Source organism: Salipiger marinus (assembly GCF_900100085.1).
GTDB classification, from domain to species: Bacteria; Pseudomonadota; Alphaproteobacteria; order Rhodobacterales; family Rhodobacteraceae; genus Salipiger; species Salipiger marinus.
Window position 1 is genome coordinate 1 of sequence record NZ_FNEJ01000030.1, and the last position, 55,789, is coordinate 55,789.

Annotated in this window: 52 protein-coding genes, 2 tRNA genes and 1 pseudogene (1 of these 55 cut by a window edge); 30 read left to right on the top strand and 25 right to left on the bottom strand. The window is 66.3% G+C overall.

Annotated elements, in window-relative coordinates; genetic code table 11:
- From BLR51_RS23525 to BLR51_RS23560, 7 genes are all read right to left on the bottom strand, one after another.
- Positions 1–253 (bottom strand): transposase (locus BLR51_RS23525; RefSeq protein ID WP_207543619.1); only part of this gene is annotated, 253 nt, incomplete at its 3' end.
- Positions 254–1,092: 839 nt separating this feature from the next.
- Positions 1,093–1,845 (bottom strand): inositol monophosphatase family protein, encoded by a 753-nt coding sequence (locus tag BLR51_RS23535; RefSeq protein ID WP_089851586.1) that lies wholly within the window; start codon positions 1,843–1,845, stop codon positions 1,093–1,095.
- A 107-nt stretch (positions 1,846–1,952) separates the two neighbouring features.
- Positions 1,953–2,831, bottom strand: coding sequence for a glycerophosphodiester phosphodiesterase family protein (locus BLR51_RS23540; protein ID WP_089851588.1), 879 nt, complete (start codon positions 2,829–2,831; stop codon positions 1,953–1,955).
- An 82-nt stretch (positions 2,832–2,913) separates the two neighbouring features.
- The gene (locus tag BLR51_RS23545) at positions 2,914–4,014 is read right to left on the bottom strand and encodes an extracellular solute-binding protein (RefSeq protein ID WP_089851590.1); all 1,101 of its coding nucleotides are present in this window, start codon (positions 4,012–4,014) and stop codon (positions 2,914–2,916) included.
- A 38-nt stretch (positions 4,015–4,052) separates the two neighbouring features.
- On the bottom strand, positions 4,053–4,871 hold the full coding sequence (locus BLR51_RS23550; protein ID WP_089851593.1) for an ABC transporter permease: 819 nt from the start codon (positions 4,869–4,871) through the stop codon (positions 4,053–4,055).
- A complete protein-coding gene (locus BLR51_RS23555) occupies positions 4,871–5,737 on the bottom strand; it encodes an ABC transporter permease (RefSeq protein ID WP_089851595.1) in 867 nt (288 codons plus the stop codon). The genes BLR51_RS23550 and BLR51_RS23555 overlap by 1 nt, the downstream gene beginning before the upstream one ends.
- The gene (locus BLR51_RS23560; protein WP_089851597.1) at positions 5,734–6,666 is read right to left on the bottom strand and encodes an ABC transporter ATP-binding protein; all 933 of its coding nucleotides are present in this window, start codon (positions 6,664–6,666) and stop codon (positions 5,734–5,736) included. Before BLR51_RS23560 ends, BLR51_RS23555 begins: the two co-directional genes overlap by 4 nt.
- A gap of 63 nt (positions 6,667–6,729) precedes the next feature.
- Between BLR51_RS23560 and BLR51_RS23565 the strand changes: the two genes are divergently transcribed.
- Positions 6,730–7,893, top strand: a complete 1,164-nt coding sequence (locus BLR51_RS23565) for an ROK family transcriptional regulator (RefSeq protein ID WP_165616917.1) — start codon at positions 6,730–6,732, stop codon at positions 7,891–7,893.
- 580 nt (positions 7,894–8,473) lie between these two features.
- On the opposite strand, the gene BLR51_RS23570 is transcribed toward BLR51_RS23565, so the two are convergent.
- The gene (locus BLR51_RS23570; RefSeq protein WP_089851601.1) at positions 8,474–10,054 is read right to left on the bottom strand and encodes an RNA repair transcriptional activator RtcR family protein; all 1,581 of its coding nucleotides are present in this window, start codon (positions 10,052–10,054) and stop codon (positions 8,474–8,476) included.
- Between the two features lie 176 nt (positions 10,055–10,230).
- Here BLR51_RS23570 and BLR51_RS23575 point away from each other — a divergent pair, with 176 nt between their 5' ends.
- The 3 genes from BLR51_RS23575 to BLR51_RS23580 all read left to right on the top strand — a co-directional run bounded on the left by BLR51_RS23575 (position 10,231) and on the right by BLR51_RS23580 (position 13,874).
- Complete coding sequence (locus tag BLR51_RS23575) at positions 10,231–11,787, top strand: vWA domain-containing protein (protein ID WP_089851603.1); 1,557 nt, start codon at positions 10,231–10,233, stop codon at positions 11,785–11,787.
- A gap of 181 nt (positions 11,788–11,968) precedes the next feature.
- A tRNA-OTHER gene (locus BLR51_RS27860) sits at positions 11,969–12,116 on the top strand.
- A 372-nt stretch (positions 12,117–12,488) separates the two neighbouring features.
- Positions 12,489–13,874: an RtcB family protein gene (locus BLR51_RS23580; RefSeq protein ID WP_242656827.1), complete on the top strand. Its 1,386-nt coding sequence runs from the start codon at positions 12,489–12,491 to the stop codon at positions 13,872–13,874.
- Positions 13,875–14,148: 274 nt separating this feature from the next.
- On the opposite strand, the gene ggt is transcribed toward BLR51_RS23580, so the two are convergent.
- Both ggt and BLR51_RS23590 read right to left on the bottom strand, forming a co-directional pair.
- Complete coding sequence (ggt, locus tag BLR51_RS23585) at positions 14,149–15,939, bottom strand: gamma-glutamyltransferase (protein WP_089851681.1); 1,791 nt, start codon at positions 15,937–15,939, stop codon at positions 14,149–14,151.
- 1,262 nt (positions 15,940–17,201) lie between these two features.
- Positions 17,202–17,414, bottom strand: a complete 213-nt coding sequence (locus BLR51_RS23590) for a helix-turn-helix domain-containing protein (RefSeq protein ID WP_278184870.1) — start codon at positions 17,412–17,414, stop codon at positions 17,202–17,204.
- A gap of 455 nt (positions 17,415–17,869) precedes the next feature.
- Here BLR51_RS23590 and BLR51_RS23595 point away from each other — a divergent pair, with 455 nt between their 5' ends.
- A complete protein-coding gene (locus BLR51_RS23595) occupies positions 17,870–18,256 on the top strand; it encodes a hypothetical protein (protein ID WP_089851610.1) in 387 nt (128 codons plus the stop codon).
- Positions 18,257–18,277: 21 nt separating this feature from the next.
- On the opposite strand, the pseudogene BLR51_RS28310 reads toward BLR51_RS23595, so the two are convergent.
- From BLR51_RS28310 to BLR51_RS23625, 7 genes and pseudogenes are all read right to left on the bottom strand, one after another.
- Positions 18,278–18,421, bottom strand: a pseudogene (locus tag BLR51_RS28310) (IS3 family transposase); the annotation flags it as partial.
- Positions 18,422–18,513: 92 nt separating this feature from the next.
- The gene (locus BLR51_RS23600) at positions 18,514–18,837 is read right to left on the bottom strand and encodes a PRC-barrel domain-containing protein (RefSeq protein WP_089851612.1); all 324 of its coding nucleotides are present in this window, start codon (positions 18,835–18,837) and stop codon (positions 18,514–18,516) included.
- A gap of 368 nt (positions 18,838–19,205) precedes the next feature.
- Positions 19,206–20,498, bottom strand: coding sequence for a PQQ-dependent sugar dehydrogenase (locus BLR51_RS23605; RefSeq protein ID WP_089851614.1), 1,293 nt, complete (start codon positions 20,496–20,498; stop codon positions 19,206–19,208).
- 129 nt (positions 20,499–20,627) lie between these two features.
- Positions 20,628–21,551: a plasmid partitioning protein RepB C-terminal domain-containing protein gene (locus BLR51_RS23610; protein WP_089851616.1), complete on the bottom strand. Its 924-nt coding sequence runs from the start codon at positions 21,549–21,551 to the stop codon at positions 20,628–20,630.
- A complete protein-coding gene (locus tag BLR51_RS23615; protein WP_207543684.1) occupies positions 21,548–22,450 on the bottom strand; it encodes a plasmid partitioning protein RepB C-terminal domain-containing protein in 903 nt (300 codons plus the stop codon). Before BLR51_RS23615 ends, BLR51_RS23610 begins: the two co-directional genes overlap by 4 nt.
- Positions 22,447–24,009 (bottom strand): recombinase family protein, encoded by a 1,563-nt coding sequence (locus tag BLR51_RS23620; protein WP_278184871.1) that lies wholly within the window; start codon positions 24,007–24,009, stop codon positions 22,447–22,449. Before BLR51_RS23620 ends, BLR51_RS23615 begins: the two co-directional genes overlap by 4 nt.
- A 390-nt stretch (positions 24,010–24,399) precedes the next feature.
- Positions 24,400–24,489: transfer RNA gene (locus tag BLR51_RS23625), tRNA-Ser, on the bottom strand.
- Positions 24,490–24,708: 219 nt separating this feature from the next.
- On the opposite strand from BLR51_RS23625, the gene BLR51_RS23630 reads away from it, so the two are divergent.
- The 6 genes from BLR51_RS23630 (at position 24,709) to BLR51_RS23655 (ending at position 31,632) form a co-directional block, all read left to right on the top strand.
- Entirely contained in the window at positions 24,709–25,599 is an 891-nt protein-coding gene (locus tag BLR51_RS23630; RefSeq protein WP_089851620.1) for a LysR family transcriptional regulator, read from the top strand.
- 92 nt (positions 25,600–25,691) lie between these two features.
- Positions 25,692–26,168, top strand: a complete 477-nt coding sequence (locus tag BLR51_RS23635) for a formate dehydrogenase subunit gamma (protein WP_089851622.1) — start codon at positions 25,692–25,694, stop codon at positions 26,166–26,168.
- Positions 26,165–27,685 (top strand): formate dehydrogenase beta subunit, encoded by a 1,521-nt coding sequence (locus BLR51_RS23640; protein WP_089851624.1) that lies wholly within the window; start codon positions 26,165–26,167, stop codon positions 27,683–27,685. The genes BLR51_RS23635 and BLR51_RS23640 overlap by 4 nt, the downstream gene beginning before the upstream one ends.
- Positions 27,682–30,591, top strand: a complete 2,910-nt coding sequence (gene fdhF / locus BLR51_RS23645; RefSeq protein ID WP_089851626.1) for a formate dehydrogenase subunit alpha — start codon at positions 27,682–27,684, stop codon at positions 30,589–30,591. The genes BLR51_RS23640 and fdhF overlap by 4 nt, the downstream gene beginning before the upstream one ends.
- Positions 30,588–31,421, top strand: a complete 834-nt coding sequence (gene fdhD / locus BLR51_RS23650) for a formate dehydrogenase accessory sulfurtransferase FdhD (RefSeq protein WP_089851628.1) — start codon at positions 30,588–30,590, stop codon at positions 31,419–31,421. The genes fdhF and fdhD overlap by 4 nt, the downstream gene beginning before the upstream one ends.
- Positions 31,411–31,632 (top strand): formate dehydrogenase subunit delta, encoded by a 222-nt coding sequence (locus BLR51_RS23655; protein ID WP_089851631.1) that lies wholly within the window; start codon positions 31,411–31,413, stop codon positions 31,630–31,632. Before fdhD ends, BLR51_RS23655 begins: the two co-directional genes overlap by 11 nt.
- A gap of 19 nt (positions 31,633–31,651) precedes the next feature.
- Here BLR51_RS23655 and BLR51_RS23660 read toward each other — a convergent pair whose 3' ends face one another.
- Positions 31,652–31,897, bottom strand: coding sequence for an accessory factor UbiK family protein (locus BLR51_RS23660; protein WP_089851633.1), 246 nt, complete (start codon positions 31,895–31,897; stop codon positions 31,652–31,654).
- Between the two features lie 95 nt (positions 31,898–31,992).
- Here BLR51_RS23660 and lgt point away from each other — a divergent pair, with 95 nt between their 5' ends.
- From lgt to BLR51_RS23680, 5 genes are all read left to right on the top strand, one after another.
- Complete coding sequence (lgt, locus tag BLR51_RS23665; RefSeq protein ID WP_089851635.1) at positions 31,993–32,880, top strand: prolipoprotein diacylglyceryl transferase; 888 nt, start codon at positions 31,993–31,995, stop codon at positions 32,878–32,880.
- Positions 32,877–33,941, top strand: a complete 1,065-nt coding sequence (locus tag BLR51_RS23670; RefSeq protein WP_089851637.1) for a class I SAM-dependent methyltransferase — start codon at positions 32,877–32,879, stop codon at positions 33,939–33,941. Before lgt ends, BLR51_RS23670 begins: the two co-directional genes overlap by 4 nt.
- Complete coding sequence (pgeF, locus tag BLR51_RS23675) at positions 33,938–34,693, top strand: peptidoglycan editing factor PgeF (RefSeq protein ID WP_089851639.1); 756 nt, start codon at positions 33,938–33,940, stop codon at positions 34,691–34,693. Before BLR51_RS23670 ends, pgeF begins: the two co-directional genes overlap by 4 nt.
- A 142-nt stretch (positions 34,694–34,835) precedes the next feature.
- The gene (locus tag BLR51_RS27865; RefSeq protein ID WP_165616918.1) at positions 34,836–34,979 is read left to right on the top strand and encodes a hypothetical protein; all 144 of its coding nucleotides are present in this window, start codon (positions 34,836–34,838) and stop codon (positions 34,977–34,979) included.
- A 275-nt stretch (positions 34,980–35,254) separates the two neighbouring features.
- Positions 35,255–36,046: a Hint domain-containing protein gene (locus BLR51_RS23680; protein ID WP_242656829.1), complete on the top strand. Its 792-nt coding sequence runs from the start codon at positions 35,255–35,257 to the stop codon at positions 36,044–36,046.
- Here the strand turns inward: BLR51_RS23680 and BLR51_RS23685 are convergent.
- Complete coding sequence (locus tag BLR51_RS23685; protein WP_089851641.1) at positions 36,043–36,543, bottom strand: Lrp/AsnC family transcriptional regulator; 501 nt, start codon at positions 36,541–36,543, stop codon at positions 36,043–36,045. The genes BLR51_RS23680 and BLR51_RS23685 overlap by 4 nt on opposite strands.
- A gap of 194 nt (positions 36,544–36,737) precedes the next feature.
- Here BLR51_RS23685 and trxB point away from each other — a divergent pair, with 194 nt between their 5' ends.
- Positions 36,738–37,742, top strand: coding sequence for a thioredoxin-disulfide reductase (trxB, locus tag BLR51_RS23690; RefSeq protein ID WP_089851643.1), 1,005 nt, complete (start codon positions 36,738–36,740; stop codon positions 37,740–37,742).
- Between the two features lie 228 nt (positions 37,743–37,970).
- On the top strand, positions 37,971–39,692 hold the full coding sequence (locus BLR51_RS23695; RefSeq protein WP_089851687.1) for a bifunctional sulfate adenylyltransferase/adenylylsulfate kinase: 1,722 nt from the start codon (positions 37,971–37,973) through the stop codon (positions 39,690–39,692).
- A 105-nt stretch (positions 39,693–39,797) separates the two neighbouring features.
- Here the strand turns inward: BLR51_RS23695 and BLR51_RS23700 are convergent, their stop codons facing one another.
- Complete coding sequence (locus tag BLR51_RS23700; protein WP_089851644.1) at positions 39,798–40,025, bottom strand: DUF1150 family protein; 228 nt, start codon at positions 40,023–40,025, stop codon at positions 39,798–39,800.
- 3 nt (positions 40,026–40,028) lie between these two features.
- Entirely contained in the window at positions 40,029–40,439 is a 411-nt protein-coding gene (locus BLR51_RS23705) for an Hsp20 family protein (RefSeq protein WP_089851647.1), read from the bottom strand.
- Between the two features lie 159 nt (positions 40,440–40,598).
- Between BLR51_RS23705 and BLR51_RS23710 the strand changes: the two genes are divergently transcribed.
- A complete protein-coding gene (locus tag BLR51_RS23710) occupies positions 40,599–40,823 on the top strand; it encodes a YdcH family protein (RefSeq protein ID WP_089851649.1) in 225 nt (74 codons plus the stop codon).
- A gap of 6 nt (positions 40,824–40,829) precedes the next feature.
- Here BLR51_RS23710 and BLR51_RS23715 read toward each other — a convergent pair whose 3' ends face one another.
- Entirely contained in the window at positions 40,830–41,759 is a 930-nt protein-coding gene (locus BLR51_RS23715) for an L-lactate dehydrogenase (protein WP_089851689.1), read from the bottom strand.
- A gap of 121 nt (positions 41,760–41,880) precedes the next feature.
- Here BLR51_RS23715 and purE point away from each other — a divergent pair, with 121 nt between their 5' ends.
- The 3 genes from purE (at position 41,881) to BLR51_RS23730 (ending at position 44,618) form a co-directional block, all read left to right on the top strand.
- Positions 41,881–42,375 carry a 5-(carboxyamino)imidazole ribonucleotide mutase gene (gene purE / locus BLR51_RS23720; protein WP_089851651.1) on the top strand — a complete coding sequence of 165 codons (495 nt, stop codon included), beginning with the start codon at positions 41,881–41,883 and terminating at the stop codon, positions 42,373–42,375.
- A gap of 73 nt (positions 42,376–42,448) precedes the next feature.
- Positions 42,449–43,522, top strand: coding sequence for a 5-(carboxyamino)imidazole ribonucleotide synthase (locus tag BLR51_RS23725; RefSeq protein ID WP_089851653.1), 1,074 nt, complete (start codon positions 42,449–42,451; stop codon positions 43,520–43,522).
- A gap of 1 nt (position 43,523) precedes the next feature.
- The gene (locus BLR51_RS23730; RefSeq protein ID WP_089851655.1) at positions 43,524–44,618 is read left to right on the top strand and encodes a glycosyltransferase family 4 protein; all 1,095 of its coding nucleotides are present in this window, start codon (positions 43,524–43,526) and stop codon (positions 44,616–44,618) included.
- Here the strand turns inward: BLR51_RS23730 and BLR51_RS23735 are convergent.
- Positions 44,611–45,753 carry an alpha-D-ribose 1-methylphosphonate 5-triphosphate diphosphatase gene (locus BLR51_RS23735; protein WP_089851657.1) on the bottom strand — a complete coding sequence of 381 codons (1,143 nt, stop codon included), beginning with the start codon at positions 45,751–45,753 and terminating at the stop codon, positions 44,611–44,613. The two genes, BLR51_RS23730 and BLR51_RS23735, sit on opposite strands and share 8 nt — an antisense overlap.
- A gap of 81 nt (positions 45,754–45,834) precedes the next feature.
- On the opposite strand from BLR51_RS23735, the gene BLR51_RS23740 reads away from it, so the two are divergent.
- The 5 genes from BLR51_RS23740 (at position 45,835) to BLR51_RS23760 (ending at position 50,803) form a co-directional block, all read left to right on the top strand.
- Positions 45,835–46,278 carry an NUDIX domain-containing protein gene (locus BLR51_RS23740; protein ID WP_089851659.1) on the top strand — a complete coding sequence of 148 codons (444 nt, stop codon included), beginning with the start codon at positions 45,835–45,837 and terminating at the stop codon, positions 46,276–46,278.
- Between the two features lie 39 nt (positions 46,279–46,317).
- A complete protein-coding gene (locus BLR51_RS23745) occupies positions 46,318–47,262 on the top strand; it encodes an ABC transporter permease (protein WP_089851661.1) in 945 nt (314 codons plus the stop codon).
- Entirely contained in the window at positions 47,259–48,077 is an 819-nt protein-coding gene (locus BLR51_RS23750) for an ABC transporter permease (protein WP_089851663.1), read from the top strand. Before BLR51_RS23745 ends, BLR51_RS23750 begins: the two co-directional genes overlap by 4 nt.
- Positions 48,074–49,729, top strand: a complete 1,656-nt coding sequence (locus tag BLR51_RS23755; protein WP_089851665.1) for a dipeptide ABC transporter ATP-binding protein — start codon at positions 48,074–48,076, stop codon at positions 49,727–49,729. The genes BLR51_RS23750 and BLR51_RS23755 overlap by 4 nt, the downstream gene beginning before the upstream one ends.
- Positions 49,730–49,801: 72 nt before the next feature.
- The gene (locus BLR51_RS23760) at positions 49,802–50,803 is read left to right on the top strand and encodes a P1 family peptidase (RefSeq protein WP_089851667.1); all 1,002 of its coding nucleotides are present in this window, start codon (positions 49,802–49,804) and stop codon (positions 50,801–50,803) included.
- Here BLR51_RS23760 and BLR51_RS23765 read toward each other — a convergent pair.
- The gene (locus BLR51_RS23765; RefSeq protein ID WP_089851669.1) at positions 50,800–51,588 is read right to left on the bottom strand and encodes an SseB family protein; all 789 of its coding nucleotides are present in this window, start codon (positions 51,586–51,588) and stop codon (positions 50,800–50,802) included. The two genes, BLR51_RS23760 and BLR51_RS23765, sit on opposite strands and share 4 nt — an antisense overlap.
- Positions 51,585–52,181, bottom strand: coding sequence for a uracil-DNA glycosylase family protein (locus BLR51_RS23770; protein ID WP_089851691.1), 597 nt, complete (start codon positions 52,179–52,181; stop codon positions 51,585–51,587). Before BLR51_RS23770 ends, BLR51_RS23765 begins: the two co-directional genes overlap by 4 nt.
- Positions 52,182–52,439: 258 nt before the next feature.
- Between BLR51_RS23770 and BLR51_RS23775 the strand changes: the two genes are divergently transcribed.
- The 3 genes from BLR51_RS23775 to BLR51_RS23785 form a co-directional block, all read left to right on the top strand.
- Positions 52,440–53,687, top strand: coding sequence for a Na+/H+ antiporter NhaA (locus BLR51_RS23775; protein ID WP_089851671.1), 1,248 nt, complete (start codon positions 52,440–52,442; stop codon positions 53,685–53,687).
- A 171-nt stretch (positions 53,688–53,858) separates the two neighbouring features.
- Positions 53,859–54,518 (top strand): ABC transporter ATP-binding protein, encoded by a 660-nt coding sequence (locus tag BLR51_RS23780; protein ID WP_089851673.1) that lies wholly within the window; start codon positions 53,859–53,861, stop codon positions 54,516–54,518.
- On the top strand, positions 54,496–55,789 hold the 5' portion of the coding sequence (locus tag BLR51_RS23785) for a KpsE/RkpR family capsule polysaccharide export protein (protein ID WP_089851675.1). It continues 308 nt past the right edge of the window; the window shows 1,294 of its 1,602 coding nt (coding positions 1–1,294); it begins with the start codon at positions 54,496–54,498; its stop codon lies off the right edge, out of view. Before BLR51_RS23780 ends, BLR51_RS23785 begins: the two co-directional genes overlap by 23 nt.

A 55,789-nucleotide genomic window follows, 5' to 3' on the forward strand; every position in this document is an offset into this window, starting at 1 on the left:
CATCGTCGTGGTCCTGCCAACCCTGAGCGACCAGGAGCACCATGGTCCGCAAGAGCGACGGCAGGTCATGCACGACATCGGCTTGGCGGCGGCTGTCCTTCATCCGCGCCGCCATCCAGCCGATAATCCCGGTCGCGTCGAGAGCTTCTCGCAGCAGTACTGCGCCAGGATCGCCCGTCAGGCGCTCGGCGCGAGTTTCGATCGAAAGAGAGCGGTTGAATCCGGCCGTGACCGGCCGTAGCGTTTCACCCATGCGTGCGTCCGAAGCTGCTGGCGGATTTTGGTGTAGCAACTTGATTCTACGGCGCTTTCAGGCGCACGCAACCTGCCCCCATCGATTTGGATGAATAAACCGGGTTGATAGGTCTGCGAAATTACTTGAAGGCTTTCCGCAGTGGTATTTTGTTTATAAGATTCGCACAGCTCTTTAAGCGTGATCCCAAATTATGGTGTGAGTAAATGGCTTACCTCCTGGCTCGGGTAGAGAACTTCCCCCGATTTGACGGAGAGACCCTAACCGCAAAACCCGCCATGAGATACGGACAGAGCGGCCAGTCAGCCCATGAAGCTCATAATTTCTCACGAGCGTCCGATGGCTTCATTTATGGCCATCTTCCGAAGGAAGGAGGGGGGTGACTTAGCCCGTCTGGGCGGACATAGAGGCGCCGAAGAGATCTCAGGCGTGACTGTGATATTTATCAGCAGTGGTGCGCCCTACTCAGAGAATTTCGAGACGCGCCCCTTGAATGTTTCTGATCTGGCCGTCCTTTGCGCAAATTGTCACCGGATGATCCACAGGATGCCAGATCTCGCAGACATCAAGGCTCTCAGGGATTATGTGTTGAATGGCTAAATGTTAGCCATTCAACAGCACGGGCCTGATCGCCCTATCGCCGCGACTTTGGCCGAAACCGCCGCTCAGGCAGCGCGCAGCGCAATCCGTCAAGAGATTGCAGCTCTGCGGGCCTTCCTCCCAGATCTTTGCGGATCTTCTGGTGTCTTGGGCTGCCCTCTGGATAGGTGAGGCCTTATTGATCGCGACAAGACATCCTGCTCAGCCCGTAAAGACGGCCTCGGCACCAGAGCGCTCGGTCATGAGCGGTGCCAGAAGCAAGTTTGCGGCAAAGACGGCCCCCCTTTGAACAGCCGCTCTCCGGAATCGGCTCCTTCGGTGGTCACACCACCCGCTTCGCGCACCATCAAAAGCCCTGCCAGAGCATCCCAGGAATTCATGTGCAGTTCGGCATATCCATCGGTTCGACCTTCGGCGACCCAAGCCAACCCCAAGGCACCTGAGCCATGGCGGCGGACATTTGCACCCGCATCAAGCAGCCGGTGAAGCGCGGCTGTATAGGCGCTGCGTGAAACGCGGCTTGACCAGCCTAGCTCGACCGCCGAACAAGCTGGCGGATTTTCAGAAACGGCCAGGCGGAGTCCGTTCTTCGTTGCCCCACGCCCTTTTTCGGCTAGGTAAAGCTCGGATGTGCAGGGGTTAAAGATGGCGCCCAATCGGGTTTGACCGTTCACGACATATGCGATCGAGACGCAGAAATGGGGGATGCCGCGTGCAAAATTGTCGGTTCCGTCAATCGGATCGACAACCCAGACGTTTTCACCGCCGCTTGCTCCGCTTTCTTCGCCCAGAAAGCCATCGTCCGGGAAGGCTGCTGCCACACGCGACCGGATGAACTGTTCGACGGCCAGATCAGCCTCGGTCACCGGATCCTGCGGCCCTTTGAGCGCAAATCCAGCAGGACGGCTGTTAAAATGCTGCAAGGCGAGGCCGCCGGCATCCCGGATCAGCGTGTGCAGAAATAGGGCATGACCCATCTTGGAGTCTGTCATAGTGATCACCCGGAAAAAGGGCTGGGGACCAATACGATCCGCAGCGGCTGTCTGTCAGTGGCCCGAGTTCGGACGGGCAGAGGCTGGCGGGATACCGGCTGCCCGCCTCAATGGGCGGGAGCGGCGGCCGGCAAGGACGTCTGGCCGAGATGCTCTTGCAGCGCTTCGGGAAGATCGGTCTGCATGAGGCGCATCCCTGCGCGCATCAGTCGTCCCCAGACCGCATCGGCGTCACGCAACGCATGGGTGTCGGTCAGGCCGGTCGATGCGATCTGATCCAGCGTATTGACGAAAATATCCCGGCCCGCAGCCATCATGCGCGCGCCGAATGCCTCCGCCTGCGGCCAATCCTCGAAGAACGCCTCAACCATCGGTGCACCCACATCGGCCAGCAGGCCTGCGACCGCGTCACTTGCCCCCGCGCCGACAAAGCAGATCGGTTTGGCGATAAGCCCCAAATCCGCCAAGTGTGCGCGCAGAGCAGCGACCTCGCTGGGGCCGGTTGCCCATAGCTTGACGTTGACCGCATCGCTCATGCCATGTCGCCGCACAGCCTTGGCAATGGCGGGCAGCAGGACAGGCGATTTCGCATCGATATCAAGATAGATCCGGCCCCGTGCGGTCTCTAGGATCTGGTCGAAAAGCGGCAAGGTCTGGTCGCTAAACGCGGCATCCGGTCCACCTGCCCCCTTCCGCAACCGCACAGTCCCGAGGGTCGCCCAATCCAGCGCAGCAGGCATCACCGGCAGACCCGCCGTCCGCATCAGCGACATGTCATGCAGGCAGAACAGCTGCCCATCGCGGCTTTCCTGCACGTCGATCTCGGCAAAGGCCACGCCAAGAGCGATGGCGCGCTCGACCGCCGCCACCGAGTTCTCTGCCGTGTCCTGCCAGGCACCGCGATGGGCCACAGTGGCACCTTGCCAACTTTTATCGGCCAGAAACTCTTGCAGAGGAGCGAAGGCGGCAGGGCTGGAGGGGATCATAATTTCGTTGGTCCTTTGGAACAGGTAAGAAGGTATCGGCCACGGCAAGATTTCCCCGTGGCCGGTTGGTTCGCGGCTGAGGTCAGCGCTCCAGGATCACATTTTCGATGAAATATGCCTCGACGCTGTCACGGAAGGGCCGGGCGGGAGCGGCCACCTGGTTGGCGCGATCCTCGGGCGAGACGAGTGCCTTGCTGCTGTCAGCTGCGGCATTCATCGGAACCGTGCCGAATGTGGCATTGAACATGGACTGAGTTTCAGCAGATGCCAGCCAGTTCACGAAGACTGCTGCGGCGGCGGGATGTGGCGCGTTCAGCGGAATGCCAACGCCATTGCCACCGCCATTCATACCCATCTCGGGGACATAGAATTTCAGGTCTTTGCGCACTTCGCCGCGCTGCTGCAGACCGGCAAGATGGTCCTCCCAGGCCGAGACCATCACCAGTTCGCCGTCCGACAGGCGGGTGATGCTGTCGGCATTCGATGCAGTGATGACATAGTTCGGCCCATTGTCACGGAAGAAGGCCATGGCGGGTTCCAGCGCCATCAGCCGATTGACATCTTCGGTGCCATCAGCGCGGTCCCAACCGCCTAGATTGACGATGACGTTGGTATAGAAGGATGGGCCCGCGCCGCCGTTTTCATAGTTGAAGCCGAATTTACCAGGGTTTGCCGCCCAGAATTCCGCAAACTCCGCCGCGTTCTGCGGCAGGTCGGTCTCATCCACCTTGGCTGGGTCATAGGCGATGCCGCTTTGGTTGCCCCAATAGGCCACGGCATGACCCTGACCCGAGACACCCGTCACCTCATAGGCGCGGCCGCTGTCGGGGGGCAGGATGTGCAGCGGGATATAAAGTCCGGCCAGATCCATGCCCTCGTAGCGGTCAAAGCCTAGGGCATGCACATCAACATCGCCGGTCTTGCGCATGCGGTCGGCCAGAACCTTGTCGAAATGGCCGCCGATGGTGCCCTCGGCGATGGTGACCTTGATGCCATACTCCGCCTCGAAGGGCTTGACCGCCTCGCGCAGCGCATCTTGCAGGTGCCAGACATACCAGGTCACCTCGCCCTCGGTCCTGGCTTGGGCGACGATCTCGTCCCAGCTTTTGCCGGCCAGATCATTGGCCAGGGCGGGCAGGCCAAGCAGGGCCAGCGCGGTGGCGGAAATCATCAACTTTTTCATCGGAAGGGTCCTTTTGGGGTGTCGGAGAGAGGAAAACATCAGCCCTTGCCCGAACTGAGCGACGGGTTGGCCGAGCGCAGCAGCTGTTCAAGGATCAGCATCAGGATCACGTTGGGCAGCACCAGGATCAGCGACAGCACCGCCGCATCGGGGCGCACGAAATCCTGCCCAAGCCGGGCGTAAAGCAGTGTGGGAATGGTGGTGAAATCCGGCGAGCCCAGAATGAAGGCGATGGCGAATTCCTCTATCGACTGGATGAAGACAATCAGGAAGGCGGCCAGCAGCCCCGGTTTCAGCGCGGGCAGCCAAGCGACGCGGAACCGCGCCAGCGGGCTGGCCCCCAGATCGCGCGCGGCGTCGATATGGTCCTGACGCACCTGCTCGAAGCTGACTGAAAGGATGCGGATCGCATAGGGCAGGAACAGCAGCGCATGCGAGAAGGCCACCGCCCAGAACCGCGACCCCGTAAAGCCGATCCGGTGCAGAAGCGCGGTCAGGAAGATCGCCGTCACGAAGCCGGGCACCACCAGCGGCAAGAGCGTCAGCATCCGGGCGATCTCGCGTCCGCGAAACGGGATGCGGCCAAGCGCGTAGGCGGTGGGCAGCGTCAGTGTCAGGGTCATCAGCGCGGCAGTGGGCGCCAGCAAATACGAATTCAGCAGCGCCACCTGCAGCACGGGATTGCCCAGCATGTTGCGCCACCGATCCAATGAGATGGCCGGAGGCAGGATGTGATCGGGTGTCCAAGGGGTCGAGGCATCGACCAGCGACCAAAGGATCGCCATCCCGAAGGGCAGGGCCAGCCAAAGGGTGCCGATGAGCAAGAGGGCAACGAAAAGCGCGCGGTTCAGCGTCATCACAGCACCCCCCGCAGGCGCAGCGCACGTGACAGGACCGCGATCAGTGCCGCCCCCAGCAGGGATAGAACCATCAGCGTCACGCCCACCACCGCGGCCTCGTGCCAGCTGCGGGCCCGGCTGAACACCATCAGCTGGGCAAGGCTTTGCGCGTTGGTCGGCCCGGCGATGACCTGAAAGCTGTAGTCGGCCAAAGCGCCGATAAAGACGATGGTCAGCGCCGCCTGGAGCGCCGACAGGGACAGCGGCAGGATCACCCGGCGGAACCGCGCGAAGGCGCCCGCGCCCAGATCTCGCGCCGCATCCAGAATGTCATCGCCGATCGCACGCACCGAACCCGACAACACCAAGAGCGCGAAGGGCAGGTTTTTCCACACCTGCAGGATCAGCACGCCCCACGCATTGCGGTCATTCTGCAGCTGCCGGGGCTCGGCCCAGACCCCAAGCGCGACCATCAGTTGATTGACCAGCCCGTGATAGGCGATGATGTTGACGAACAGGAAAGCCGCCACCAGCCCATGCACCAACAAAGGCGCCTGCAGCACGGCCGAGACCAAAGCCGAACCGCGAAAGGGTCGTCGCAGCCAGATCGCCAGCGGATAGGCCAGCGCCACCGAGATCAGCGCCGCCGCGAACCCCAGCCACAGCGAATAGCCCACGGCGCGCAGATAGAGCCTGCGGTCCAGCATCTTTTCCCAATGGTCCAGCGTCAGCCGGTCCTCGCCCATTGGGTTGTGCAGTCCAAAGCTCTGCGCCAGCGCGATCCAGGCTACGGCGCCGATCAGCACAAGGATCACCCCCAGCCCGGACGCCAGCAGGGCCAGAAGCCGCAGCTTCGGCCAGACCGGATGCGCGCGCGTGCTCATGCGCCCTGCTCCAGCGGCAGGATATCTTCAAGGTCCAGCGCAAAGCGCAGCACTTCACCCACCGCCTGCGGACAGTGCGGCAGGCGAAGGCGCTGAATCAGACCGTTGATCTCGACCTGCAGGTCGATGTGATCGCCAACAAAGGCGCGGTCGGTGATCCTTGCCTCGAAGGCATTCACCGCCCTAGCCCCCGGGGGCAGGATCCGCGCGCGCTCTGGCCTCCAGGCGATGGCGGGGCCGGTGACAGTGCCAGCCATGGTCAAAGCCCCCATCGGGGTCCGCACCAGACTGCCCTCGGCCAAAGGCTGTTGGTCCAGCACCGGCAGGATATTCGCCGCGCCGATGAAATCCGCGACAAAGGCCGTGCGGGGCTGGTGATACAGCACTTCCGGCGCGGCTTCCTGCTCGATCACGCCGCGGTTCATCACAAAGATCCGGTCCGACATTGACAGCGCCTCGGCCTGATCATGGGTGACATAAAGCGCGGTCAGCCCATGGGTGCGCTGGATGCGGCGGATCTCGATCCGCACCTGATCGCGCAGCTTGGCCAGATGCGCGCCCAGTTCCAGTTGCGCGATCACGCTGTCCAGACGGCGGCTGCGCTCGGCGTGGGCCACACGTTTCTGGCGCAGCCCGAATTCCAGATTGGCCCGCACATCCAGATGCGGGAACAGCGCATAGGATTGAAAGCACATGGCCGTGTCACGAGCCTCGGGAGGCACATCGGTCACATCCACGCCGCCCATCAGGATCCGCCCGGCGCTTGGCGCCAGAAAGCCCGCGATGATCTTCAGCAGCGTGGTCTTGCCACAGCCCGAAGGGCCAAGCAGCGTGACGAACTCGCCCTCTGCGACCGAGAAATGCGCATCCGACACCGCAGTATGCGTGCCAAATTCCATGCGGATGTGTTGGGCGACAAGGCCGGACATCAGGGCTCCAATTTATTACCCGTTATGAGTTATTAACTAATACCTGTCGTGAGTGAAAATAATGTGACACTCTTCACCGCAGGCCGAAAGAATGGAGGGAAGATGTCTAGTAACCTGATATCAGTCAGTAAAAGCCAAGGCCTCGTGCTGGACATGATCCGCCGTCAGCCGGGAACCACCCGGACGCGGTTGCAAAACCAGCTGGGTCTGCCGCAGCAGTCGCTGCACCGCCTGACCACGCAGCTGGAGGAACAGGGGCTGATCCGCCAAAGCGGCCCTGCGACCGAAGGGCGGGGCAAGCCCACGCCGCCGTTCCAGCTGAACCCGGCGGGCGCCTTCGCCTTCGGCCTGTCGATCAATGCCGCCTCAGCCGAACTGGTGCTGACCGATCTGACCGGCGCGGTCCTGGCCGAAGAGACGCTGCGATCGGATCCCGATGATCCCCCGGCAGTGATTGCCGAAACCGCCCGCCTGTCCGCGATGCTGATCTCGCGCCAGAGGCTGGACCCCGCCCGCCATGCCGGCCTCGGGGTCGCGATGCAGGGCTTCCGCGCGGCCGGGCAGGATCAGTTCCGCACCATCGTGCAGCTAGACCGCTGGTATGACATGCCGATCCGCGCCGCCTTCGCCCAAGCCCTGGGCCCGTTAGTCTATGCCGAGAACAGCGCCAAGCTGGGCGCCATCGCGGAGGCTTGGACCGGCCATGGCCAGCGCTTCCCGACCTTCGCCTATGTCTCGCTGAACTACGGGCTCGGCGGCGGGTTCATGGTCGAAGGCAACCTGTCATTCGGCGCGCATTGGAACGCGGGCGAGCTGACGACGCTGTTCAACCTGGACCAGAAGCCGCATCGCCCCGCCTTGGGTAATCTGCTGCGCTACTTGCGCGAACACGGTCATGAGGTGGCCTCGATCAAGGCAATCCCACGGCGCGGAACGCCCGGCTGGGATCTGGTCGAGGCCTGGGTGGAGGAGGTTCATCCCGCGCTGCATCAGCTGACCCGCGCTCTCTGGGGCATTCTGGATCCGGCAGCCATCATCATCGGCGGCGAAGCGCATGACGACCTGCGCAGCCTGATCGCCGCGCATTGCCCGTTCGAAATCCGGGACCGGCTCGGCAACCCGATGCGCGGCCCGCTCTGCCTGCCCGGTGCTGTGCGCGGTGACCCAAGCGCCTGTGGGGCGGCGATCTTCGCGATCAGGAATACGTTATACGGGACCCAAGGCTGATTCTGGCTGCAAGCATCGGTTTGGCCGCACGGTTTCGACCGCGCGCCCGAGTATGGAAATGGCGGCATAAGGTCATGCCCGCGAATGCAGTTTTCGAAATTGCCTTAACTATCGGCTCAAGGTCATTTTGGAGCCCATAAACGGCGACCGTCACGAGCTTCGCACCTACGCTCCCTCCCAACCCGTTCAAGGCCGGAATGCGCTTGCTTTACGGCGCGCTGCTTGTCCCACCGAGCGGAGGTGGTTTGGGCGCAGCTCCGAACGGAGCGCGTTGCGGGCGCCGATCTGGAGCCCGCGCGATCATGGCCATCGGTGGCTCCGCGGGTATGTCGACCGGGCAGATCGACCCCGCGGAGGTTCTTATTGGTTCATAAACCTGACAATGAGATTTCCCGGCGCAGAGGCATTGCAGTCCGCAGGGGTGTCAGTCTCCTCGATGATTCCGAGGGCGCGCTTCCCCGCGGCTTGTCCCAAAGCGGCCACTCAGACTTTCCGCCGCACCGGCGGGGTGGGAAGGGTTTCACAAAAGGCTGTTGTCACCGTGGAAAGAGGAAAAACGTCCGAGATGCTGGTGTGGCCGTCAGCCGGGCTGATTGCCGGTCACTGTTCCCCAGTCGAGGCCAAAGCGCGACAAATACTTGCGCAGCCGGTCGGCGTCGTTCTGGCTGGCTTTTTCTTTCCGCGATACGGCGAACAGCCGACGCCCCGCCGCCGAAAGGCTGGCACATTCCCGGCAGGCGCGGACGACGGCGGCCAGTTGGGCGCGTTCGAATTCATCCAGACCAACGGCATCCGGGAGGAGTTCTGCCAGCAAGGCCTCGTCCAGATCGGCTGTTGCGGCGCTCCATTGGTCGGTCAGCGTTGCGATCTCGGCCTCGACCATCGGCACGGTGATGCGTCCACGCTGGGCCAGCACGGCCATGCGATGGGTCGAGGCCTGCAGATCCCGCAGGTTGCCCGGCCACAGGGTGGCAGGATCCTGCGCGAACCTCAGATAGCGGGCCAGCGCATCAGCATTGAAGCCGGTCTTGCGGCCCAACTGACGCTCGGTGCTGTCGATCATGTCCAGAAGATGCGCCCGAATGTCCTGGCGTCGTTCCCGCAGGGGCGGCAGGCGCACCACCCATTGCGACAGCCTTGCGTGCAGATCGGGCCGCAGCCGCCCTGCGCGCAGCAGCGCGCCGGGGTCGCTGGCGGCGGTGGCGATCAGGTGGAACCGGGCTGTCACCTCGGCCTCTGACCCGACCGGGCAATAGCGGCCGGTTTCGATCACCTGCAGCATAGCTGCCTGTTCGTCCGGACCTAGCTCATCAATCCGGTCAAGAAACAGAACGCCCCCGTCAGCCTCGTGCAGAAAGCCGGGCCGCTCGCTTCCCACCACGCCGGTCGCGGCGCGGCGCTGGCCAAACAGGGCGGGCAGCGCCTGTCCGCCGCGCAGGGTGGCGCAGTTGACCCGCACCAGCCGTCCCTTGATGCGACGGCGCACCAGTTTCAGCTCATGAATACGGGCGGCGAGGGCGGATTTTCCGGTGCCCGGCTCTCCCAGAAGCAGGATCGGTCCGTCCGATCCGGTGGCAATCAGGTCCAGCCGTTCGGCCACGGCCTGCATCTCGGGGTTGGCGGTGTCCACTCCGCCCAGCAGAAGGGCGGAATGGTCCCGCGCGGCCGCCTCGAACCGACGCTGCAAAGCGTTGTAGCGGGCAAGATCAAGGTCGATGATATCCAGCGTGCCTTGTGCCGCCGCGCCATCACGCGGAGGGCCGGTCTGCACCAGCCGCGCCGGGATGTGGCGGCTTTCCGTCAGAAGAAACCAGCAGATCTGCGCCACATGCGTGCCGGTGGTCAGGTGGACATGATAGCGCTCGCGATCCTCGTCAAACCCGTAATCGGCAGCAAGGTCGTAAAGCTTGCCGTAGACCTCCTGGAAATCCCAAGGGTCTGCCATGTCGATCCTGACCAGGCGCACCTCGGTTTGGGGCGAGGTCTTGGCGATGGCGGCAGCCACATTGCAAGCCAGATGGTAGTGGCGCTGGTCGTGGATCAGTTCCAGCCGGTCGATGGGGAAATCGGGGTGCGCGCAGAGTTGAACCGAGGGCCGCCATTGGCGTCGCTTGCCCATGTCGAGCTGGGTGCCGAGAAAGCCAATGACGACATTGCGCATAGAGGTGATCCTTTTGGATAAATCCATATATCATCAGATAAATTTCGACGGAAGGCTTTCTGCCAATTCGTGGTTTAGTCATTATTTTTCAACAACTTGAGCGAAAATCATGAATTTCTTCATGTCCCGCCCTGAACCGGGCAGAACGAGAGGGCGAAAACTGAAGGAATTCGATCATGGCAAACAAATCCGTGTTTGCATCGCGGGCAGGGCGGCTCCTGCCGCGAGCAACCGCCACCAACGCTGCAGGGGCCAAGGCTTATGCCTCTGGTGCCGAGCACAGGCTGGCGCAGCTGGCGATGACCGGCACCTTTGGCGGCGGGTACTATCAGGACGCACAAGCCGAGGTCTCGACCCTGGTCGAGGTGGCGATGGCGGTGGACCCGATGTTTCTGGCGCAGACGGCCGTGCATGTCCGCGAAAAGGGGCATATGAAGGATACCCCGGCGTTGTTGCTGGCGGTGCTGTCGGCCCGCGATCCGGCGCTGTTTGCGCAGGTTTTCGGTCGGGTGGTCACCTCGAGCAAGGTGCTGCGCGGCTTCGTGCAGATCCTGCGGTCGGGGCAGACCGGGCGGAAATCGCTGGGCTCGCGGCCCAAGGCCATGGTGCAGCACTGGCTGAACACGGCCACGGATGCGCAGCTGCTGGCAGCTTCGGTCGGGAAAGCTCCGTCGCTGGCAGATGTGATCCGGATGGTTCACCCCAAGCCGGGCACGGCGGAACGGGAGGCCTTCTATGCGTGGCTGATTGGCAAGCCTGCCGATACGGTGGCACTGCCGCGGCTGGTGCAGGATCTGCTGGCCTTCCGGGCGGGGACTTCGGCACAAGTGCCGGATGTGCCGTTCCAGATGCTGGCCGATCTGCCGCTGACGCCGGACCAATGGGCCGATGTGGCGCGCAAGGGCTCGTGGCAGATGCTGCGGCAGGGGCTGAACATGCTGGATCGCAAAGGCGCCTTCACGAAGCCCGGTGTGGTCGATCATGTGGCAGGCCTCCTGCGCGATCCGGGGCGGATCCGGGCTGCGAAGGCGCTGCCCTATCAGCTGCTGGCGACGCTGAAGGCGCTGTCGCCCGAGGTGGACGCAAAGCTGCGCAATGCGCTGCATGACGCGATGGAACTGTCTGTGGCGAACGTGCCGGTGCTGAGCGGGTCGGTTGCGGTCTGCCCCGACGTGTCGGGCTCCATGTCCTCGCCGGTCACCGGCTATCGGCCCGGCGCCACTTCGGTTGTGCGGTGCATCGATGTCGGGGCTTTGGTCGCGGCGGCGGTGCTGCGCAAGAACCCCAAGGCCCGTGTCATGCCCTTCGAGGTGGGGGTTCGCGAAGCGACGCTGGAGGCGCGTGACACGATCCTGACCAATGCCGCGAAACTGGCGGCACTGGGCGGGGGCGGCACCAACTGTTCGGCGCCGCTGGCAGCACTGAATGCGGCGGGCCTGGCGCCCGATCTGGTGATCTTCGTCTCGGACAACCAGTCCTGGGTCGATGGTCGGCAGGGCAGGCAGGCCACGGCGATGATGGCGGAATGGGGCAGGCTCAAGGCCCGGAACCGGGCGGCGAAACTGGTCTGCATCGACATCCAGCCCCTTGGCACGACGCAGGCGGCCGAGCGGCGGGACGTGCTGAACATCGGCGGATTCTCGGATCAGGTCTTTGACCAGATCGCCGATTTCGCGGCCGGGCGGATGGGGCCGGACCATTGGGTCGGCCAGATCCGCGCGGTGGCGCTGTAAGCCTTTCCCGGGCTTCTGGCCGGGGCGCAAGGCCGGGATCACTCTGTATCCCGTCCGGTTTGAATCCGGCCTCGCGCAGGGGGCGAAAGCCATTGCGCAGGTGTCCCGGCCCCAAGGCCTCCCGGCGAATGCTGGCGGAACTACAGACGGTCGCGGGTTCGAAACCCGCCCGCCCCCTGGGGCGGTAGCTCAGCGGTAGAGCACCTGTTTCGCCGAGACCTTGTCGCCGGCGCCATTGAGAAGGAGATGACCCCGGCGAATGCCGGCAGGACTACAGGGTAGAGCACCGGGTAAACCGGAGGTCGCGCGTTCAACTCGCGCCACGCGCAAGCGTGTAGCTCATGGAAAAGTCTTGCCAAACCTTGTCGCCGGACCCCGAAACCGGGGCGAATGCCGAAGAGACTACAACTCGACCCCGGATAACCTGTGGGGTTCAAGCCCCCACCTTGCTGGCGGTCATTCGTGTGGCCGGGCTTCCCATGGTCTCTTCCCCCATGTCGCCCCGGCCTCAACACCCCGGCGAATGCCGTGCGGCACTACAGGCAGTCACCCTCGTGGTCGCGGGGTCGAGTCCCGCCGCGCCCCCCAGATTTTGGGGGTGCGTCGCTCAGATGGATAGAGCACGACGTGTCGCCAATCCCTTGTCGCCGGGGTCCCATAAGTGAGTGAATGAGATGACGAATGAGGATGCACCTTCCCCCGTGACCGGGGCAGACCTGATCGCCTGGGGCCACCGCCCCGGCCCGGCGTTCCCCGGACTTTTGACCCGGGCCAATACGGCGCGGGACGAAGGTCTTGGCCTGATCCGCATCCGGCAGATGCTGGAGGCCGACCTGCCGCCGCCTGCGCCCGAACCGCTGGCCCTGCGCCGCCCCGGCGAGGTGCCGCTGCATGTCAGCATCCGCGCCGAAAATGCCGATGAGCAGGACAACATCGACAAGGTGCTGGCCACCATGGCCGTGGTGCTGAAGACCCCCACGGTCGAGTCAGGCGCCGTGATGCCCGATGCCTGCCCGGCGGGACCCTTGGGCACTATCCCGGTGGGCGGTGTGGTGGCGGCGCGCAACGCGATCCATCCCGGCATGCATTCGGCTGACATCTGCTGTTCGGTGATGATCACCGATCTGGGCATGGTCGATCCGAAAGCCGCGCTGGACGCCGCGCAGGCAATAACCAATTTCGGTTGTGGCGGGCGCGATCAGGGAAACCGCTTCACCGTCTCGCTGGATTTGCTGGATCAGTTCCGGGCCAATCCTTTCCTGAATGGCAACCGGATGCTGCATGCCGCGCAGGCCCATATGGGCACGCAGGGCGATGGCAACCACTTCATTTTCATCGGGCGGAGCCGCGCCACAGGGCGGGTGGCCATGGTCACCCATCATGGCTCGCGCGGGCCGGGCGGGCTGCTTTACAAGACTGGGATGGAGGTGGCCGAGAGGTTCCGCCGAAGGCTGTCGCCTGCCACGCTGACGCAGAACGCCTGGATTCCAGCGGATACGGATGAGGGGCGCAATTATTGGGCAGCGTTGCAGGTCATCCGCCGCTGGACCAAGGCCAACCACAACGCGCTGCATCAGGCCGTGGTGGAAACGCTGCGTGCCGAGCCGGGCGACCGCTATTGGAACGAACACAACTTCGTCTTCCGTCGCGGCGATCTGTTCCTGCACGGCAAGGGGGCGACCCCGGCCTGGGAAGGCTATGCATCAGATGCCACCGGTCTGACCCTGATCCCGCTGAACATGGCGGAGCCGGTTCTGGTGGTGCGTGGACGCGACGCCACGCGTGCGCTGGGGTTTTCTCCGCACGGGGCGGGACGCAACTTCTCGCGCACGGAACATCGCCGCCGGATGGGGGCGGTGACGCCCGCGCAGATGCTGGCGGCGGAAACGGCTGGGCTGGACATCCGCTTCCATGCCGGGGCGGTGGATGCCTCGGAACTGCCCTCCAGCTATAAGCGCGCCGGGGCGGTGATAGACCAGATGCGCGACTATGGTCTGGCCGATGTGGTCGATTGCATCGACCCCTATGGCTGCATCATGGCCGGAGGCATCGTGCCCCACCGGCAAGCAAAGCGGACCCGGCGCTAGCAGGGTTCGTTCCTTGGTCTTTGGTGGCTTTTGCGCTGTTTGCGTGATTGCCTAAACAATGTGCGGGCGCACGGCCGAACAAGATGCCGAGCTTGCCATCTTGCAGGTCGCGACGAACGTCTTCTGTTCTTGGGTCTTGCAAGAGCAAACGGGCGGCAGCAGATGACCGCTCTCCGCCCCCCGTGTGACGTCTATGCCTGTCCGCAGGCTCGGCGCAGACTTGCCGTTCATCCCAGCATTTGATGCTGCACTGCGACGTCACGGCGCGGCGACGTCACTCGCCCAGGGCAATGCCCTCCCGCCGCGGGTCGGCACCGCCACGCAGGCCCTCGCCCAGCGAGATCGCGTGCAGGCCTGATGTCATCGCCGTCACGTTCGTCTGGAAACCCAGCCCGGACAGGGGCTCGGTCAGATCCTCGGCCCAGGTTCCGGCCTCGATCTGGTAGGTGCCGAAGCTGTTGACCAGATGCGGCATCGAGACGGCTTCCTGCACATCCATGCCCCAGTCGAGATGCGCGATGATCGCCTGCGCGGTGAAGCCGATGATCGTGGCGCCCCCCGGGCTGCCGATGGCCAGCACCGGCGCCCCGTCGCGCAGGACGATGGTGGGCGACATCGACGAGCGCGGGCGCTTGCCCGGTTCCACCCGGTTGGCGATGGGCCAGCCATTCGCGTGGGTGCGGAAGGAGAAATCGGTCAGCTCGTTGTTGAGCAGGAGCCCCCGCACGAAGATCCGCGATCCGAACGCGCCCTCGATCGTCGTGGTCATCGACAGCACGTTGCCGTCCGCATCGACGATGGAGATATGCGAGGTGCCCGGGCGCTCGTCGCGCAGGTCATCCCCCCAGAGAAAGGCGTGATCCCACTCCGGCGCGCCCGCCGAGACCTCCGGCAGGGCATCGTCGCCGCGCAGCAGTTCGGCCCGTTCGGCCAGATAGCTGCGGTCGATCAGCCCCTGCACCGGCACCGGGACGAAGTCGCTGTCAGCGAGGTAGCGCCCCCGGTCGGCAAAGGCGAGCCGGGTCGCATCGCCGATCAGGCGCCGCGCCTCCACATCCCGTGGCCCCATCCCGCCCAGATCGAAAGTCTCGAGCATCCCGAGGATCTGCGCGATGGCCACCGCCCCGGAGGAGGGCGGACCCATGCCGCAGACCTCGGCGCTGCGGTACTCATAGCAGACCGCGGGCCGCTCGATCACCGCGTAGCGGGCAAGGTCGGTCACCGACAGCAGGCCGGGATGGGTGTCTGTGCGGGTCGCCGCCACGATGTCGGCCGCGATCTCGCCCGTATAGAAGGCGGCCGTGCCGTCTGCCGCGATCCGGCGCAGCGTCGCCGCGTAGTCGGGATTGACCAGGGTGGCACCGGCGGCAAGGGGCGCGCCGTCCGGCAGGAAGTACTCCGCCGCTGCGGGGAAGGTGGCAAGGCTTTCTGCCGCTGCAGCGACCGACTCCGACAGACGGGTCGAGACGCTGAAGCCCTCCTCGGCGTGCGCTATGGCCGCGTCGAAGAGGCCGCGCCAGTTCGACCGCCCCCAGCGGCGATGCGCCTCCTCCATCAGCCTTGGCGTGCCCGGCGTCCCAACCGAGCGGCCGCTGGCGACGGCGGTCATGAACTCCAGCGGTTCGCCCTCCGCGTCCTGAAAGTAGCGCGGGTCGGCGGCCAGCGGCGCCGTCTCGCGCGCATCAAGCGTCGTGATCTCCCCTGTCGCGGCGTCATACCAGACCAGAAAGGCACCGCCGCCAAGGCCCGACGACTGCGGCTCCACCAGCCCCAGCACCGCCTGCACGGCGACCATCGCATCCGCGGCACTCCCGCCCTCGCGCAGCACCCGGGCGCCCGCATCGACGGCCAACGGATGGGCGGCGGCGACCATCCAGTCTTCGGCGTCCGTCGGTCGACCGTCGCGCTTTGCCGCAAGCGCCGAAGCTGCGGCATCCGAGATCCCGGCAAAGTCCTGCGTGACCTGCGTTTCAGGCTCCGGCACGACGACATCGGAGGCCTGCTGCGCCATCGCGGGTGCCGCCAGAAAGAAAGCCAGAAGGGCCGTGGCTGTCGAAGGATACATGCGGATCTCCCCGGGCTGCATTGCGGGCGCTGTGCCCTGAAGACGGCACGCGACCAGGTCTCGAGGCAGTCTTTCCCGGAGACTGGCCTTCCACCTGATTTCAGAAACGCATGACAGGGCGAGCAGATCAAGTATTTCTCGCCCTATGCGGAACTGTCGAAGACCGAGGCGCCTTCATACCTGATCCGCTCTGGTCGCCACGGCAAAAGACCGGGGACTGCAGGTCTCAGGTTCATAGTCGTTAACTATTTCATCTGAAACACCGCCAGTTTGCCATCGACACGACCGGCCCTCGGCCGCCATTCTGGACGCTGCGGAAGCCGCAGGGCAGCGTCACTGAACCGGCCATTTGTACTTGCCGCAGCATGCCGAGTGGCGTGAATGTCGGTAGTGCGGACAAAGCTGCCGTTAAAGGAAGTCACCGAGCTAACCACTCAATGTAGGCCAGCCAGCAGCCAAATAAAGAAACCAAAAACATCAAGCAGAGTTTCAAAATCTTATACTTCTTGAAGCGTTTATCTATCCATTCGATGAGAGAACCCAGTACTATTTCCATATTCTTTGGCTCTCATCTCGTTCTCAATGCGTCATTCAGCCAGCTTAAACTGCCTTCCGAATAACGCAACATTGGGCTCGAAGCAGACTTGTGGCGCTACAGCACGCATGGCGTCTGGTCCGCCTTGGCCGCTAATTGATCCCCGGCCCAGAGCTCCGTCCCGCACGGATGCCTGCCGTGGTGTTGCTATCCTGAAGCCTCCAGTCGTGACCTGCACGGAAACTCGAACCGGCGAGGTCGCTGATGCGGGACGATGCTGCCTGTCCTGCGGCGACCCTGTGTGCCTCCTTCAGTCTCCGTCGCTCGCAATGCCGAACGGCCACTCCTGGACGTGCAATGAGGCGCCAGACGCGCCTTATCGGGGTGTAAGAAAAAGAAGATCTTTCCACCTTCGTTCGCGCTGGGATGCGGTTTCATAGGGGGCTCGGCCTTCAGGTCACAGTGAACCAGAAAGCGGCGTGCCAGCGCGGTTCTCTGTCCAGTCAGGGCGGCGCCGGGAGTCAGTGCCGTATGGTTGAGCGATTGGCCTCGAAGGAGTCTGAGCCACCGGAACTGCCTGCGGAGCACGCAATTGCCGTGCGCATGATTGCGACCCGTTTCGCGCCAAATCTTCGCTCTTCGGATAGCCAGCCCGCCGGCACACCCTAAAATAGATCCACCATCCTGCCGCGCAGCCATGCCAAAAGAAACCTCTCCGTTTCTCCTTTCACGTCCTTGCGGACAGGGTCTGCGCCGGTCTTTCGCCAAAGCGGCGGCGATAGGCAGCGGCAAACCGGCCCAGATGGCTGATGCCGCTGTCCAGCGAGGTGGTGACACTGTGCCCGCCCGACAGCAGCCTGATCCGCGCCGCGTCCAGCCGGATTCCGGCCAGAACGTCCTGCGGCGTCGCATGGCCCGCTTCGCGGGCAAGCTGCGACAACGGCACCCGAGTTCCCGCGCAAGCGACGCGAGCGTGATCGGCTCCCTGTGCCGATCATGCATCAGCGAGATGGCCTGCGCCACGCGTCGCCGCCCGGCCAACGCGGGCATCTGATCCGGAGCAGCAAGCGCAATTGCCAGATCGGCGATGATATCTTCACTGGCCGCAACCTGAGCGGTGACAGTATGGTCCGCCATGTCGGCTGTCAGGATCGAGCCCACCCTCAGACAAAGGCGGGCCATTGCGGCCGCCGCTGCGTCAAGCCGCGGGGCAATCGGGCCGGGCCTCAGCCCCTCGTGCCGTTGGGCCTCCTCCAGGCGCGTCAGCGGCAGAACATGACCATCTGCCGCACTGACAGAAATCACAAGGTGACCGAGCTGTTCCCCTATGGCTGATCCACGATCCGGGAAGCGCCTTGGCGCACCCGGCCTCTTTGCAGCACAGTTGGACATCTCATGACGGACAGGCCGGACTTTCCCTTTTATGCGGGTCGCCCAATCCGTCTGAGCGGGCGGGACTGGCTGATCCCCACCATTCCGCACCTGATCGGCGAGGAACTGTTCGGCATCCTGCCTTTCCTCGCCATGCTGTGGGCGGCGTCGCCACTGGTTCTGCTGGTTCTGCTGGTTCTGCTGGGCGTGATCGGGGCGGGTCTGGGCACCGGCCTTGTGGTCGCGCCCCTGTGGCGGGTGATCCTGCAGCCCGCCGTGCACATGCTGGCCGTGCCGCGGGTCACGCCGAGCGATGGCAAACGCCGGGTGATCTTTCTGGGCATGGTTCACGTTGGCTCGGAACAGCTCTACCGCTTCAGCTTACTGCCCATGGCCCTGCGAACACTATAGATTTTCTTGATGCTGACGTGCCAAGCCGCCGTATTTGTTCCTCGATTTGAAATAGGTTGCCTGACTGATCCCTGCCTTCCGGCAGGTCTCGGGCACGGGTGTGCCGTCTTTGTCTTGTTTCAGGATAAATGTCTTCCGCGCGTGCGTGGTCCCTGTCTGATCCATGCAAAATTGTCCCCCGGCCGTAAGCCGGGGGACAATCGTGTTTACTGGATGGTGTGGATGAGCCGCTTCGTCAGCAGCCCGTCAAGCTGTGTTCAGTCGTCCCATTTGGGAAGGTTTTTCAGCTCGTCCTCGGTCATGGAGGTGGTGAAATCGCCATCTTCGAAGGTCAGCTCTTCGAGCGGGACCACGATATCTTCGTCGCCGATGTCCAGAAAACCACCGGCTTCGACCACGGCGGCGACGGGGGTGCCGGAATCGTCGACAAGGATCTGTTCGACCTCTCCGATCCGGTTGCCATCGGGGCCCATCACGTCCGCGTCGTCGATGCTGTGCAGCGAGGATGTCTCCATGGTCTGAGCCGATGCGGCGCCAGCCATGAGGATGAGCGAAAGGGCGGGAAGGGTGATGTTGCGCATGGTGCCTCCGTTATCTTGCGTGTCAGAGTATCAATGCGGCACAGGTCAGCTGGTTCCATCCTGCGACAGGACAGGCTGCGGGCAGAAGACTTTGCGGCTCTGCCGGAAGTCCCGCCGCACCTGCGCTGGTGGGGGGCTTCTGAGCCATATCCCTGCGCGCCTGCCGTCTCCGGCGCCCCGGTTGCGGGACCGGGATGGTCGGCATCGCCTCGGGTCACGGGGTTCATGGGCCTTGCGGCGCCACCTGCACATGACGTTCGGATCGTCCTTGGCAGCGTGGCGGGGACTGGCGTGGCTGTGCTGGAGGTCCGGTCGGGGCGGCCTCTCGGCGTGCGGGGCGCGCGGGGGTGTCGCGCGCCCCGGATGGTTCAGCTTGCGCCCGTAACGCGCCAGATGATGTCGCCCACGTCATCCGCCATCAGGAGCGATTTCCGGTCCGGCCCCAGCGTCACGCCGACGGGCCGCCCATAGGCCAGCTTTTCGTCCTCGGAGAGGAAGCCGGACAGGATGTCCCGTGCCGGACCCCTGGGCATTCCGTTCTCGAACGGCACGAAGATCAGCTTGTAGCCGCTCAGCTTCGAACGGTTCCACGATCCGTGCTGCCCGATCACCATGCCAGCGCCGAAGCCCGGCAGGGTGCCGTCCGGCATCCAGCACAGGCCAAGCGAGGCCGTGTGGCCGCCAAGCGCAAAATCCGGCGTAATGGCTTTGGCGACCATGGCCGCGTCCTGCGGCACGCGGTCATCCACGGTCTTGCCCCAGTAGCAATAGGGCCAGCCGTAGAAGCCGCCATCCACGACCGAGGTCAGATAGTCGGGCGGGGTCTCGTCGCCCAGACCGTCGCGTTCGTTGACGACGGTCCAGAGCTTCTGGGTCACCGGTTCCCACGCCATGCCCACGGCATTGCGCAGGCCCGAGGCAAAGATGCGCGCCTCATGGGTGGCCACGTCCAGTTCCCAGATCGCGGCGCGGCCTTCTTCGGCCTCCATGCCCTGATCGCCGATATTCGACAGCGACCCCACGCCCGCGTAGATCTTGCTGCCATCGGGGGAGACGATCAGGCTTCTTGTCCAGTGGCCATGCGGCTTGAATGCGACCAGCGGCTCGCCGCTGCCCGCCAGCGCGGTGGCGCCGGGCACATAGTCAAAAACCCGGATGCCGTCGGTATTGCCGAGATAGAAGCGGTTGCCCACCAGCGCCATGCCAAAGGGCTGGTTCTGGTTCTCGACAAACACCTCGCGGATCTCTGCCGTGCCGTCCCCGTCGGCATCGCGCCACAGGGTCACGCGGTTCGCGCTTGTGCCGATGGCCTTGACGCGCCGCATCGTCGCCTGCGCGGCATGATCCATCAGGGTCTTGGGTGGCCCGGCCTGTTCTTTCGATTCCGCCACCAGAACGTCGCCGTTCGGCAGAACCTCGATCCAGCGCGGATGATCCAGCCCGCTGGCAAAGGCATTGACCTTCAGCCCCGGCGCGCAGACGGGCAGGCGACCGTCTTTCCAGCCTTCCGCAGCCGGCATCTTCAGGGTCATGATCCCCTGCTTGCGGGCTGCCGGAATGTCGGGAGTGGCGCCGAAAGCCTGATGCGCGGGCGATCCCATCCGCCGCAGGAACGCAATCGTGCCGCCCACCACTGCGGTTGCTCTGGCGATAAGCTCCATGTCTGACTCCTTTAATGCCGGGAAAACCTATCGGAAGTCCTGGGTCAGTGAAAGCGTCTTGCGCCAGCGGCAGGATCGCGGAACAGCTCGTGATGGTCGCGGGTGGATGCAGGCTTTGCCCGGACCGGGTCATCGCGCAGGGGGCTGGCTTGCCTGTTCCGCCTCGGCAATGTCCCGAAACTCGCCAAGATATTCCGCGCGGTTTTTCTCGAGCCATCGGGTGATCCGGGGATTGCCCAGAATCCTGCGCAGATAGCCCCTCGCGACGGTCAGGTGCAGGGTGTCGACACCGAAACTCTCTTCAAAAGACCGGACCTGCGCCTGAAGGCTTGCCAGCTCACGCTCCATCTTCGCGATGTTTTCGCGGGATATGCTGCGCCCGTCAGCGACGGCAGCCCGTCCTCTTGGGTGCAGAAGCTGCGTGTCGGGTGTTGCGGCAAGCAGGGCCCTGGCAAATCCGGCGGTGAAATTGTTCTGTCCGATCATCAGATCTGCCGCCTCGATCTGGCGCAGCGGCACCATCTTGCGCAGGATGTCGAAGCTCGTCATCGGGCAGGCCGCCGCGTGAAGCAGCTCCGCCGCTTCCGGGCAGATGCCATCAAGCAGACGGGACCGGCGCAGGATCGACGTGACCTCCATGCCAAGCGCGTCCGCGATGGCTGCCTCCGGCACGCCACGGGCAATGGCCCGCTTGATCATCATGTGCTCTTGGATCGGGGGAATGCGGTTGATGCGCTTGTTATAGGTGTAGGCCTCGTCATCGGTGCTGACCAGACATTCGACGGTCGGGATCCCGAGGTCTTTCAGCGCTTCAAGCCGCAGGGATCCGTCGAGCAGAAAGAAGACGCCGCTGGCCTCCGGATTTCGGGCCACCACCGGCGCCTCGACAAGGCCAACCGCCCTGACCGAGACGAGGACCTGCTTGTATTTGCTGCTGTCCTTCGTTCCGGGCCGAAGCGCCTTGAGCGGCAGGATCTGATCCAGCCGCAGCAGGACCGGGTCGGGTTCAAAGCCGAGCTTCACCGGTCGTGGGGGAGGATCGTCGCTGCTCATGGCGCCGCTTTCGGCTGAAGCCGCTCAGCCAGCGCTTTTGGCATGTCGGTCAGGCCCTCCTCCTTGAGCAGCGTGGAAAATTCGGCGGCTGACAGCAGATCGCGCATCGCTTCGACGATGAAAAGAAGGCGGGCCTGCGTGACATCCGATTTCCGGACGAGGATGCGCTGGCGGTCTGCCTCCCGCTGGTAGAGTTGCATCAGATCGGTCTGGGTGAGCCTGCGTTTGGGATCCCTGACCCCACGTCCAAGACGGCCCGTCTGCACGGTCTTTCGCTGCGCCGCCCGCTGCTCGAGAATGCGCCGGATCTGGGCGAGCTTCTTTCCCTTGAGGTGCCCGGCCTGATAGGCCTCCATCAGAAGGCTCTGCACATCATCGCCTTCGGCACGGGCAATTTCGGCGGCAAGCGTGACGGGGATCACGCCGGATTCAACCGCAGCGACCAACCGCTCTTCGCCATTTTCCAGCAGGGCAGAGATCAGGCGCACCCAGCTTGGCGCAGAGCCGGTCTTGGTCGCGATCTCGCTTTCGGAATAGCCGCGCTGCCGGAGACTGCCGATTTCCCGCATCAGATCGATAGGCCGGTGCTGGCGACGGGCGATGTTTTCGACAAGGCTCATGACCATGCAATCGGCCTCGCTTGCGTCGATGATCACCGCAGGAATGACAGTCTGGCCCAGCATTCTGAATGCTTGCAGGCGGCCCTCGCCGCAGACCAGATCATAGCGATCCGCAGCCTCCGGGTGACGGCGCACCGTGACCGGGCGCTTGAGTCCGATGGCATCGATATTGTCGACGATTTCCTGATGGATGCGCCTGTTCCGCGCACGCGGGTTCAGGACCTCGATCTGGGATATCGGGATCATCTGCAGGGCGTGTGGTCGGGCCTTCGGCGTCATGCGACCTCCTCCAGACCCCGTCTCTCTGTCAGTGCGAAGAGCGGTGCGAGCGTTTCTGTCCGGAACGCATCCAGCGCGAGACCATTGTCCTCTCCAAGACGGATCTGCCCCGTTCCGATGTCGATCAAGGGAAACAGGAAATAGTCGAGCGGGCGCTGGTTGCGCAGGTCCATCCGGATGACCACCGAGAGATCGGGAACAAGACCGGTGTCGAACCGGATCCGCCAGCGCAACGTGCCCGAGGGCATCTGCGAGCATCGCACGATCACAAGCGACAGGGTCAGTTCGTCATTGATGCACAGACATCCGGAAGCGGCCTCCGTGACCCGGCCCCCGGCAGTGCGAATGCCGTCGACGATCTCGCGGACGATCTCGGGGTGGACGTCACGCAGCCGCCTGTTGATTTCGATATAGCGGTAATCCCGGCGCGGATGGTAGCCGACAAGGCTGTAGGCGCGCAGCAGGCTGCCGAACCGGCTGGCATAGGCACGGCTGGACGGCAGGCCCTCCGCCTCGTTGATGATGAGGCCGGAAAGCGCGCCCTGTTCTGACAGAAGGCGTCCGAGGGCCGCCAGCATCTCGCCATCGGACAGGCCAGCAGAGCGCGCGGCGATGATCCGGGCGGCGGCCTTGAACGCTTCGGGATCGACAATCGCGGGAAAGCTGTTCGGCGCGCGCAGCCAGTGGTCCGGATCATTCCGGATGCGGGTCTGCTTGAGCTTGAACGACACCCGGTTCCAGACATTCGTGCCGATGTATTTTTCGTTGATCAGAACCTGATGAACGGTGCCCCGAGTCCAGGCCCGGCCATGGTCGGTCAGAATGCCCCGCATGTTCAGGTCTTCGGCAATCTGCGCCTCGGTCCGGCCCTGCGTGACAAAATCGCGGTAGATGCCGCGCACAAGCGCCACCTCTTCCTCGGGGCCCGGCACAAGCACGACGCGGTCGGTTTGCAGGCTCTTCTGCTCGCCTCGGGACAGCGTCGCTTTTGGCACCCCGTTCTGGTCAATCAGAAGACGCCGGAGGCCAAACCCTGCCGGGCCGCCCTGACGGAAGCCTTTCTCGATCAGGCGGCACTGGCCCGCAAACACCTTGTTTGACAGGTCCCGGCTGTATTCGGCAGCCATGGCGCGTTTCATGCCTTTGAAGGCGGTCGCGATCAGGCTGCCATCATTCTCGAACGGTTCGGCGCAATAATGAACCGCAATCCCGGCGCGGCGGCAGACATACTCGTAATAGGCGCTTTCATCAGCATCCTGAAACCGCCCCCAGCGGCTGATGTCATAGACGACGATGACCGCGAAATCGGCCTGTCCCGAACTCACCGTCTCGATCAGGGATTTGAGCGCGCTGCGGCCTTCGATGCGCAGGCCGCTCTTGCCCTCGTCGGCAAAGGTGCGCACGATTTCCATGCCGCGACTGGAGGCATAGGCCCTGATCGCGTCGGACTGGTTCTCGGTCGAATAGCGCTGGTGGTCTGTGGACATGCGCACATATTGAGCCGCGCGGAGCAAGGGCTTGGACTGCTCGTCATGTCCCGAACGCTTCGTCCGTTTCATCAGGCCCGCGCTTTCTCAATATCCGCTGACGCACCCGTCTGCTGGCATGGAACGCGCCAGAGACGAAATCGATTCCGAAATATCAATCAGAGAGCAGTGAGCGGCAGGATAGCACAAAATGCGCATGATGGGGCAGCGCATTTCTTTCGGGGGGCAATGTCGTCGATCCAGAAGGCAAAGCTGGCGCACGCGCGTTCTGCAGATCCAGCACACTCGCAGGAGGCGCCTTGCGCCACGAGGCCGGGCAGCCGCAGGTGGCGGGTGTCAGGGCGCGTTTAGGAACAGCGCGAACAGCGGCCTGTCGCATGGCACCCAAAGGCTGAAAGTTGAGGGGGGGAATCGCACGAAGCGCCGCAGCAGCGGGTGCTTTTGTGCACTGTCAAAGCCAGATGGCGGAGACGATGGGATTCGAACCCACGAGACCCTTTCGGGCCTACTCCCTTAGCAGGGGAGCGCCTTCGACCACTCGGCCACGTCTCCGCTGACCCGTATAGCGAAGGCGGGGACGGGAGCACAAGGCGAAATTTCCCGGCTCTGGCCTGTCGCGGAACTTTCCTCTGGCCGGGGCCGCACGCGCCTGATCCGTTGCTTTGCCTGCGGTTTTCCCGCGTCGAGGCCGGGCGGGCGGAGGCGGGCAGAGTTGCGCCGCGCGGCATTATTGGCTTTTCTGATCGAAACCGCCGGATCAAAGAGGGCAGCATGATCGCCAAGCTGGAAATGTTCATTGCGCTGGCCCGGGAGCGGCATTTCGGGCGCGCGGCGCTGAGCCTTGGGGTCACGCAGCCCACGCTGTCGACCGGTATCCGCCAGCTGGAGGATCAGCTGGGCGTGAAGCTGGTCAGCCGGGGGTCGCGCTTTGGCGGGCTCACGCCGGAAGGCCAGCGCGCGCTGGTCATGGCGCGGCAGATCGTGGGCGATGCCCGCCGCCTGCGCGAAGAGATGCGCGCCTCGCGCGAGGGGCTGGCGGGCCATCTGCGGCTGGCGGTCATTCCCACCGCGCTGACATGGGGCTCGGCGCTGGCGGCGCGGTTCACGGCGCGTCATCCCAAGGTCAGCTTCACGGTGCTGTCGCGGGCCAGTGCCGACATCCTGTCGATGCTCGACGATCTGGAGATCGACGCGGGCATCTCCTATCTCGACAACGAACCGCTGGGCCGGGTCGTCACGCGTCCGCTTTACCGGGAATCCTATCGGCTGGTCTGCCGTCCGGATCATCCCTTGGCCGGGCGGGCGGATCTGGGCTGGGCGGAGCTTGCCGAGCAGAAGCTGTGCCTGCTGACCCCGGAGATGCAGAACCGCCGCATCATCAACCGCCAGTTTCTGGAGGCGGGGCTGGCCCCTGCGGCAGCCATCGAGTCGAATTCCACCGTGGTGCTGGTGGCGACGGTGCTGCAGGGGCCATGGGTCACCATCCTGCCCAGCGATCTGGCGGCCTTTCTGACCGAGGGCAAGCCGCTGGCGCTGGTGCCGCTGCGGCAGGAGGCCGTGGCGCCGGAGGTCGGGCTGATCGCGCCGCACCAGCCGCCCTATACCCCGGTGCTGCAGGCGCTTCTGGACGAGGCGGGAGAGCTGGCGCAGGTGCCGGATTGATAGGGATTCTTTATCGACTGACGGATCAACGCTATTGATTTAACAATGATCCGGGTGGCATCACCGGCGACATCCGCAAGGAGGAGACGCCGATGCGCCACGTTGCCCCGCAGCCAACGGTCGAAGATATCGAGACCCTGATCGCGCCGTTTCTGGCGCTGGAGGGGCCGCTGCTGCCGATCCTGCACGCGCTGCAGGAGGAATATGGCCATATCCCCGCGCAGGCGCATGTGCCGGTGGCCGAGGCGCTGAACATCAGCCGCGCCGAACTGCATGGCGTCATCAGTTTTTACCATGATTTCCGCGACAAGCCCGCCGGGCGGCATGTGCTGAAACTGTGCCGGGCGGAAGCCTGCCAGTCGGTGGGCGGCGCTGAGCTGGCGGCGGAGACGCTGGCGCGGCTCGGGCTCGACTGGCACGGCACCACGCCGGATGGCGCGCTGACGGTGGAGCCGGTCTACTGTCTGGGCCTTTGCGCCTGCGCCCCGGCGGCGATGCTCGACAACCGGGTGGTGGCGCGCGTGGATGCGGCCAAGCTCGACCGTCTGCTGGCGGAGGCACGGGCATGAAGCTGCGGGTTCCCATGGACAGCGCCGCCCGGGCGCTGGGCGCCGACGAGGTGGTGGACGCGCTGGTGGCTGAAGCCGGTCGGCGCGGGCAGCAGATCGAGGTGATCCGCACCGGGTCGCGCGGGATGGTCTGGCTGGAGCCGCTGGTCGAGGTGGAGATTGACGGCATCCGCCATGGCTATGGCCCCGCCGGTCCCGAGGATGCGGCGGCCATTCTGGACGGGACCAGCGTCAAGGCGCTGGGTCCGGTGGCGGATCTGGACTGGATGCGGCGGCAGACCCGGCTGACCTTTGCCCGGGTCGGCGTGATCGATCCGCTGTCCTTGGCGGAATATGAGGCGCATGGCGGGCTGGCGGGGCTGCGCCGCGCGCTGGCCATGACCGGGCAGCAGATCGTGGATGAGGTCAAGCTTTCGGGGCTGCGCGGGCGCGGCGGCGCGGGCTTTCCGACCGGGATCAAATGGCAGACCGTGCATGATGCGGCGGGACCGCAGAAATACATCGTCTGCAACGCTGACGAGGGCGACAGCGGCACCTTTGCTGACCGGATGCTGATGGAAGGCGACCCCTTCACCCTGATCGAGGGCATGGCGATTGCCGGGCTCGGCGTGGGGGCGGCGCGGGGCTATGTCTATCTGCGGTCGGAATATCCCGATGCCATCGCGGTGATGCGCGGCGCGGTGCTGACCGCGCGCGAGGCGGGGCTGCTGGGTCGCGACGTGCTGGGGTCGGGCCGCGCCTTCGACATGGAGATCCGCGTGGGTGCGGGTGCCTATGTCTGCGGCGAGGAGACCTCGCTGCTCAATTCGCTGGAAGGCAAGCGGGGCGTGGTGCGGGCCAAGCCGCCGCTGCCCGCGCTGGAGGGCTTTCTGGGCCGTCCGACGGTGGTGAACAACGTGATCTCGCTGGCGACGGTGCCGGTGATCTTTGAAAAAGGCGCGCAGCATTACGCCGATTTTGGTCTGGGCCGGTCGCGCGGCACGGTGACGCTGCAGATCGCGGGCAATGTGGCGCGGGGCGGGCTGTTCGAAACCGCCTTCGGCATCTCGCTGGGCGAGGTGGTCAACGATCTGGGCGGCGGCACCGCCTCGGGGCGCCCGGTGAAGGCGGTGCAGGTGGGCGGCCCCTTGGGCGCCTATCTGCCGGTGTCGCGATTCGATGCGGCGCTGGGCTATGAGGAACTGGATGCCAGCGGCGGGCTGCTGGGCCATGCCGGGCTGGTGGTGTTCGACGACACGGCGGACATGCTGGCCATGGCGCGCTTTGCCATGGAATTCTGCGCGGTGGAATCCTGCGGCAAATGTACCCCCTGCCGCATCGGTGCGGTGCGCGGGGTGGAAACGCTGGACCGCATCGCCGCCGGGGATCCGGCGGCCCTGCCACTGCTGACGGACCTGTGCGAGACCATGAAAGACGGATCGCTCTGCGCGCTGGGGGGCTTCACGCCCTTCCCGGTGATGTCGGCGGTCACGCATTTCCCGGACGAATTTGCCCGCCTGAAGGAGGCTGCCGAATGAAGGATTTCATCCTGCCCGCCGATGCGCGCGACATGGGCACCCCCGCACGGCAGGGCGCGCCGGTCACGCTGCTGATCGATGGCGTCGAGGTGACGGTGCCCGAAGGCACCAGCGTGATGCGCGCCGCGGCAGAGGCTGGCATTTCCGTGCCCCGGCTCTGCGCCACCGACAGCCTCGAGGCGTTTGGCTCCTGCCGTCTTTGCGCGGTGGAAATCGAGGGGCGGCGCGGCACGCCTGCCTCCTGCACCACGCCGGTCAGCGCCGGAATGGTGGTGCGCACCCAGTCCGAAAAGGTGCGGCGCATCCGCCGGGGGGTGATGGAGCTTTACATCTCCGACCATCCGCTGGACTGCCTGACCTGCTCGGCCAATGGCGACTGCGAATTGCAGGACATGGCGGGCGCCGTGGGGCTGCGCGAGGTGCGCTATACCGCGCCCGAGGCGGGGATGGTCACGCATTTCAAGGCACGCAACACCTCGGGCGAGGTCAATCCGGACTGGCGCCCCAAGGACGACAGCAACCCCTATTTCAGCTATGACCCGTCGAAATGCATCGTCTGCAACCGTTGCGTGCGCGCCTGCGAAGAGGTGCAGGGCACCTTCGCGCTGACCATCGAGGGGCGCGGCTTTGACAGCCGGGTGAAGGCCGGAGGGCCGGAGGACGATTTCCTGACCTCGGACTGCGTGTCCTGTGGCGCCTGCGTGCAGGCCTGCCCGACCGCGACCCTGCAGGAAAAATCCGTCATCGAACTGGGCACGCCGGAACGGTCGGTGGTGACCACCTGCGCCTATTGCGGGGTCGGCTGTTCCTTCAAGGCTGAACTGCAGGGTGACCAGCTGGTGCGCATGGTGCCGTGGAAGGACGGCAAGGCCAATCGCGGCCATAGCTGCGTCAAGGGCCGCTTCGCCTATGGCTATGCCGCGCATCGCGATCGCATCCTGTCGCCGATGATCCGCGACCGCATCGAAGATCCGTGGCGCGAGGTGTCATGGGACGAGGCGCTGCGCTTTGCCGCCGACCGGATGCGCGGCGTGCAGCAGACCTATGGCGCCAAATCGGTGGGGGTCATCACCTCCAGCCGCTGCACCAACGAAGAGGCCTATCTGGTGCAGAAGCTGACCCGCGCGGTCTTCGGCAACAACAACACCGACACCTGCGCGCGGGTCTGCCATTCGCCCACCGGCTACGGGCTGGGCCAGACCTTCGGCACCTCGGCGGGGACGCAGGATTTCGACAGCGTCGCCCATACCGATGTGGTGCTGGTCATCGGCGCCAACCCGACCGACGGCCACCCGGTCTTTGCCAGCCGCCTGAAGAAGCGGCTGCGTCAGGGCGCGCAGCTGATCGTCATCGACCCGCGCCGGATCGATCTGGTGAAATCGCCGCATGTGCGCGCAGCACATCATCTGGCGCTGACGCCGGGCACCAATGTGGCGGTGGTCACGGCGCTGGCCCATGTCATCGTCACCGAAGGTCTGATGGACGAGGCCTTCATCCGCGAGCGCTGCGACTGGGACGAATTCCAGCATTACGCCGAATTTGTCAGCGAAGCGCGCCACAGCCCCGAAGCGGTGGCGCTGCTGACCGGGGTCAACGCGCAGGAGCTGCGCGCGGCGGCGCGGCTTTTTGCGACGGGGGGCAATGGCGCGATCTATTACGGGCTGGGCGTGACCGAACACAGCCAGGGATCGACCACCGTCATGGCCATCGCCAATCTGGCGATGCTGACCGGCAATGTCGGGCGCCCCGGCGTGGGGGTGAACCCGCTGCGCGGCCAGAACAACGTGCAGGGCAGCTGCGACATGGGATCTTTCCCGCATGAACTGCCGGGCTACCGGCATGTGAAGGGCCCGGAGGTGCGCGACATCTTCCAGCAGGCCTGGGGCGTGGAGATCGACCCGGAGCCGGGCCTGCGCATCCCCAACATGCTTGACGCGGCGGTGGCGGGCAGCTTCAAGGGGCTTTACTGTCAGGGCGAGGACATCCTGCAGTCCGATCCCGACACCAAACATGTGGCGGCGGGGCTGGCGGCCATGGACTGCGTCATCGTGCATGACCTGTTCTTGAACGAGACGGCGCATTACGCGCATGTCTTCCTGCCCGGCAGCAGCTTTCTGGAAAAGAACGGCACCTTCACCAATGCCGAACGGCGCATCAACCGCGTCCGCAAGGTGATGGCGCCCCGCAATGGGCACGAGGACTGGGAAGTGACGCAGCTTCTGGCCAATGCCCTGCTGGAGGGCACCGGGCGCCCGCTCTGGTCCTATACCCATCCCGAACAGATCATGGCGGAGATCGCCGCCACCACGCCCAGCTTCGCGGGCGTGAGCTATGATCTGCTGGACCGGCTGGGATCGGTGCAGTGGCCCTGCAATGACGACCATCCCGAAGGCACGCCGCTGATGCATGTGGACGGGTTCATGCGCGGCAAGGGCCGCTTCATCGTCACCGAATATGTGGCGACGCATGAACGCTCCGGGCCGCGCTTCCCGCTGCTGTTGACCACCGGGCGCATCCTGTCCCAGTATAACGTCGGCGCCCAGACCCGGCGCACCCATAACGTGCTGTGGCACGAGGAGGATCTGCTGGAAATCCACCCGCATGATGCCGACAACCGGGGCGTGAAAAACGGCGACTGGGTGCGGCTGGCCTCCCGCGCGGGGGAAACGACGCTGCGCGCCACGGTGACCGACCGGGTCAGCCCCGGCGTGGTCTACACCACCTTCCACCATCCCGACACGCAGGCCAACGTGATCACCACCGATCATTCGGACTGGGCCACCAACTGCCCCGAATACAAGGTGACGGCGGTGCAGGTGAGCCCCTCCAATGGCCCCACCGAATGGCAGGAACGTTACGCCGCGCAGGCCGTGCAGGCGCGCCGCATCCTGCCCGCCGCGGAATGACCGGCGTGCCGCCCGTTCCCCCGGTGCAAAGCCGGGCCGGGCTGGCGGTGCGCCGCGACGGCACGCGGGCGCTGTGCCGCAGCCTGCCCGAAGAGGTGCCGGTGGCGCTGGTTTTTGACGGCACCACGCAGGCGGTGATGATGGCGACCCCCGCCGACATCGCCGATTTCGCCATGGGCTTCGCGCTGAGCGAGGGGATCGTGACCGACCCCGCGCAGATCCGCGAGATCGAGGTGGTGGATCAGGCGGCAGGGATCGAGGCCCGCCTCTGGCTGACCGAAGAACGCGGCGAGGCGCTGGCCGCCCGCAGGCGGGCCATGCTGGGGCCGGTGGGCTGCGGGCTCTGCGGGATCGACAGTCTGGAACAGGCGCTGCGCCCGCTGCCGGTGCTGCCCGACAGCGGGCTGCGGCTGACCCGGGCCGAGGTTGCGCAGGCCACGGAGGCGCTGCGCGACTTTCAGCCGCTGCATGACCAGACCCATGCGGTGCATGCCGCAGGCTTCCTGCGCCCCGGCGAGGGCATCGTGACGGTGCGCGAGGATGTGGGGCGGCATAACGCGCTCGACAAGCTGATCGGCGCGCTGGTCCGCGCCGGGACCGATCCGGCGCAGGGTGCCGTGGTGCTGACCAGCCGCGTGTCGGTGGACATGGTGCAGAAAACCGTGATGGCGGGCTGCCCGGTGCTGATCGCCGTTTCCGCCCCCACCGCGCAGGCGCTGCGCGTGGCCGAAGCCGCCGGGCTGACCGTTGCGGCCTTTGCCCGTGCCGGGGCCTTTGATCTTTACGCCGCCCCCCACCGCATCATTCACGGAGAAGCGGATGTCGCCTGAAAAAATGGTCATGATGGCCAACCAGATCGCCACGTTTTTTGCCACCCAGCCCGGCACGGACGGGGCGGAGCGGGTCGCCGACCACCTCAACGATTTCTGGGAGCCCCGGATGCGGGTCCAGCTTCTGGACCATGCCGGGGCAGGGGGGGCGGGCCTGCATCCGCTGGTGATGCAGGCCATGGTTCACGTGAAACGCCCGGCCGAGGCATAACCGGGCCGGGCAGGGGGGCTTAGCCCTGCTGCCGCTCCAGCGCGTCAAGCCGCGCCTTCAGCGTCTCGTTTTCTTCGCGGGCCTTCTGGGCCATGGCCCGGACCGCGTCGAATTCCTCGCGGGTCACGAAATCGCGATCCGCAAGCCAGCGGTCGACCAACGATTTCAGCGCGGTTTCCGCCTCGGCGCGGGCGCCCTGGGCCACGCCCATGGCATTGGTCATCAGTTGGGACAGGTCGTCAAAGACCTTGTTGCGCGTCTGCATGGCTTTCTCCAGCTTGGAACTTGCCCTTAATATGGGCCGCCGGGCCCTGCGCCACAAGGTTGACTTCACCGCGAAACTCCCGGCACACATCGCGCATGAAAGCCGCCATTCCCTTTCCCCCGCTCTCGCCCGAGATCTTTTCGATCTCGCTCGGGGGCTTTGACTTTGCGCTGCGCTGGTATGCGCTGGCCTATATCGCGGGCATCCTGATCGGGTGGCGGCTGGCCGTGGCCGCCGTGCGCCGACCGGGGCTATGGCCCGCCCAGACCCCGCCGATGACGGCGGGGCGGGTCGAGGAACTGCTGACTTGGGTCATCCTTGGGGTGATCCTTGGCGGGCGCCTCGGCTTCGTGTTGTTCTATCAGCCCGCCTATTACCTGAGCCATCCGGCCGAAATCCTGATGGTCTGGCAGGGCGGCATGTCCTTCCATGGCGGTCTGCTGGGGGTCGTGCTTGCCGGTCTGGGCTTCTGCCTGAAACATGGCGTGCCGCTGGGATCCGCCGCCGACATGATGGCGCTGGCCACCCCGCCGGGCCTGCTGCTGGGGCGGCTGGCGAATTTCATCAATGCCGAGCTTTGGGGCCGTCCCACCGATCTGCCTTGGGGCGTGATCTTTCCGGGCGAGGCGGCGCAGGCCTGCGGGCAGGCGCTGGGTCAGGCCTGCGCGCGCCATCCCTCGCAGCTTTATGAAGCGGCGCTGGAGGGGCTGATCCTTGGCGCGCTGCTGCTCTGGCTCGCCTTCCGGCGCGGCGCGCTGAAAATGCCGTGGCTGGTGGCGGGCGTGTTCTTCGCGGGCTACGGGCTGGGGCGGTTTCTGGTGGAATTCGCCCGCCAGCCCGATGCGCAGTTCGTGACCGAGGGCAACCCGCTGGGGCTGGCGCTACATGTCGGCGGCTGGGGCCTGACCATGGGGCAGATCCTGTCGCTGCCGATGATCGCTCTGGGGCTGGCGCTGGTCTGGACGGCGCGGCGGCGGGCATGAGCGCGCTGCTGCCGCTGCTGCAGGCGCGCCTGCGCGCCGAGGGCCCGATGACCGTGGCGGAATACATGATGCTGTGCCTGCAGCATCCGCAGCATGGCTATTACACCACCCGCGATCCGCTGGGCGTGGCGGGTGATTTCACCACCGCGCCGGAAATCAGCCAGATGTTCGGCGAAGTGCTGGGCCTCTGTCTGGGGCAGTGCTGGCTGGATCAGGGGCGGCCCGCGCGCTTCGTGCTGGCGGAACTGGGGCCGGGACGCGGCACGCTGATGGCCGATGCCCTGCGTGCCCTGCGCGGCGTGCCGGGCTTTCTGGACGCGGCAGAGCTGCATCTGGTGGAAAGCTCGCAGCACCTGCGCGCCGAACAGGCCAGCCGGCTGCAGGGCGCCGCCCCCGTCTGGCATGACGGGCTGGACACGCTGCCCGAGGCCCCGCTGTACCTGCTGGCCAACGAATTTTTTGACGCGCTGCCGGTGCGGCAGTTCCTGCGCGACGGCTCGGGCTGGCGCGAACGGGTGATCGGTTTGCGCGAGGATCAGCTTGCCTTTGGCCTGACCGAGGTCACGCCGCAGGCAGTGCTGGAGCCGCGGCTGGCCGACACGCAGGACGGCGATCTGGTCGAACGCTGCGCCCCCGCCGAGGCGCTGACCGGCGAGATCGGGCGGCGCATTGCCGAACAGGGCGGCGCCGCGCTGATCGTTGATTACGGATCCGACCGCAGCCTTGGCGACACGCTGCAGGCGGTGCGCGCCCATGCCAAGGTGCCGGTGCTGGCGGATCCGGGTCAGGCCGATCTGACCGCGCATGTGGATTTTGGCGCGCTGGCCCGGGCCGCCGCCCCGGCCTGTGCCAGTGGCGCCGTGCCGCAGGGGGTGTTTCTGGAACGGCTTGGCATCACGCAGCGGGCGCAGGCGCTGGCCCGCAGGCTGGACGGTGCGGCGCTGCAAAGCCACATTGCCGCACATCGCCGGTTGACGCACCCCGATGAAATGGGAAGGCTGTTCAAGGTGCTGGGGTTACACCCGCGATCCGCACCGCCGCCGCCGGGACTGACCGAATGACGCTTGACTACATCACTTCGCCGCTGCTCGATCCGCTGCGGCATGGCTTCTTCACCCGCAAGGGCGGCGCCTCCTCCGGGATTTTCGCCGGGCTGAACTGCGGCCCCGGATCCTCGGACCAGTCAGAGATCGTGGCGATCAACCGCGCCCGCGTGGCGGCAGCGATGGATCTTGCGCCCGAGGCGCTGGTCAGCGTGACGCAGGTGCATTCGCCCGATGTGGTGACGGTGACCGCGCCGCTGCCCGATCCGCGCCCGCGCGCCGATGCCATGGTCACCGCCACGCCGGGTCTGGCGCTGGCCGTGCTGACCGCAGACTGCCAGCCGGTGCTGTTTGCCGATGCCGAGGCAGGCGTGATCGGCGCCGCCCATGCGGGCTGGCGCGGCGCCATGGCCGGGGTGCTGGGCGCCACGGTGGACGCGATGCTGGCGCTTGGCGCCAGCCGCAGCGGCATCCGCGCCGTCATCGGCCCCACGATCAGCCAGCGCGCCTATGAGGTCGGGCCGGAATTTCTGGAGGATTTCGTGACCGAGGATCCGCAGAATGCCCGGTTCTTCGCCGGGGGGCAAGGCGACCGGCTGCATTTCGATCTGCCCGCCTATGGTCTGCATCGCCTGCGCGACGAGGGGATCGAGGCGGAATGGACCCGGCACTGCACCTATGCCGATCCCGACCGCTTCTATTCCTACCGCCGGTCCTGCCACGAACGGCACGCGGATTATGGCAGGCTGATCTCTGTCATCCGCCTTTAAGCAACAAATCGCAACAAACCGGGTCGGGTGCAGGGAGTGTCTCTGTCCCGACCAAGATGTGCCGCATTTGGCGGCGAAACTGCGGAGACTGGGCACAGGCCACCGGCCCCCGCACAAGAAAAACACGAGCACGGAGCAGACCATGACCCGCAAAAGCCGTTTCCTGAAATCGGTGATCGCCGCCAGCCAGAACGCAAAGCTGACCCTGCCTTGGGCCCGGGGCACGGCGCGGGCCGCGATGATCGCCCGCCGCAAGCCGGTCGAGGCCGGCACCCGCCGCGCCTGACCTTTGCCCCCCTTTGACGCGCCGCTGCGGCGTCCGGGTCATGATCCGGGCGCCGATTCGCTTTTTTCGCGCCACAACTCTGGCCGACTGTCGCCTGTTTGCGGATCAGTCCGGGCGGGCGGGCCGGGATTGATCGTCAGGTTTACATCAAAATAAGGTCAAATTTGACAACCTGCGCCGATTGCGGCCATTTCTGGGCCTACGAACCACAATCGTCCTTCTGTCGTTGCTGGTGGGGGCCAGCACGGATGTGACCAGCCTGTGAAGGTGCTCACATGTTCCGTATCGTCCCACCCCCGCGCCCGCAGGCCGACGCGGTTCCGTCGTCTTTATCCGGTGACCTTGTCGCTCTTCGGGACGGGCGGCCTCGGCGCGCAGCTTCTCTCCTGCGCAAATACGAGGCCGCCGCGCTCCTGCCTGATCTTTCCGTCACCTTCCGTCAGCAGATGGCCCCGGCAATCCCGCTGTTCGAACAGGCCTGTTCAGCCTTGGCACGGGGCACGCTGCTGCGCAGCCCGCGTGGGCCGGTGGCGATCGAGGATCTGCTGCCCGGCGATGTCATCGACACCAGCCATGGTCCGCAGCCGGTGACATGGATCGGCGCCACCAGCTATGTGCCGGGCCTGTCCGATCAGCCCTGCGGGGTGCAGGCGCTGACACGGCTTACCGCGGATGCGCTGGGGCTGGGGCGGCCTGCGGGCGATCTGCTGCTGGGGCCCGCCGCGCGTATGGTGGTCACGCGCCCCTATCTGCGCCGCCTGATCGGGCGGGACCGGGTGCTGGTGCCGGTGGCCGATTACGCCGATGGCGACCGCATCATCGAGGTGCGGCCCGGCGGGGCGGTGCAGCTTTATCATCTGATGACACCGCGCCACGGCACCTTTTTTGTCGGCGGGATCGAGCTGGAAACCTATCATCCCGGTCGTGCCGTGGCCGATCTGGCCGGGCACAACCTGCGGGCGCTGTTTCTGTCGCTCTTCCCGCAGCTGTCGGCGGTGGAGGAGTTTGGCGCGCTCAGCCTGACCCGGTCCACCCGCGAGGTGATCGACGGGCTGGTCGCCTCCTAGGCAGAGCGGTTGAGCCGCGCTTCCAGCACCTCGAAGGGCACGCCGGGTTCATCCTTGGCGCCACGGATCACCAGAGAGGTCTTGACCGATCCGACATTGGGCGCGGTCAGCAGCTGCCCGGTCAGGAAGCTTTGAAAGGTCGACAGATCCGGCGCCACGCATTTGAGGATAAAATCCACCTCGCCGTTCAGCATGTGGCATTCGCGGACCAGCGGCCATGCGCGGCAGCGATCCTCGAAGGCGCGCAGATCCACCTCGGCCTGACTCTGCAGCCCGACCATGGCAAAGACCTGCACCTCGAATCCCAGCTCGCGCGGGTCGACCTCGGCGTGATAGCCCCGGATGAAGCCCTGTTCCTCCAGCGTGCGCACGCGGCGCAGGCAGGGGGGCGCGGAAATGCCCACGCGGCGGGCAAGCTCCACGTTGGTCATCCGGCCATCGGCCTGAAGCTCTGCCAGAATTTTCCTGTCGATGGGATCGAGCCGGTTAGCGGGCATGCGCGGTCCTCAATGCTGTTCGCGATTATTATACCATTCGGGGCTGGCTGCGCAATTATCTTTCGCATTTTTGAAAGAATCTTGTCCGAGTGCAAAAGCCGCAGGATCCCGAAGATGCGCGGGGTTTGCGTCGCCGCGCGCCGTGGCTATATGCAGGTTCCAAACCAAATACCATAGCTTCCAAGAGGCGCGCCATGTCCGACACCCGCCACACCCGGCTTCTTATCATCGGCTCCGGCCCGGCAGGTTACACCGCCGGTGTCTATGGCGCCCGCGCGATGCTGCAGCCGCTGCTGGTGCAGGGGCTGGAGCCCGGCGGCCAGCTGACCACCACCACCGAGGTGGAGAACTGGCCCGGCGAGGTCGAGGTGCAGGGCCCCGAACTGATGGTCAAGATGGAGGCACATGCCCGCGCCATGGGCACCGAGATCGTCGGCGACATCATCACCAAGCTTGATCTGGGCGTGCGGCCCTTCGTGGCACATGGCGACAGCGGCACCACCTATACCGCCGACGCGGTGATCCTTGCCACCGGCGCGCGGGCGAAATGGCTGGGCCTGCCCTCCGAAGACGCCTTCAAGGGCTTCGGCGTGTCGGCCTGCGCGACCTGTGACGGGTTCTTCTATCGCGGGCAGGAGATCGTGGTGATCGGCGGCGGCAACACCGCTGTCGAAGAGGCGCTGTTCCTGACCAACTTCGCCTCCAAGGTCACGCTGATCCACCGCCGCGACGAACTGCGCGCCGAAAAGATCCTGCAGGAGCGGCTGAAGAAGAACCCCAAGATCGCCCCGCTGTGGTTCCATGAACTGGTCGAGGTGGTGGGCGAAGACAGCCCCAAGGGCGTGACCGGCATCCGGGTGCGCGACGTGCGCAGCGGCGAGGAATCCGAAATTCCCTGCAAGGGCGTGTTTGTCGCCATCGGCCATGCGCCCGCGTCGGAACTGGTCAAGGACCAGCTGGAAACGCATATGGGCGGCTATGTTGTGACCAAGCCCGGATCGACCGAAACCGCCATTCCCGGCGTGTTCGCGGCGGGCGACCTGACCGATCACAAATACCGGCAGGCCGTGACCTCGGCGGGCATGGGCTGCATGGCCGCGCTGGAGGCGGAGCGCTGGCTGGCCGAACAGGGGCTGGACGAGGGCCGCGACGAGACCCTGCCGCTGGGCTATGGCGCCCCGGTCGACGAAGGCGTGTAAGACGGGCAAGGCGCCGGGCATCAGCTTCGTTTCCCGGCGCGCTGGCCCTGACATCGGCAAATTCATGCCACTGCCCGGCCAATCGCGGGGCAGTGGTGCGGCGTTTCCGTAACCGGGCGCTGCGGCGGGCACTGAAAATGTTGATTTTGCGCAGAGCGCGGCGCTAAGCCTTTTGGCGCAGATCCGTAATTTCTCACGCCATACATTATGAGAGCCTTGCCCATGTCCATGTCCATGTCCAGCAACCTTGCCCCGATCCCCGAGCTTTACGTCTCTTACGAGAGCGCCCAGAAGCTCAAGATCGAGGCGGGGACTCTCGTCTCCCATGATCTTTCGCCGCGTCAGATCTGCGATCTGGAACTGCTGATGAACGGCGGGTTCAACCCGCTGAAAGGCTTCCTGTCCGAGGCGGATTACACCGGCGTGGTCGAGGACATGCGCCTTGCCGATGGCACGCTCTGGCCCATGCCCGTCACGCTGGACGTGTCGCAGGCCTTTGCCGACAAGATCGAGATCGGTCAGGACATCGCGCTGCGCGATCAGGAAGGCGTCATTCTTGCCACCATGACCGTCACCGACAAATGGGTGCCCGACAAGGCGCGCGAGGCCGAGAAGGTATTCGGCGCCGATGATTCCGCCCATCCCGCCGTGCATTACCTGCACCACACCGCCGGAGAGGTGTATCTGGGTGGCCCGGTGACCGGCATCCAGCAGCCGGTGCATTACGATTTCCGGGGCCGCCGCGACACGCCCAACGAACTGCGCGCCTATTTCCGCAAGCTGGGCTGGCGCAAGGTCGTGGCGTTCCAGACCCGCAACCCGCTGCACCGGGCGCATCAGGAACTGACCTTCCGCGCCGCGCGCGAGGCCGAGGCCAACCTGCTGATCCATCCCGTGGTCGGCATGACCAAGCCCGGCGATGTGGACCATTTCACCCGCGTCCGCTGCTACGAGGCGGTGCTGGACAAGTATCCGGCGGCCACCACCACCATGTCGCTGCTGCCGCTGGCCATGCGCATGGCGGGCCCGCGCGAGGCGGTGTGGCACGGGCTGATCCGCCGCAACCACGGCTGCACCCATTTCATCGTGGGCCGCGACCATGCGGGGCCGGGCAAGAACTCCAAGGGCGAGGATTTCTACGGCCCCTACGAGGCGCAGGATCTGTTCCGCGAGCACGAGGAGGAGATCGGCGTCAAGATGGTGGACTTCAAGCACATGGTCTATGTGCAGGAGCGCGCCCAGTATGAACCCGCCGACGAGATCGCCGACCGCGACACCGTCACCATCCTGAACATCTCCGGCACCGAACTGCGCCGCCGTCTGCAGGAAGGTCTGGAGATCCCGGAATGGTTCTCCTTCCCCGAGGTGGTGAAGGAGTTGCGCCGCACCAAGCCGCCGCGCTCCAATCAGGGATTTACCGTGTTCTTCACCGGCTTTTCGGGCTCGGGCAAGTCGACCATCGCCAATGCGCTGATGGTCAAGCTGATGGAAATGGGGGACCGTCCGGTGACGCTGCTGGATGGCGACGTGGTGCGCAAGCATCTGTCGTCGGAGCTGGGCTTTTCCAAGGAGCATCGCGACATCAACATCAAGCGGATCGGCTATGTCGCGTCCGAGATCACCAAGAACGGCGGCATCGCCATCTGCGCCCCCATCGCGCCCTATGCGGCCACCCGCCGCGACGTGCGCGAGATGATCGAGAGTTATGGCGCCTTTGTCGAAGTCCATGTCGCCACCTCGATCGAGGATTGCGAAAAGCGGGATCGCAAGGGGCTCTACAAGCTGGCGCGCGAAGGCAAGATCAAGGAATTCACCGGGATCTCCGATCCCTATGACGTGCCGGAAAACCCCGAACTGCGCGTCGACACGGTGAATGTCGATGTCGACAACTGCGCGCATCAGGTGATCCTGAAGCTGGAAGCGATGGGCCTGATTGGCGGCGCGCAGTAACCGCCCGCCAAGGCGCTGGAATGACGAAGGCCGGGCACTGCGCCCGGCCTTTTTCTGTGTGCGGCGTCAGGGATGCGGCGCGGGAAGGGCCCGGGCCGCTGCGGGCTAGTGCACCGTCACCGGCGCCAGATCGTTCTGGCGGGCCAGCGCAAAGGCCAGCTTGCGGTCGCGCACCAGTGCGAGCCGTTCGCCATCGGCGCGGTGCACGGCATACAGCGTCTGCTGCTGTCCGGCCTGCTGCTGCACCTCTTCGGGCAGGTCGGCGACCGCCACGGGGCGCACATAGACGATCCGTTCGGCGTCGAAATCGGGGAAACTCGTATTGATATTCATGGCTCAGCCCTTTCTGATCTGGATCGTCTGCACCACCGTTTCCGGGCGGGACATGGTCAGATCGATGTGCAGAAGACCGTTTTCCATAACGGCCTCACCCACCTCAACTCCATCAGCCAGCACAAAGCTCCGCTGAAACTGCCGCGCTGCAATGCCGCGATGCAGAAAGATGCGTTCGGACCCGTCATCGCGCTGACGCCCGCGGATCACCAGCTGGCGTTCCTCCACGGTGATGGACAGCTCGCCTTCGGCGAAGCCGGCCACGGCCAGAGTGATGCGATACGAGCGGTCCGAAGTCTGCTCGATGTTGAAGGGCGGGTATCCCTCGCTGGTTTTTGCGGTACGCTCGAGCAGACGCTCAAGCTGCTCGAAACCGAGCATATGCGGGTAGGAGCCCAGGGTCAGTTTGCTCATCGACATGTCCTTGACTTTAAGCGACCGTCTGCCCGAGTCCCGCTTTGCGGCGGCTCGGACATGTTAAATATGGGAAGCAGCCGTTTGTTGCGCAAGGGCTTTGCGAAACGGTCGCGACGCGGTATGTTTCTGCTCTGCCAAGGAACAGGGGTTTCCCGAATGAACGCACCGCAGGACATCTCGATGAAGACCGAGGAAGTGCTGCGCGTCGAACTGGCGGTGTTCAAACGGGAACACCGCGATCTCGACGACGCCATCCGCGCACTGCAGGAGCGTGGCGTGGCCGATCAGCTGACGCTGCAGCGGCTGAAGAAGAAGAAGCTGCACCTCAAGGACAAGATCGCCCTGATCGAGGACCGGCTGACCCCCGACATCATCGCCTGATCCGGCTCAGCGCAGCTGCGCCGCCGTCTCCGCCAGCAGTTCGGCCGAGGCGCGCAGCGCGGTCGCCTCGTCTGCGTCCAGATCGGGCAGCAGCGTGGCGATGACCCCGGCGCGCCCGATGACCCGCGGCAGGCTCAGCGCCACATCCGCCACGCCCTGAATTTCGGGCGTTGTGGCCGAGACCGACAGCACCGCGCGCTGGTCGTCGCGGATCGCCTGCACGATGCGCGCCAGCCCCGCGCCGATGCCATACCATGTGGCGCCCTTGCCCTCGATGATGCGATAGGCGGCGCGGCGCACGGCGTCGTCGATGCGGGCGCGCATATCGGCGATCAGGGGCGCGCCCATCTGGTCGGCAAAGCCCGCCAAAGGCACCGCCCCGGCGCGGGCGGAGGACCAGCCCAGCACCTCTGAATCGCCATGTTCGCCCAGCACATAGGCATGCACCGACTGCGCGGCGATGCCCAGATGATCCCCCAGCAGGGCGCGGAACCGCGCGCTGTCCAGTATCGTGCCCGATCCGATCACCCGCGCCGCAGGCAGGCCCGAGACGCGCCGCGCCACGTCGGTCATGACGTCCACCGGGTTGGTGGCCACCAGCAGCAGCGCGTCCGGCGCGGCATCCCGCACCGCCCCGATGACCTCGGCGAACACTTGGGCGTTGCGGGCCAGCAGGCTGAGCCTGCTTTCGCCCGGCTTCTGCGCCACACCGGCGGCAAGGATGACCACGGCGGCGCCCGCCAGCGCGTCATAGTCGCCCGCGTGGATCTGGCACGGATGGGCAAAGGGCACGGCATGGGCGATGTCCTCGGCCTGCGCGCGGGCCAGTGCCGCGTTGCGGTCCACCAGCACCACCTCGCTCGCGCCGCCGCGCAGGGCCAGCGCATAGGCCGCCGCCGATCCGACCATGCCTGCCCCGATGATTCCCGCCTTCATGGCCATCTCCCTGTCTCTGGCTGCAGCCTTGCACGGCACGGGCCAAACACAAAGCGCCGCCATGGACACGGGGGGCGCAGCGGCTATAGTGCGTCTTTTCCCGGCGGCGCAGAGGGCACGGATGACGGAACAAGCGGTGAAGGTCGGCATCATCATGGGCAGCCAGTCGGACTGGTCCACGATGCAGGAAGCGGCGGCGATGCTGGACGAACTGGGCATCCCGCACGAGGTGCGCATCGTGTCGGCCCATCGCACGCCGGACCGGCTGTGGTCCTATGGCAAGGAAGCCGTGGCGCGCGGGCTGCAGGTCATCATCGCGGGTGCGGGCGGTGCGGCGCATCTGCCCGGCATGATGGCGTCCAAGACGCGGGTGCCGGTGATTGGCGTGCCGGTGCAGACCCGCGCGCTTCATGGTGTGGACAGCCTTTATTCCATCCTGCAGATGCCGCGCGGCTTTCCGGTGGCCACCATGGCGATCGGGGCGGCGGGTGCGGCCAATGCCGGGCTGATGGCGGCGGGGATCCTCGCGCTGCAGGATCCGGCGCTGGCGCAGCGGCTGGAGGACTGGCGCGACGCGCTGTCGGCCTCGATCCCCGAAGAGCCGCTGCGCGACTGAGCCGCCCAAATGCGCGGTTGCGGGCGCGGGCGTTTCGCAGGAAAAGCGGGAACAGACACGCAAGGAGGCGCAGATGACCGGACCCCTGCCGCAAGGCGCAACTCTCGGTATTCTTGGCGGCGGCCAACTGGGCCGCATGCTGTCGGTGGCGGCCAGCCGTCTGGGGTTCCGGAGCCACATCTTTGAACCGGGGGCGGATGCGCCCGCAGCGCAGGTGGCCGATGCCGTCACCACCGCCTCTTACGAGGACGTGCAGGCGCTGACCCGCTTCGCCGAAGCGGTCGATGTGGTGACCTATGAATTCGAGAACGTGCCGACCTCGGCGCTGGAGGTGCTGCAGGTGCTGCGGCCCATCCGCCCGGGGCGCGAGGCGCTGCGGGTCAGTCAGGACCGGCTGACCGAAAAGGATTTTCTGTCCGGTCTCGGCCTGCGCACGGCGCCCTATGCGCCCGTCGACAGCCTTGAGGATCTGCACCGCGCGCTGGGGGCAATCGGCGCGCCCGCCATCCTCAAGACCCGCCGCTTCGGCTATGACGGCAAGGGGCAGGTGCGGATCATGGCCCCCGAAGAGGCCGTGGCCGCCTTTGACGCGCTGCAGGGCGCGCCCGCGATTCTGGAAGGTTTCGTCGATTTCAGCCACGAGGTGTCGGTGATCGCCGCGCGCGGACAGGACGGATCCGTGGCCTGCTACGATCCCGGCGAAAACGTGCATCGCGACGGCATCCTGCGCACCACCACCGTGCCCGCGCGGCTGACCGCCTCGCAGCGGCAGGATGCGGTGCTGCTGGCCGGGCGCATCCTGACCGAGCTTGACTATGTGGGCGTGATGGGGGTGGAGTTGTTCTGCGCGCCCGGCGGGCTGGTGGTCAACGAGATCGCGCCGCGCGTCCACAATTCCGGCCACTGGACCCAGAACGGCTGCACCATCGACCAGTTCGAACAGCATATCCGCGCCGTGGCGGGCTGGCCCTTGGGCGATGGCAGCCGCTATGCCGATGTGCAGATGGAAAACCTGATCGGCGCCGATATGGACCGCGTGCCCGAACTGGCCCGCGAAGCCGACACCGCGCTGCATCTTTACGGCAAGGCCGAGGTCAAGGCCGGGCGCAAGATGGGCCATGTGAACCGCATCATCCGGGGCACCTGACATGGCGGCGGTGTTCCTGCTGCTGGCCTCCAGCCGTGACACCGGGTCGGGATGGGGCGCCGTGGCGCAGCATCTGTCAGAGGCGCAGGCGGCAGCAGGCCGGGTGATCCTGCTGACCGGCGACGAGGCCGAGCCGGAGGCGCGGCGCCTGACCAGCCAGCAGCGCGGACGCGGGCGGCTGCTGCGGCTCTGGCGCGACGCGGCGCGGGTGCGCAGGGTGCTGGCCTCCGAAGGGCTCGATCCGGCGCGGGTCACGCTGCTGGCGGTGGATGAGACCGTGCTGCCGCTGGCCGCCTTTCTGAACATGCGGCACGGGCTGCGCTTCGGTCTGGTCTATCACGGCACCTATGCGGTGGATCCCGGCACCGGGTTCGACCGCCGCGCCATGGCGCTGGCCGAACGCAGGGCCACGGCGATCTTTGCCGTCAGCCGCTTTACCCGCGATGCTGTGCTGGAAACCCGTCCGGCGCTTGCCGCCAAGATCCATGTCGCCAATCCCGGCGTGCCCCGGCGCGACATCACCCCCTTGCCCCGCGCCGACCGGGCGCCCGTGGTGCTGTCGGTCGCGGCGGTCAAGCCGCGCAAGGGCGCCGACCGTCTGGTGGAAGCGCTGGCGCTGATCCCCGCCGCGCGCAGGCCAAGGCTGGAGATCCTTGGCCTGACCAAGCCCCGCAGCACCTTTCAGCGCAAGGTCATGGACCGCATCGCCGAGCTGGGGCTGGAGGATCATGTCACCTTCCGCGGCTTTGTCAGCGCGGCAGAGCGCGATCAGGCCTATGCCCGCGCCATGCTGTTCGCGCTGCCCTCGCAGCAGTCCCGCACCGGGTTCGAAGGCTTCGGTCTGGTGCATCTGGAGGCCAACCAGTTCGGCACCCCCACCATCGGCTGCCTGAACTGCGGCAACGAGGATGCCATCACCGATGGCGAAACCGGTTTTCTGGTCGATCCCGAAGATACGGCGGCCCTCGCCGACCGTATCGACCGGCTCTGTTCCGACCCCGGCCTGTGGCAGCGCCTGTCCGAGGCGGGCCATGCGCGGGTTCAGGCGCAGACCTATGCCCCCATGGCCGAGGTGGTGCGCCGCACTCTTAGCTGAGGAAGCGCGCCGCCACCGCGCCCGACATGAAGGCCAGCTGCCCCCCGGCAAAGGTGGCCTCGATCCGGCGGGTGGTGCTGTCCCTCACGATCAGGTCGGCGCGCAGCCCCGGCTCCAGCCGTCCGCGATCCGTCAGACCCAGCAGCCGCGCGGGCCCTTCCGACACCAGCGCCCAGGCCTGCGCTTCGGTCAGGATCCCCAGTTCCACGCAGCGCCACGCCGCGCGGGCGGGGGCGGGGTAATGGTAATCCGAGGCGAGCGCATCGCACAGCCCCTCGGCCACCAGATCCAGCGCTGAGACATTGCCCGCATGGCTGGCGCCGCGCACCACATTCGGCGCGCCCAGCACCACGGCATCGCCTGCCTGCCGCGCCGCCAGCGCCGCCTCGCGCGTTTCGGGAAATTCGGACACGCGCGCGCCGCGCGCGCGCCACAGCGCGCGGGTGTCGGCGCTGCCATCATCATGGCTGCCCATGGTCACGCCGCGCGCCGCCAGCCGCGCGCAGAGCGCATCAAGGGCCGCGGGCACCTCGGCGGCGCGGGCATGCAGCCCCTGCATCAGCGCCAGATGCGCCTCCGGGCTGCGACCGCTTTTCAGCGCCTGCCCGGTCAGCCGGGGCGGGGTGCGCCCCGCCGCCAGCCGGTCATGCGGCAGATGGTCGTTGAACACCACATGCCCGATCCCCCAGCGCGCGACCGCCGCTTCTGCCGCGGCGAAGCCATCCAGAAAATGCGTCTCCAGCCGCAGCTGCAGGCGCAGATCCACCGGCACCGTCGGCGCCACGGCGGCCACGGCGGCAAAAACCTCGGCGGCGAAGTCCGGGCCGCGCATCCCGCCTTCCCATGACCAGAACTGCGCAAGGGCGGCGGTGGTGATGCCATTGGCCGCAAGCTCTGCCGCCACCGCCACCATGCCCGCATCGCGTTCGCGCAGCGCGCCCCGGCGCGGCGCCATATGCCGTTCGAACCCGTCGCCATGGGCATCCACGATCCCCGGCAGCAGATCATAACCCGCCAGATCCACCCGCCGCACCTGTGGGTCGGCACAGATCCGCCCCCCGGCCATGGACAGCGGCTGGTCGTCCCAGCCTTCGGGGCGCAGCACGCGGGCATTGTCGAAGCTGAGCGCGATCATCCGGGTCTCCCTTGGCGGCACGGCGCTTGAGATACAGGCGCCCCTGCGCTTATGAAAGGGCGAACAGCCGGAGCCCTGCCCATGTCCCTTTCGCCCCGCCTTGCGGCCCGTGCCGTGATCCTGATGGACAACCGGCTGCTGCTGGTCAACGCATGGCCGGGCGGGGTCAGCGACCTGTGGTGCGCGCCCGGCGGCGGGGTCGAACGCGGCGCCTCGCTGCCCGACAACCTCGCCCGCGAGGTGCATGAGGAAACCGGCCTGACCGTCGCCGTAGGCCCGCCCTGTCTGGTCAACGAATACCACGACCCCGCCAGCGGCTTTCATCAGGTCGAGGTGTTCTTTCGCGCCCGCATCACCGCTGGCGTGCTGGACCCGCTCTGGCGCGATCCCGAAGGCGTGGTCAGCGAACGCCGGTTCGTCACGCGCGAGGAGATGGCGAGGCTGCGCTTCAAGCCCGACAGCCTGCCGCATGTGGCATGGGGCCGGGGCCTTGGCTACGATCCGCTTGAACTGCTGGCGCGCTAGGTGCTGGACCGCCGCGCGCGCCGCGCCTAACCTCGCGCCATGATGGGCTATCTCCTCAAACGTCTGGCGTCGCTTGCGGTCTCGCTGCTGGCTGCCTCTCTGGTGATCTTTCTGGTGGTCGAGGTCGCGCCCGGCGACCCCGCCAGCTTCATGCTGGGGATGAACGCGCGGCCCGATACGGTGGCGGCGCTGCGGGCGGAACTGGGGCTCGATCTGCCGGTGCACCTGCGCTATCTCGACTGGCTGGGCGGGATGCTCACCGGCGATTTCGGCATTTCCTACACCTACCGCACGCCGGTGGCGCAGATGGTGGCGGACCGGCTGGCGGTCTCGCTGCCGCTGGCGGCGGGGGCGCTGGCGCTGTCGACGCTGATCGCGCTGCCCGCAGGGCTGATCGCCGCCGCGCGCCGGGGCCGGGCGCCGGACATGGCGGTGATGGGCGCCACGCAGCTGGGCATCGCGCTGCCGAATTTCTGGCTGGCCCTGCTGCTGGTGCTGCTGTTTGCGCTGAAGCTGCACTGGCTGCCTGCGGGCGGCTTTCCCGGCTGGGAGGATCCCGCCGCCGCCCTGCGCGCGCTGATCCTGCCCGCCACGGCGCTGGCCCTGCCGCAGGCGGCGATCCTTGCGCGGGTGCTGCGCTCGGCCCTGCTCGACATTCTGGCGGAGGAGTTCATCCGCACCGCCCGCGCCAAGGGGCTGAGCCGCGGTCAGGCGCTGCTGCGCCACGGGCTGCGCAACGCGCTGATCCCGGTTCTGACCATTCTGGGGCTGCAGTTTTCCTTCCTGCTGGCGGGGGCGATCATCATCGAACAGGTGTTCTTCCTGCCCGGGCTCGGGCGGCTGATCTTTCAGGCCATCACCCAGCGCGACCTGATCGTGGTGGAATCGGTGGTGCTGCTGCTGGTCTTTGCGGTGATCGTGGTGAATTTCCTGACCGATCTTGCCTATGCCGCCGCCGATCCACGGCTGAGGCACCGGCGGTGAGGCGCGCTGCTATCCTGCTGGGCCTGCCGCTCAGCGCGCTGGTTCTGGGCGCGGCGCTGCTGTCGCTGGTCTGGACGCCCGGCGATGTCACGGCGCTCGACATCCCGGCACGGCTGCAGCCGCCCTCGTCCGCGCACTGGCTGGGCACCGACCATTTTGGCCGCGACCTCCTCAGCATGGTGATGGTGGGGGCGCGCGCCTCGCTGATGGTGGCGCTGGTGGCGGTGGGGCTGGGCCTGCTGCTGGGGGTGCCGCTGGGGCTTGCCGCCGCCTCCCGCGCGGGTGGGCCGCTGGACGAGCTGGTGATGCGCACCAATGACCTGATCTTCGCCTTTCCCTCGCTGGTCATCGCCATCCTGATCACCGCGCTGGCGGGCCCCGGGGCGCTCAACGCCATCCTCGCCATCGGCATCTTCAACATTCCGGTGTTTGCCCGCGTGACGCGCGGCGCGGCGCTGCCGCTCTGGCGGCGCGACTTCATCCTTGCCGCCCGGCTGGCGGGCAAACACCGCAGCCGCATCAGCGCCGAACATATCCTGCCCAACCTGATCCCGCTGCTGATCGTGCAGGGCACCATCCAGATCTCGCTGGGCATTCTGGCCGAGGCGGGCCTGTCTTATGTCGGGCTGGGCGCGCAGCCGCCGCTGCCCTCATGGGGCCGGATGCTGGCCGAGGCGCAGACCATGGTGGCGCTGGCGCCGCATGTGGCGCTGGTGCCCGGGGCTGCGATCCTGCTGAGCGTGCTGGGGCTGAACCTGCTCGGCGACGGGCTGCGCGACCATCTCGACCCAAGGCTGAGGCCCGCGCGCGCATGAGTGTTTCCATTGGCTCCAAATATCCCGGGGAGCGCGAGGGGCAGAGCCCCTCGTCTCTCCCTGCACCAGCGCTTTCCCTGCGTGGCCTGTCGGTGACGCTGGGCGGCAGCGCGGTGCTGCAGGAAATCTCGCTGGATCTGGCGGCGGGGGAAATCCTCGCGCTGACCGGGGAATCGGGCTCGGGCAAATCCATGACCGCGCTCGCGATCATGGGCCTGCTGCCCGAGGGCGCCGCGACCCGCGGGGACATCATGCTTGGCGACACCCGGCTGGACACCCTGACAGACCCGCAGATGTGCGGCCTGCGCGGGCGGCGGCTGGGCATGGTGTTTCAGGAACCGATGACGGCGCTTGATCCGGTGATGACCATCGGCGCGCAGGTGATGGAGACGATCCTCATCCACCGCGCCCTGCCACGGGCCGAGGCGCGGATCCGCGCGGCGGAAACCCTTGCGCGGGTCGGGCTGCCGCCCGATCAGGTGCCGCCGACGCGCTATCCGCACGAACTCTCCGGCGGGCAGCGCCAGCGCGTGGTCATCGCCATGGCCATCGCGCTGCGCCCGCAGATCCTCATCGCGGACGAGCCGACCACGGCGCTGGACGTGACCACACAGGCGCAGATCCTCGATCTGCTGACGGATCTGGTGCGGCAGGAGGGCATGGGCCTGCTGCTGGTGACCCATGATCTTGCGGTGGTGGCGGGCCGGGCCGACCGGCTGGCGGTGATGCAGGCCGGGCGCATCGTCGAGGAGGGGCCCGCTGCAGCACTGCTGGCCGCACCGCGCCATGCCTATACCCGCGCGCTGATCGCCGCCGCGCGCCACCAGCCGGTTCTGCCCCCGCGCGACCCCGGCGGGCCGCTGTTGCAGGTCAGCGGGCTGCGCCGCCACCACGCGCTGCCGCGCGCCCATCCCTTTGCGAAGCGTCGCCTGTTCCACGCGGTGCAGGGGGTCGATCTGCAGATCCGGCAGGGCGAACGGGTGGCGCTGGTCGGTGCCTCGGGCTGTGGCAAATCCACGCTGGCGCGCGCGCTGCTGGGGCTGGATGCGGTGCAGGGGGGCACGATCACGCTGGCCGGGCATCCGGTGCTGGCGGGCCGCCGTGCCGATCCCGACCAGCGCCGCCGCCTTCAGGCGGTGTTTCAGGATCCCTATGGCTCGTTCAATCCGCGTCACAGCGTGGGCCGCCTTATCTCCGAACCGTTCCACCTGCTGCCCGACCCGCCGCAGGGGGCCGCGCGCGAGGCCGCCGTGGCCGAAGCGCTGCGCGCGGTGGGTCTGTCGCCCGATCATGCCCGGAGCCCGATCCACGCCTTTTCCGGCGGCCAGCGCCAGCGCATCGCCATCGCCCGCGCGCTGATCATCCGGCCCGACATGGTGATTTTCGACGAGGCGGTGTCGGCGCTGGACGTGCGGGTGCGGGCGCAGATCCTCGACCTGATCGCGGATCTGTCGCGCAGTCACGGGCTGGCCTGGCTTTTTATCAGCCACGATCTGTCGGTGGTGCGGGGAATCGCCGACCGGGTGCTGGTCATGGAGGCCGGGCGCATCGTGGAGGAGGGCGCGCCCGCGCGGATTTTTGATGCGCCGCAGCATCCCGCCACCCGCGCGCTGCTGGCCGCGGCACCACATCTGCCCGATCCGGCAGGCTGACCGCTGCGCGGGGCTTGCCTTGGGTGCGGCCTGCGGCGGAAGATGGCGCGACACGTCCGCAAGGAGGATGCGATGCGACCCGGACCGCGCAACCTGATCACCGATGTCGCAGGGTTGCGCGTCGGCAATGCCGATGACCTTGCGCTGAAAAGCGGCACCACGGTGGTGGTGGCGGAGGCGCCTTTTGTCGCCTCGGTGGCGGTGATGGGCGGCGCCCCCGGCACGCGGGAAACCGATCTGCTGGCCCCGGACAAGACCGCGCCCGGGGTCGATGCGCTGGTGCTGTCGGGGGGCAGCGCCTTTGGTCTGGCGGCGGCGCAGGGGGTGATGGACGCGCTGCACGAACAGGGGCGCGGCTTTGCCGTGCTGTCGGCGCGGGTGCCCATCGTGCCCGCCGCCATCCTGTTCGACCTGCTGAATGGCGGGCACAAGGACTGGGGCGTGAACCCTTATCCGGCGCTGGGGCGGCAGGCGCTGGCCAATGCCGGCGAAAGCTTTGCGCTTGGCAGTGCCGGGGCGGGGGCGGGCGCGCAGACGGCGCAGCACAAGGGCGGGCTGGGCTCGGCGTCGGTGGTGCTGCCGGGCGGGGTCACCGTGGGGGCGCTGGTGGCGGTGAACCCGATGGGCAGCGTCACCACGCCTTCGGGGCGGCATTTCTGGGCGGCCCCCTTCGAGATGGGCGAGGAATTCGGCGGGCTGGGGCCGGATCCCGCGCGCGGCTTCCAGCCGCTGCCCGACAGCCGCAAGCTGGCGGCCATGGCGGGCATGGGCAATACCACCATCGCCGTGGTGGCCACCGATGCCGAGCTTGACAAGGCGCAGGCGCACCGGCTGGCGGTGGCGGCGCATGACGGCATCGGGAGGGCGATCCATCCCGCCCATTCGCCCATGGATGGCGATCTGGTCTTTGCCGCCGCCACCGGGCACAGACGCCTGACATCGCCACAGCAGCTGGCCGAGATCGGCCATGCCGCCAGCCTGTGCCTTGCCCGCGCCATCGCCCGCGCGGTCTGGGAGGCGCGTCCCGCCCCCGGCGACACCCTGCCGACGCTGCGGCAGGATCTGGGGCTTTAGCGCAGGATCGGCGGGCGGTTCGGATCCGATCCCGGCGCTACCGGTTCCAGCCGTTCGGGGGCGGTGATCTGCGGCAGATCAAACCGCAGGCCGACCCGCGCCAGCCGCGCCGCAAGCTCGTCGCTGTCGCGCAGGAACAGCACGTCCAGCGCCCCCGCTTCGATGCCGGAGAAGACCAGCGCCTCGTTCACGGCGCGGGCCAGCGCGGATTCCGCCCCCGGCACATGCCCGGCAAAGGCCAGCACATGGCCGCGCGTGCCATCGGCATAGCGCGCCGCCGCCAGCCACGCGCAGCGCGCAAACCCCGCCGCCGTGGCAAGCTTGGTGTCGAGCGCGGTCAGCAGCGCCTCTGGCAGGCCCTTGGGGGCCAGCACCTCGGCCAGCTGCGCCTCTTCCTCGGCGGGGCCATGGGTCAGGGTTTCCGCCAGCCAGTCCACCGCCTCGGCGGGCAGCAGGATGGAGGCGGGGGAGACGTCAAGGTTCACGCCCAGCCCGATGCCCTGACCGGCCAGCATGCTGACCACGGCGCGGCCCGACAGCGCCGCATAGGGGGCAGCGCGGCCCACGAACTGCGACAGCCGGTCCTCCCGGTCGAAGACCAGCACGAAGCGGGCATCGCCCAGATCGAACACTTCGGGATCGACGCTGTCGCCGCTTGCCTCGTGGGCCAGCAGCAGGAACAGTTCGCCATCGGCCAGCCGTTCGTAAAAGCGCAGGCGCTTGGTCTCATCCTCGGGGCTGGCCTCCATCGCGGAGAGCGCGGCATCAAGCGGTGTCTGTGTCATTCCATCACCTCGCGGACCCGGCTGCGGAGCGCGGGCAGAAGCTCCTCGCCGAACCATGGGTTGCGTTTCAGCCATCCCGTATTGCGCCAAGACGGATGCGGCAAGGGCATGGCGCGGGGCATGTGGTCGCGCCAGCCCCGCACGGTGTCGGTCACGCTGGCCCGCGTGGCCAGATGATAGCGCTGCGCATGGCCGCCAACATAGACCCGCAGCGGAATTTCGCCCAGTTCGGCGAAGATCGCGTCATGCCATGTGGCGCGGCAGACCGGGGGCGGCGGCAGGTCCGATCCTTTGGCGTCATAGCCCGGAAAGCAGAAGGCCATGGGCACGATGGCGACAAGCGAGGTGTCCCAGAACTGCGCCTCGGTCAGGCCCAGCCAGTCGCGCAGCCGCACCCCCGACGCATCGTCGAAGGGCCGCCCGGACCCGTGCACGCGCGCGCCGGGCGCCTGTCCCGCGACCAGAATCCGCGCGCCGGGGCGGAACCAGACCACGGGACGCGGCGCATGACGGGTGGCGGTGGCGGCAAAGCGCGGCGCGCACAGGCGGCAGGACCGCAGGCGGGCGGCAAGATCGGGCGGGGCATCGGTCATGCTGGTGAGATAGGGGCGCAAAGCCCGCGCCGCCAGATCCGGCGAGGGCGGCGGCAGGAGCCGGGCGCAGGAAAGTGAACCGGGCGGTTCGCAAGGCTCTTTTCTTTCGCTGCGGCCTGTCACAAGACTGCGCGCATGCATGACCATGGACACCAGAGTCGGACGAGACAGGACGGGGCGGCGCAGCCAAATCCCCCGCTTCGGGTGTTTCGCCACATCATCAAGACAATCACCGGAACCGGGAGCGGGGGGAGACTTATGTATCGCGTCTGGAATTTCCTGACGAGTTATTCGTTGCTGCTGATCATCGGCGCGCTGGCCGCGCTGGTCTGGGCCAACACGAATGCCGAAAGCTATCATCATTTCGTGGAGTTCGTGATCTGGGACAATGCGCCCATCGGTCACCTGCATGACGGCCACCGCACCCTGACGCTGCACTACCTGATCAATGACGTGCTGATGGCGATGTTCTTCGCCATCGCCGCCAAGGAGGTCTGGGAGGCGGTCATTCTGGAAAAGGGCAGCCTGCGGGGCCGCCGGGCGGCGACGCCGCTTTTCGCCACGCTGGGCGGCATGCTGGGGCCGATCGTGGTCTTTCTGGGGCTGGCCACGGTCATGGGATCCAGCGTGTATACCGCCGTGGCGAATGGCTGGGCGATCCCCACGGCCACCGACATCGCCTTTTCCTATCTGGTGGGGCGGCTTGTCTTTGGTGCCGGGCATCCGGCGGTGCGGTTCCTGCTGCTGCTGGCCATCGCCGATGACGCGGCGGGGCTGATCATTCTGGCGCTGTTCTACCCTTCGGCCGATCTTGCGCCGCAATGGCTGCTGCTGTCGCTGGGTGCGGCCATCGGGGTGTTCGTGCTGTTCAACTGGCTGCCGCGTCGGCTGGACGCGGGCAAGCAGGAGCGGCCCAATTCCACATGGGTCCGCAACAAGCTCAGCTTCTGGCCCTATGCCATCGCAGGCTGCCTGTCGTGGTATGGCTTCATGCGGTCGGGGATCCATCCGGCGCTGGGGCTGCTGCCGATCGTGCCCGCCATCCCCCATGCCGACCGCGCCTTCGGCATCTTCGCCGAGGCCGAGGAGCATCTGACCGACCTGCTCAACACGATGGAACACGCGCTGAAATATCCGGTGGAGATCGTGCTGTTCTTCTTCGGCCTGCTCAATGCCGGGGTGGAGTTTTCCTTCATCGGTCCGGCCACATGGCTGGTGCTGCTGGGGCTGCTGGTGGGCAAGCCGATGGGCATCTTCCTGTTCGGCTGGATCGCCGCCCGCCCGCTGCGGCTGGGGATCCCGCAGGGCATGCGCATCCTTGATCTGGTGGTGGTGGGCTGCGTCGCGGCCATCGGCTTTACCGTGTCGCTGTTCGTGGCCTCCGTCGCCTTTCAGGCGGGGCCGGTGCAGGACGCCGCCAAGATGGGCGCGCTGTTCAGCTTTGCCGCCGCAGGCATCTCGATGATCATGGGGATGCTGCTGCGCGTGCAGAAACAGGCGATCTAAGACCAAGGCGCGGGCGCCTGCCGGACGGCGGGCGCCCGTAACATCTTCGCGCCCAAGTGTGGAATCATTGTGGTTTGCATCTAATTTAGGACATATTCTGACCAAACTCGCCGCCTAAGACATGCTTAATCGCCGCTTGCTAAACCGGCGCTTGCGGATCGGGGCAGGGCAATGATCGAATTCGATATGGTCAGCAAGTCCTTCTGGACGGGGCAGCGCCGCAAGGTGATCCTTGACCGTGTCTCGTTCCGGGTCGAGCTTGGCGAAAGTCTGGGCATCCTTGCGCCCAATGGCACCGGCAAGACCACGCTGATCAAGATGATGGCGGGGCTGGAAAAACCCGACGAGGGCGAGATCCGCCGCACCTCCCGCGTGTCCTTTCCGCTGGGCTTCATGGGCGGGGTGGTCAGCAAGATTTCGGCCCGCGAAAACGCCCGGTTCATCGCGCGGCTTTACGGGCTTGACCCCGACTATGTGGAATCGTTCTGCCGCTGGCTCTGTGATCTGCGCGAATATTTCGACCAGCCCATCGGCACCTATTCTTCGGGGATGCGGTCGCGGTTCACCTTTTCGCTGATGCTGGCGCTGGATTTCGACATCTACCTGATCGACGAGGGCATGCCCAATTCCACCGATGCGGAGTTCAACCGCAAGGCCAGCGAGATCCTGCTGGAACGGCTGCGCACCACGACCATCGTGATCGTGTCCCACCAGCCGGCGATTCTTGAAAAGTTTGCGCGCAAGGCTGCCGTCCTGATGGACGGGCGGCTGCACATGTTTGAAACCTTGGAAGAGGCGAAGCGGCTTTATGACTACGAAACCCAAGGCTAGAAAATTCCGCATCCGCCGCGCCACCCCCGCCGACGCCGATCTGCCCGAAGAGCGGTCCGTCGCCAGTGACACGCCGCCGCCTGCCGCGACGGGCCCGAGGCCGCCTGACCCCGCCGAGGCGCTGCGTCAGGAGGACCTGACCGGGCGCCAGCTGCGCATGGCCCGCCGCGTGGCACAGAAGCACGGGCTGGAGCCTGCTTCGGATCTGGATGCGGTGCGGCTGCTGCGTGCGCGGGGCATCGACCCGTTCCAGCGCACCACCATGCTGGAACTGGTGGTGCCGGGCCATGGCGCCGACGGCGCGGCCGCGCCCGCCCGTCCCGAGGGTCGGGTGCAGCTGCCCCAGACGGTGCCCGCCGGGAAAAGCCTGCCGCAGACCGTGCCGGAGGGGCGCCCGCAGCTGCCCTCGACCCGGACGGCCAGCCCGGCAGAGCGCCGCGCGGCGGAGATCACGCAGATCCAGCGCGACCTTGCCAAGCGGCGGCGGCGCAAGATGGTGCTGCTGCTGACGCGGCTGGCGTTTTTCGTGATGCTGCCGACGCTGATCGCGGGCTACTATTTTTATGTGGTCGCCACGCCGATGTATGCGACCAAATCGGAATTCCTGATCCTGAAGGCGGAAAGCTCTGCCGCCGGCATGGGCAGCCTGTTTTCCGGCACGCAGTTCGCCACCAATCAGGATGCCATCGCAGTGCAAAGCTATCTGCTGTCCAAGGATGCGATGCTGCGGCTGGACCGTGACGAGGGCTTCAAGACGCATTACGAACAGGCGTGGATCGACCCGATCCAGCGGCTGGAACCCGGAGCCTCGAACGAGGAGGCCTACAGTCTTTACAAGCGCAACATCGAGATCGGCTATGATCCGACCGAAGGCGTGGTGAAGATGGAAATCATGGCCGCAGATCCGGAAACCGCCGCCCGGTTCAGCCGCGCCCTGATCGGCTATGCCGAAGAGCGCGTGGACAACCTGTCGCTGCGCAAGCGGTCCAACGCGGTCACCGATGCCGAGGCCGGGCTGCTGGATGCCGAACGGCAGCGCGCCGAGGCGCAGGAAAAGCTGGTGCGGCTGCAGCAGGATGGTGCGGTGATCGACCCCGAGGGGCGCATCGCCTCGCTGCGGACACAGATCAGCAATGTCGAGGTGCAGCTGCAGGAAAAGCGGCTGACGCTGCAGGCACTTCTGGACAATGCCCGCCCCAACAGCAGCCGGGTCGATGGCGCGGAAGGCGACGTGCGGCGGCTGGAGGCGCTGCTGGCGCAGCTCAATTCGG

Bases quoted from the DNA above. Each gene is read 5' to 3' on its own strand.
- BLR51_RS23535 (WP_089851586.1), bottom strand. From the start codon at position 1,845: ATGACAGACTCCAAGATGGGTCATGCCCTATTTCTGCACACGCTGATC.
- BLR51_RS23540 (WP_089851588.1), bottom strand. From the start codon at position 2,831: ATGATCCCCTCCAGCCCTGCCGCCTTCGCTCCTCTGCAAGAGTTTCTG.
- BLR51_RS23545 (WP_089851590.1), bottom strand. From the start codon at position 4,014: ATGAAAAAGTTGATGATTTCCGCCACCGCGCTGGCCCTGCTTGGCCTG.
- BLR51_RS23550 (WP_089851593.1), bottom strand. From the start codon at position 4,871: ATGACGCTGAACCGCGCGCTTTTCGTTGCCCTCTTGCTCATCGGCACC.
- BLR51_RS23555 (WP_089851595.1), bottom strand. From the start codon at position 5,737: ATGAGCACGCGCGCGCATCCGGTCTGGCCGAAGCTGCGGCTTCTGGCC.
- BLR51_RS23560 (WP_089851597.1), bottom strand. From the start codon at position 6,666: ATGTCCGGCCTTGTCGCCCAACACATCCGCATGGAATTTGGCACGCAT.
- BLR51_RS23570 (WP_089851601.1), bottom strand. From the start codon at position 10,054: ATGCGCAATGTCGTCATTGGCTTTCTCGGCACCCAGCTCGACATGGGC.
- BLR51_RS23575 (WP_089851603.1), top strand. From the start codon at position 10,231: ATGGCAAACAAATCCGTGTTTGCATCGCGGGCAGGGCGGCTCCTGCCG.
- ggt (WP_089851681.1), bottom strand. From the start codon at position 15,939: ATGTATCCTTCGACAGCCACGGCCCTTCTGGCTTTCTTTCTGGCGGCA.
- BLR51_RS23595 (WP_089851610.1), top strand. From the start codon at position 17,870: ATGACGGACAGGCCGGACTTTCCCTTTTATGCGGGTCGCCCAATCCGT.
- BLR51_RS23600 (WP_089851612.1), bottom strand. From the start codon at position 18,837: ATGCGCAACATCACCCTTCCCGCCCTTTCGCTCATCCTCATGGCTGGC.
- BLR51_RS23605 (WP_089851614.1), bottom strand. From the start codon at position 20,498: ATGGAGCTTATCGCCAGAGCAACCGCAGTGGTGGGCGGCACGATTGCG.
- BLR51_RS23610 (WP_089851616.1), bottom strand. From the start codon at position 21,551: ATGAGCAGCGACGATCCTCCCCCACGACCGGTGAAGCTCGGCTTTGAA.
- BLR51_RS23615 (WP_207543684.1), bottom strand. From the start codon at position 22,450: ATGACGCCGAAGGCCCGACCACACGCCCTGCAGATGATCCCGATATCC.
- BLR51_RS23620 (WP_278184871.1), bottom strand. From the start codon at position 24,009: ATGAAACGGACGAAGCGTTCGGGACATGACGAGCAGTCCAAGCCCTTG.
- BLR51_RS23630 (WP_089851620.1), top strand. From the start codon at position 24,709: ATGATCGCCAAGCTGGAAATGTTCATTGCGCTGGCCCGGGAGCGGCAT.
- BLR51_RS23635 (WP_089851622.1), top strand. From the start codon at position 25,692: ATGCGCCACGTTGCCCCGCAGCCAACGGTCGAAGATATCGAGACCCTG.
- BLR51_RS23640 (WP_089851624.1), top strand. From the start codon at position 26,165: ATGAAGCTGCGGGTTCCCATGGACAGCGCCGCCCGGGCGCTGGGCGCC.
- fdhF (WP_089851626.1), top strand. From the start codon at position 27,682: ATGAAGGATTTCATCCTGCCCGCCGATGCGCGCGACATGGGCACCCCC.
- fdhD (WP_089851628.1), top strand. From the start codon at position 30,588: ATGACCGGCGTGCCGCCCGTTCCCCCGGTGCAAAGCCGGGCCGGGCTG.
- BLR51_RS23655 (WP_089851631.1), top strand. From the start codon at position 31,411: ATGTCGCCTGAAAAAATGGTCATGATGGCCAACCAGATCGCCACGTTT.
- BLR51_RS23660 (WP_089851633.1), bottom strand. From the start codon at position 31,897: ATGCAGACGCGCAACAAGGTCTTTGACGACCTGTCCCAACTGATGACC.
- lgt (WP_089851635.1), top strand. From the start codon at position 31,993: ATGAAAGCCGCCATTCCCTTTCCCCCGCTCTCGCCCGAGATCTTTTCG.
- BLR51_RS23670 (WP_089851637.1), top strand. From the start codon at position 32,877: ATGAGCGCGCTGCTGCCGCTGCTGCAGGCGCGCCTGCGCGCCGAGGGC.
- pgeF (WP_089851639.1), top strand. From the start codon at position 33,938: ATGACGCTTGACTACATCACTTCGCCGCTGCTCGATCCGCTGCGGCAT.
- BLR51_RS27865 (WP_165616918.1), top strand. From the start codon at position 34,836: ATGACCCGCAAAAGCCGTTTCCTGAAATCGGTGATCGCCGCCAGCCAG.
- BLR51_RS23680 (WP_242656829.1), top strand. From the start codon at position 35,255: ATGTTCCGTATCGTCCCACCCCCGCGCCCGCAGGCCGACGCGGTTCCG.
- BLR51_RS23685 (WP_089851641.1), bottom strand. From the start codon at position 36,543: ATGCCCGCTAACCGGCTCGATCCCATCGACAGGAAAATTCTGGCAGAG.
- trxB (WP_089851643.1), top strand. From the start codon at position 36,738: ATGTCCGACACCCGCCACACCCGGCTTCTTATCATCGGCTCCGGCCCG.
- BLR51_RS23695 (WP_089851687.1), top strand. From the start codon at position 37,971: ATGTCCATGTCCAGCAACCTTGCCCCGATCCCCGAGCTTTACGTCTCT.
- BLR51_RS23700 (WP_089851644.1), bottom strand. From the start codon at position 40,025: ATGAATATCAATACGAGTTTCCCCGATTTCGACGCCGAACGGATCGTC.
- BLR51_RS23705 (WP_089851647.1), bottom strand. From the start codon at position 40,439: ATGAGCAAACTGACCCTGGGCTCCTACCCGCATATGCTCGGTTTCGAG.
- BLR51_RS23710 (WP_089851649.1), top strand. From the start codon at position 40,599: ATGAACGCACCGCAGGACATCTCGATGAAGACCGAGGAAGTGCTGCGC.
- BLR51_RS23715 (WP_089851689.1), bottom strand. From the start codon at position 41,759: ATGAAGGCGGGAATCATCGGGGCAGGCATGGTCGGATCGGCGGCGGCC.
- purE (WP_089851651.1), top strand. From the start codon at position 41,881: ATGACGGAACAAGCGGTGAAGGTCGGCATCATCATGGGCAGCCAGTCG.
- BLR51_RS23725 (WP_089851653.1), top strand. From the start codon at position 42,449: ATGACCGGACCCCTGCCGCAAGGCGCAACTCTCGGTATTCTTGGCGGC.
- BLR51_RS23730 (WP_089851655.1), top strand. From the start codon at position 43,524: ATGGCGGCGGTGTTCCTGCTGCTGGCCTCCAGCCGTGACACCGGGTCG.
- BLR51_RS23735 (WP_089851657.1), bottom strand. From the start codon at position 45,753: ATGATCGCGCTCAGCTTCGACAATGCCCGCGTGCTGCGCCCCGAAGGC.
- BLR51_RS23740 (WP_089851659.1), top strand. From the start codon at position 45,835: ATGTCCCTTTCGCCCCGCCTTGCGGCCCGTGCCGTGATCCTGATGGAC.
- BLR51_RS23745 (WP_089851661.1), top strand. From the start codon at position 46,318: ATGATGGGCTATCTCCTCAAACGTCTGGCGTCGCTTGCGGTCTCGCTG.
- BLR51_RS23755 (WP_089851665.1), top strand. From the start codon at position 48,074: ATGAGTGTTTCCATTGGCTCCAAATATCCCGGGGAGCGCGAGGGGCAG.
- BLR51_RS23760 (WP_089851667.1), top strand. From the start codon at position 49,802: ATGCGACCCGGACCGCGCAACCTGATCACCGATGTCGCAGGGTTGCGC.
- BLR51_RS23765 (WP_089851669.1), bottom strand. From the start codon at position 51,588: ATGACACAGACACCGCTTGATGCCGCGCTCTCCGCGATGGAGGCCAGC.
- BLR51_RS23770 (WP_089851691.1), bottom strand. From the start codon at position 52,181: ATGACCGATGCCCCGCCCGATCTTGCCGCCCGCCTGCGGTCCTGCCGC.
- BLR51_RS23775 (WP_089851671.1), top strand. From the start codon at position 52,440: ATGTATCGCGTCTGGAATTTCCTGACGAGTTATTCGTTGCTGCTGATC.
- BLR51_RS23780 (WP_089851673.1), top strand. From the start codon at position 53,859: ATGATCGAATTCGATATGGTCAGCAAGTCCTTCTGGACGGGGCAGCGC.